42 protein-coding genes and 1 pseudogene (1 of these 43 running past the window's edge) are annotated in these 57,671 nt (G+C 60.3%); 20 read left to right on the forward strand and 23 right to left on the reverse strand.

All coding sequences use genetic code 11. The annotated features are described in order from the left end of the window. On the forward strand, nt 1-1,375 hold a 1,375-nt coding region (locus AC1ECN_RS20555), incomplete at its 5' end, for a glycosyltransferase family 2 protein (RefSeq protein WP_477953954.1). A 103-nt stretch (nt 1,376-1,478) separates the two neighbouring features. Here AC1ECN_RS20555 and AC1ECN_RS20560 read toward each other — a convergent pair. From AC1ECN_RS20560 to AC1ECN_RS20615, 12 genes and pseudogenes are all read right to left on the reverse strand, one after another. Next, nucleotides 1,479-2,049: pseudogene (locus AC1ECN_RS20560) on the reverse strand (ROK family protein); the annotation flags it as partial. A 91-nt stretch (nt 2,050-2,140) separates the two neighbouring features. Further along, on the reverse strand, nt 2,141-3,460 hold the full coding sequence (locus AC1ECN_RS20565) for a glucoamylase family protein (RefSeq protein WP_130673320.1): 1,320 nt from the start codon (nt 3,458-3,460) through the stop codon (nt 2,141-2,143). Nucleotides 3,461-3,465: 5 nt separating this feature from the next. After that, nucleotides 3,466-7,356, reverse strand: a complete 3,891-nt coding sequence (locus tag AC1ECN_RS20570; protein ID WP_130673321.1) for a GH36-type glycosyl hydrolase domain-containing protein — start codon at nt 7,354-7,356, stop codon at nt 3,466-3,468. 30 nt (nt 7,357-7,386) lie between these two features. Beyond that, nucleotides 7,387-9,852: a phosphoketolase family protein gene (locus tag AC1ECN_RS20575; RefSeq protein ID WP_130662548.1), complete on the reverse strand. Its 2,466-nt coding sequence runs from the start codon at nt 9,850-9,852 to the stop codon at nt 7,387-7,389. Nucleotides 9,853-10,254: 402 nt separating this feature from the next. Next, nucleotides 10,255-10,923 (reverse strand): CBS domain-containing protein, encoded by a 669-nt coding sequence (locus AC1ECN_RS20580; RefSeq protein WP_130656681.1) that lies wholly within the window; start codon nt 10,921-10,923, stop codon nt 10,255-10,257. A gap of 113 nt (nt 10,924-11,036) precedes the next feature. Further along, nucleotides 11,037-12,725 (reverse strand): ABC transporter ATP-binding protein/permease, encoded by a 1,689-nt coding sequence (locus AC1ECN_RS20585; protein WP_130673322.1) that lies wholly within the window; start codon nt 12,723-12,725, stop codon nt 11,037-11,039. Between the two features lie 122 nt (nt 12,726-12,847). After that, nucleotides 12,848-14,500, reverse strand: coding sequence for a GNAT family N-acetyltransferase (locus AC1ECN_RS20590; protein ID WP_130662550.1), 1,653 nt, complete (start codon nt 14,498-14,500; stop codon nt 12,848-12,850). A 270-nt stretch (nt 14,501-14,770) separates the two neighbouring features. Continuing rightward, complete coding sequence (locus AC1ECN_RS20595; protein WP_018483139.1) at nt 14,771-15,262, reverse strand: hypothetical protein; 492 nt, start codon at nt 15,260-15,262, stop codon at nt 14,771-14,773. Nucleotides 15,263-15,381: 119 nt separating this feature from the next. Beyond that, complete coding sequence (locus tag AC1ECN_RS20600) at nt 15,382-16,731, reverse strand: HlyD family type I secretion periplasmic adaptor subunit (protein ID WP_130662551.1); 1,350 nt, start codon at nt 16,729-16,731, stop codon at nt 15,382-15,384. Between the two features lie 5 nt (nt 16,732-16,736). Continuing rightward, nucleotides 16,737-19,037 (reverse strand): type I secretion system permease/ATPase, encoded by a 2,301-nt coding sequence (locus tag AC1ECN_RS20605; protein WP_130662552.1) that lies wholly within the window; start codon nt 19,035-19,037, stop codon nt 16,737-16,739. A gap of 25 nt (nt 19,038-19,062) precedes the next feature. After that, nucleotides 19,063-21,087 (reverse strand): hypothetical protein, encoded by a 2,025-nt coding sequence (locus AC1ECN_RS20610; protein ID WP_130662553.1) that lies wholly within the window; start codon nt 21,085-21,087, stop codon nt 19,063-19,065. 145 nt (nt 21,088-21,232) lie between these two features. Then, nucleotides 21,233-22,180: a hypothetical protein gene (locus AC1ECN_RS20615; protein WP_018068705.1), complete on the reverse strand. Its 948-nt coding sequence runs from the start codon at nt 22,178-22,180 to the stop codon at nt 21,233-21,235. A gap of 836 nt (nt 22,181-23,016) precedes the next feature. On the opposite strand from AC1ECN_RS20615, the gene AC1ECN_RS20620 reads away from it, so the two are divergent. Then, entirely contained in the window at nt 23,017-23,799 is a 783-nt protein-coding gene (locus AC1ECN_RS20620; protein ID WP_024323129.1) for a helix-turn-helix transcriptional regulator, read from the forward strand. Nucleotides 23,800-23,814: 15 nt separating this feature from the next. Here AC1ECN_RS20620 and AC1ECN_RS20625 read toward each other — a convergent pair whose 3' ends face one another. Continuing rightward, complete coding sequence (locus AC1ECN_RS20625) at nt 23,815-24,135, reverse strand: hypothetical protein (protein ID WP_018068703.1); 321 nt, start codon at nt 24,133-24,135, stop codon at nt 23,815-23,817. 385 nt (nt 24,136-24,520) lie between these two features. On the opposite strand from AC1ECN_RS20625, the gene AC1ECN_RS20630 reads away from it, so the two are divergent. The 5 genes from AC1ECN_RS20630 to AC1ECN_RS20650 are packed head-to-tail and all read left to right on the forward strand — an operon-like array spanning nt 24,521 to nt 29,925. After that, nucleotides 24,521-25,543, forward strand: coding sequence for a UDP-glucuronic acid decarboxylase family protein (locus AC1ECN_RS20630; RefSeq protein WP_018483131.1), 1,023 nt, complete (start codon nt 24,521-24,523; stop codon nt 25,541-25,543). A 1-nt stretch (nt 25,544) separates the two neighbouring features. After that, nucleotides 25,545-26,528 carry a UDP-glucose 4-epimerase GalE gene (galE, locus tag AC1ECN_RS20635; RefSeq protein WP_130662554.1) on the forward strand — a complete coding sequence of 328 codons (984 nt, stop codon included), beginning with the start codon at nt 25,545-25,547 and terminating at the stop codon, nt 26,526-26,528. Further along, on the forward strand, nt 26,525-28,393 hold the full coding sequence (locus AC1ECN_RS20640; RefSeq protein WP_130673324.1) for a glycosyltransferase family 2 protein: 1,869 nt from the start codon (nt 26,525-26,527) through the stop codon (nt 28,391-28,393). The genes galE and AC1ECN_RS20640 overlap by 4 nt, the downstream gene beginning before the upstream one ends. Before the next feature lie 37 nt (nt 28,394-28,430). Further along, nucleotides 28,431-28,952, forward strand: coding sequence for a DUF995 domain-containing protein (locus AC1ECN_RS20645; protein WP_130662556.1), 522 nt, complete (start codon nt 28,431-28,433; stop codon nt 28,950-28,952). Between the two features lie 4 nt (nt 28,953-28,956). After that, nucleotides 28,957-29,925, forward strand: a complete 969-nt coding sequence (locus tag AC1ECN_RS20650; RefSeq protein WP_130662557.1) for a glycoside hydrolase family 26 protein — start codon at nt 28,957-28,959, stop codon at nt 29,923-29,925. A 78-nt stretch (nt 29,926-30,003) separates the two neighbouring features. Here the strand turns inward: AC1ECN_RS20650 and AC1ECN_RS20655 are convergent, their stop codons facing one another. Further along, nucleotides 30,004-31,290 (reverse strand): ABC transporter substrate-binding protein, encoded by a 1,287-nt coding sequence (locus AC1ECN_RS20655; protein WP_130662558.1) that lies wholly within the window; start codon nt 31,288-31,290, stop codon nt 30,004-30,006. Nucleotides 31,291-31,434: 144 nt separating this feature from the next. Between AC1ECN_RS20655 and AC1ECN_RS20660 the strand changes: the two genes are divergently transcribed. From AC1ECN_RS20660 to AC1ECN_RS20670, 3 genes are all read left to right on the forward strand, one after another. Beyond that, nucleotides 31,435-32,454, forward strand: coding sequence for a LacI family DNA-binding transcriptional regulator (locus AC1ECN_RS20660; RefSeq protein WP_018068696.1), 1,020 nt, complete (start codon nt 31,435-31,437; stop codon nt 32,452-32,454). Nucleotides 32,455-32,584: 130 nt separating this feature from the next. After that, on the forward strand, nt 32,585-34,441 hold the full coding sequence (locus AC1ECN_RS20665; protein ID WP_130662559.1) for a DUF2264 domain-containing protein: 1,857 nt from the start codon (nt 32,585-32,587) through the stop codon (nt 34,439-34,441). After that, a complete protein-coding gene (locus tag AC1ECN_RS20670; protein WP_130662560.1) occupies nt 34,438-35,448 on the forward strand; it encodes a hydroxyacid dehydrogenase in 1,011 nt (336 codons plus the stop codon). The genes AC1ECN_RS20665 and AC1ECN_RS20670 overlap by 4 nt, the downstream gene beginning before the upstream one ends. Nucleotides 35,449-35,476: 28 nt before the next feature. Here the strand turns inward: AC1ECN_RS20670 and AC1ECN_RS20675 are convergent, their stop codons facing one another. The 5 genes from AC1ECN_RS20675 to AC1ECN_RS20695 all read right to left on the reverse strand — a co-directional run bounded on the left by AC1ECN_RS20675 (nt 35,477) and on the right by AC1ECN_RS20695 (nt 40,889). Then, on the reverse strand, nt 35,477-36,754 hold the full coding sequence (locus tag AC1ECN_RS20675; RefSeq protein WP_130662561.1) for a Gfo/Idh/MocA family protein: 1,278 nt from the start codon (nt 36,752-36,754) through the stop codon (nt 35,477-35,479). 42 nt (nt 36,755-36,796) lie between these two features. After that, nucleotides 36,797-37,627 carry a sugar phosphate isomerase/epimerase family protein gene (locus AC1ECN_RS20680; protein ID WP_130662562.1) on the reverse strand — a complete coding sequence of 277 codons (831 nt, stop codon included), beginning with the start codon at nt 37,625-37,627 and terminating at the stop codon, nt 36,797-36,799. Nucleotides 37,628-37,764: 137 nt separating this feature from the next. After that, complete coding sequence (locus AC1ECN_RS20685; protein WP_130662563.1) at nt 37,765-38,928, reverse strand: dihydrodipicolinate synthase family protein; 1,164 nt, start codon at nt 38,926-38,928, stop codon at nt 37,765-37,767. Nucleotides 38,929-38,931: 3 nt separating this feature from the next. After that, complete coding sequence (locus AC1ECN_RS20690) at nt 38,932-40,080, reverse strand: Gfo/Idh/MocA family protein (protein ID WP_130662564.1); 1,149 nt, start codon at nt 40,078-40,080, stop codon at nt 38,932-38,934. Between the two features lie 131 nt (nt 40,081-40,211). Beyond that, on the reverse strand, nt 40,212-40,889 hold the full coding sequence (locus AC1ECN_RS20695) for a TetR/AcrR family transcriptional regulator (protein WP_130673325.1): 678 nt from the start codon (nt 40,887-40,889) through the stop codon (nt 40,212-40,214). 198 nt (nt 40,890-41,087) lie between these two features. On the opposite strand from AC1ECN_RS20695, the gene AC1ECN_RS20700 reads away from it, so the two are divergent. The 7 genes from AC1ECN_RS20700 (at nt 41,088) to AC1ECN_RS20730 (ending at nt 49,930) form a co-directional block, all read left to right on the forward strand. Further along, nucleotides 41,088-42,374 carry an ABC transporter substrate-binding protein gene (locus AC1ECN_RS20700; RefSeq protein WP_130662566.1) on the forward strand — a complete coding sequence of 429 codons (1,287 nt, stop codon included), beginning with the start codon at nt 41,088-41,090 and terminating at the stop codon, nt 42,372-42,374. A gap of 6 nt (nt 42,375-42,380) precedes the next feature. Beyond that, the gene (locus tag AC1ECN_RS20705; protein WP_064250138.1) at nt 42,381-43,340 is read left to right on the forward strand and encodes a carbohydrate ABC transporter permease; all 960 of its coding nucleotides are present in this window, start codon (nt 42,381-42,383) and stop codon (nt 43,338-43,340) included. After that, nucleotides 43,333-44,220, forward strand: coding sequence for a carbohydrate ABC transporter permease (locus AC1ECN_RS20710; protein ID WP_026157525.1), 888 nt, complete (start codon nt 43,333-43,335; stop codon nt 44,218-44,220). Before AC1ECN_RS20705 ends, AC1ECN_RS20710 begins: the two co-directional genes overlap by 8 nt. Then, entirely contained in the window at nt 44,220-45,317 is a 1,098-nt protein-coding gene (locus AC1ECN_RS20715) for a Gfo/Idh/MocA family protein (protein ID WP_197727425.1), read from the forward strand. Before AC1ECN_RS20710 ends, AC1ECN_RS20715 begins: the two co-directional genes overlap by 1 nt. Nucleotides 45,318-45,348: 31 nt before the next feature. Continuing rightward, entirely contained in the window at nt 45,349-46,425 is a 1,077-nt protein-coding gene (locus AC1ECN_RS20720; RefSeq protein ID WP_130662568.1) for an ABC transporter ATP-binding protein, read from the forward strand. 178 nt (nt 46,426-46,603) lie between these two features. Next, nucleotides 46,604-47,479: a phosphotransferase gene (locus AC1ECN_RS20725; RefSeq protein WP_130662569.1), complete on the forward strand. Its 876-nt coding sequence runs from the start codon at nt 46,604-46,606 to the stop codon at nt 47,477-47,479. Beyond that, on the forward strand, nt 47,480-49,930 hold the full coding sequence (locus tag AC1ECN_RS20730; protein ID WP_130662570.1) for a GcvT family protein: 2,451 nt from the start codon (nt 47,480-47,482) through the stop codon (nt 49,928-49,930). A gap of 6 nt (nt 49,931-49,936) precedes the next feature. Here AC1ECN_RS20730 and AC1ECN_RS20735 read toward each other — a convergent pair whose 3' ends face one another. Next, the gene (locus AC1ECN_RS20735; protein ID WP_477953969.1) at nt 49,937-51,394 is read right to left on the reverse strand and encodes a mannitol dehydrogenase family protein; all 1,458 of its coding nucleotides are present in this window, start codon (nt 51,392-51,394) and stop codon (nt 49,937-49,939) included. Further along, nucleotides 51,391-52,806, reverse strand: coding sequence for a glucuronate isomerase (gene uxaC, locus AC1ECN_RS20740; protein WP_130662572.1), 1,416 nt, complete (start codon nt 52,804-52,806; stop codon nt 51,391-51,393). The genes AC1ECN_RS20735 and uxaC overlap by 4 nt, the downstream gene beginning before the upstream one ends. 451 nt (nt 52,807-53,257) lie before the next feature. Here uxaC and AC1ECN_RS20745 point away from each other — a divergent pair, with 451 nt between their 5' ends. Then, nucleotides 53,258-53,467, forward strand: a complete 210-nt coding sequence (locus AC1ECN_RS20745; RefSeq protein WP_011649924.1) for a SlyX family protein — start codon at nt 53,258-53,260, stop codon at nt 53,465-53,467. A 55-nt stretch (nt 53,468-53,522) separates the two neighbouring features. Here the strand turns inward: AC1ECN_RS20745 and AC1ECN_RS20750 are convergent, their stop codons facing one another. Both AC1ECN_RS20750 and AC1ECN_RS20755 read right to left on the reverse strand, forming a co-directional pair. Continuing rightward, nucleotides 53,523-55,004 carry an NAD-dependent succinate-semialdehyde dehydrogenase gene (locus AC1ECN_RS20750; protein ID WP_018068684.1) on the reverse strand — a complete coding sequence of 494 codons (1,482 nt, stop codon included), beginning with the start codon at nt 55,002-55,004 and terminating at the stop codon, nt 53,523-53,525. Between the two features lie 66 nt (nt 55,005-55,070). Further along, nucleotides 55,071-56,351: a 4-aminobutyrate--2-oxoglutarate transaminase gene (locus tag AC1ECN_RS20755; RefSeq protein WP_130673326.1), complete on the reverse strand. Its 1,281-nt coding sequence runs from the start codon at nt 56,349-56,351 to the stop codon at nt 55,071-55,073. Nucleotides 56,352-56,522: 171 nt separating this feature from the next. On the opposite strand from AC1ECN_RS20755, the gene AC1ECN_RS20760 reads away from it, so the two are divergent. Next, a complete protein-coding gene (locus AC1ECN_RS20760; RefSeq protein ID WP_018068682.1) occupies nt 56,523-57,332 on the forward strand; it encodes a MerR family transcriptional regulator in 810 nt (269 codons plus the stop codon). 248 nt (nt 57,333-57,580) lie between these two features. Next, nucleotides 57,581-57,671 carry the start of a ribonuclease D gene (locus AC1ECN_RS20765; RefSeq protein WP_024323108.1) on the forward strand. The gene runs 536 nt beyond the window's last position, so the window shows 91 of its 627 coding nt (coding positions 1-91); it begins with the start codon at nt 57,581-57,583; the stop codon falls past the right edge of the window.

Raw genomic sequence — 57,671 nt, forward strand, 5'->3', positions numbered from 1 at the left:
GCCCTATCGTCACTTCCTGCGCCGAACGCTTCCCTTCTTTTCCGATGCGACCATCGGCATCGTTCAAACGCCACAGCATTTCTTCAACACCGATCCGGTGCAAACAAATCTCGGTCTCGAAAATATCTGGCCGGACGAGCAGCGTTTGTTCTTTGATGAAATTGCACCGAGCCGAGATATCTGGGACGTCAGTTTCTGCTGTGGGTCGTGCTCAATCGCGCGACGCAAGGCGATCGATGAGATTGGCGGGTTTCCAACGGAATCGATCACAGAGGATCTGTTGACCACCCTCTCCATGCTCAACAAGGGTTACAAGACCCGGTACCTGAATGAGCGCCTGTCGATGGGATTGGCCGCTGAGAATCTGACCGGCTATTTTGTACAGCGCGAGCGCTGGTGTCAGGGGGGAATTCAAACACTCTATCTTCACAACGGCCCACTGCGCGGACCTGGTCTGTCACTTTTTCAACGCATCATGTTCCTTCCGCTGTCGTGGTTGGTGCAGTATCTGGTACGCTTTACGATATTGATCATCCCGATCATATATCTCTGGTTTGGCTTGCTGCCGCTCTACTTCACCAACGCTGCGGACTATATCTCCCATCAGGTGCCGTTGCTGGCGGCCTATTTCCTTTTGATGCTCTGGATAACACCGACCCGATATTTGCCTGTCGTATCGAGTGCCGTCGGGGCTTTTTCGACGTTTCGGATGTTGCCAACCGTTATTTCCAGTGTGGTGCGCCCCTTCGGCAAGCCATTCAGGGTGACCCCGAAGGGCAGCGGCAACGAGGCGATCGGATTTGATGGATACAGCCTTGCCTGGATAGCGGCGTTGATAGCGGCGACGGCCATCGGTCTTGTCATCAATATCGTGCCTGAGACCTCTCATATCGAGGCGCAGTTCTCGCCGATTGCGGTTTGCTGGTCGGGCATCAACATTCTCGTTCTCGCCATTGCGTCCTTGATCTGCTTCGAGAAACCGCGACGGCTCTTCAATGCGTTCAAACTTGACGAAGCGGTTCACGTCGACGGTGTTTCCGGCCGCATAGTCAGTCTGGCGCTCGACAAGGCAGTCGTTGCCGTGCCGCCGGAGACGCGCTTTGCATCCGCCGATGTCACGCTGTCGCTCGAGGGTTTTTCGCCCTTCAAAACCGAACTAAGGACGGTCACCCAAAGACGAAGGAGCCTTGCTCGCTTAGGCGACAAGGAGGCCTTCTACCTGCACCTCTTTTTCGATCTTAGCGGTTCGCCCCGCGATAAAATGATCGTGAAACTTTATACCGGGCGTTACTCCCAGGACGTTCGTGACATTGACAAAGTCGCTGTCTCGATCAACCTCCTGCTTCGGACATTCGGTCGGACCCGGACGCTTTGAGCGAGGTGTTTCCCGGCCCGGCAGTCGGCCAAAGGCCAGGTCGGCAAGCGGTCAAGAAGCTTACTGATCTCAGCCGAACCTGCGTGAGTATTTCGGGTATCTCTCAATCGAGAAAGATCAGGCTTGCGGCGCCAATCAAGCCGGCATGCCTACCGAGTTCGGCACAACCGGCACGTCGCGAAAAGCGGGCATCGCTCGTTCCTGGATGGTGGCCTCGAGCGGTTTGCGAAGGAGATCATAGCCATGGGAAATTCCACCGCCCATGACGATCATGTCGGGCGAGTAGAGATGGAGCAGATTGGTAAAGCCGATGCCCAGCCAGCGGGCTTCCCTGCCAATCAGCGCAAGTGCCGCTTCGTCACCGCCGCGCGCAGCCTCGACAACGTGTCGACCCGTGACCTCGACGTCGTGGGACAGGGTTCGCAGCGCCGAGCCGTCGCCTGGCTTTGTCAGAGCCGTCGCATGCCAGCCGAGCGCCGTGGCCACCGCCTCGAAGCAGCCCACCGCCCCGCAATGGCATCGTTCGCTCTCGAGGTCGCGCCGCGGCCGGCGCCGAAACGCCATTCGCCGAGAGCGGCGGCGTTGGCATCGTTCTCCAGCCGCACAGGCAGGTTCGACCGGTCCTGAAGAAGGCGCGCGAGGGGGACTTCGCGCCAGCCCGGTAGTTCGTCAGGGGCCCGCAAGAAGGCAAAGCCGATAAAGCCGGACAGAAAACCACAAATCCTGCACCAGGAACCAAACCTTCCGTCCGCGCCAAGCGGCCGTCTAAAGCCAGCCTGAAGAGAATCCTGCGCGTCGTAATCCGGTTACAACGGGCTTGCATCGGCGCATGATGCTCCAGAGCAATCCGGTCCGATAATTTTCAATCATGAGGACAACAGGTCCTTGGTCAATGCCGAAGTGATGTGGGCTTACCCACCACCCGGCCGGGCTATTTTCCACGGCATATGTTTGGTTGAACGACGGTTTGAAACCGTAAAGCCGCGTCATGCCGAGGTTCATTCGTGCAAAGTTGCGAACAGTCGGCACAACGATTTCCGGCGCGAACGGCAGCGAGGCGACGGCGACCCATGGTGCGATCGTGCCGTCGTCAGGCCCGAAGGGAGCCCCGCGAGCGATATAGTCGAAGTACTCCCGATCGACCCCTTCTGTCGTCCGCTTGCCCCAGCCAGGCCCGTCGCACGCTGTAAACCCCCAACAATGCTCGCCATACCCTGCAAAGTTCATCGGGTTGCGGATTGCATACTCCTGCTGGACATATGTCGCATGCCGGGTGTTTTCGAAATAATCGGTGTCATGCTCGCGCATGAACGCATCGCGTATGCCTCGAAAATCTATCCACATATGCGACAGCTGGTGGGTGAAGAGCGGTCCCGAATATAGCAGTTCTCGGCCGTAGATATTCCTCCATTCGTAGCTCTCGGTGTAGGCGGCATAAGATTCGGGCGGCAGCGGGTGAGTTGGGGATCCGAGACCAATGATGTAGAGAAGCAGGCCTTCATCATAGCCGCGCCATCGATAGGGGATGAAGCCGCTCTCCGGACGCCAGCCATGCGTCAAAGTTGCGCCGCCGTCGCGGGCCCAATTCCAATCGGCCCTCTCGTAAAGCGCCGTTGCGAGGCCGCGGATTTCCGCCTCATCGGCCGTATCCCGATCAAAATAAGTGGCAACGGTTAAGGCACCCGCAAACAGGAAAGCGGAGTCGATTGTCGACAGCTCGCATTGCCAAACTCGGCGGCCCGTTTCGATATCCAGAAAATGATAGAAGAAACCCTTGTAACCTGATGAATCCGGCTCGGGCCCCTGCGGGCATGCCATCAGGTATCTCAGGCGGCTGCGGGTGATCTTTGCCGCAAATTCGCGAATGAGGACGCCGCGTTCCACGACTACGGGGATCGTCGCCAGTGCCATGCCGATCGCCGCGATGCTGGCCGGTGCGTTGGGTTCCGTCTTGTCGCGGACGAGACCGTTGTCCGGGTTCGTGCAGTGGAGATAGTATAAGACAGTGGTGAACTGCAGCCGACTGAGATCGTGGTCCGTTGGCAAGCGGTCGAGATCGGCGTCGGTCGAGAGCGTTTCGGGCATGGCCGCTATCCAATGATAACGTGGACGTCGTGCGTGCGCGCGTCTTGCGCAAGCGGGACGCTCTCGTTCGCAACAGGTTCGCCATCCAGCGTGACGGATTGCACACCCCGGCCGATGCCCTTCGAGTTGTCGAAATGGATGCGGTAGGTCGCAGATCCATATCGGTATGCGATCTCATAGGCCGGCCAGCCTGCCGGAACGCAGGGTTCGAATCGCAGGAATCGCCCCTCCTGGCGAAAGCCAAGGATCGCCTCGAGCGCTACACGATAAAGCCAACTGGCCGATCCCGTGTACCAGGTCCATCCACCGCGCCCCGTGTGCGGGGGCGCGCCATAGATATCGGCGGCGACCGCATATGGTTCGACCTTGTAGCGTTCGACTTGATCCTTCGTTGCACCGTGATAAATCGGATTGATCAGGTTCCAGAGCTTCAATGCGAGCTCGCCGTCGCCCTGCAAAGCAGTCGCCCAGACCACCCAGGTTGCCGCATGTGTGTACTGCCCGCCATTTTCACGGATGCCGGGGACGTAGCCCTTGATGTAGCCGGGCTGGAGCACGCCGTCGTCAAACGGCGGGTCGAAGAGTTTGATCAGTCTGTCTTCTTGGCGGACAAGCCGGTCGTGGACCGCACGCATTGCCTGCGAAGCGCGTTCCGCATCCGCCTCGCCGGAAATGACAGCCCAAGCTTGGGGGATGGCGTCGATCTGGCATTCGTCATTCAGGGACGATCCAAGCGGCGTGCCGTCGTCAAAATAAGCCCGGCGATACCAGCCGCCGTCCCAGGCGTTGGCTTCAATGGCAATGCGCAAGGCTTCTACCCGTTCGCCGCACCAGGCGGCACGGCTCTGGTCCCCGCGTGACGCTGAAATCTCGGCAAATGATTTCAGCACCGTGAGATAGAGCCAGCCATTCCAGACACTCTCCCCCTTACCCCCAGCGCCGACTTTGTTCATGCCGTCGTTCCAGTCGCCGGTTCCCATCAGGGGCAGGCCATGGCTGCCCAGCCGGTAGCCATGCTCCAGCGCTCGGACGCAATGTTCATAGACAGTGCCGGACTGTTCGCTGGTCGCCGGTTGGTTGAAGTCTTCCTCCTGATCGTCTCTCAGCACCGGTGACGTGATGAAGGGAACAATCTCGTCAAGCAGTTGAGCGTCGCCCGTCGTGGAAACATAGTGGTGAACGACGAGAGGCAGGAAATACAAGTCGTCAGTGATCCGTGTGCGAACGCCGACGCCAGATGGTGGGTGCCACCAGTGCTGGACGTCCCCCTCCTCAAATTGGCGCGCCGCCGATCGCAAGATGTGTGAGCGGGCCTCGCTCGGCACGCTATAGACCAGCGCCATCACATCCTGCAGCTGGTCCCTGAACCCATAAGCGCCGCCGGACTGATAGTTGGACGTGCGCGCCCACATGCGGCATGCCAGAACCTGGTACACCAACCAGCGATTCATCATCAAGTTCAAGCCCGTATCCGGCGTCGAGACCTGGATTGAGTTCAGAATGTCATCCCACTGGCGGGAGACAGTCGACAGGCTCGCGGCCGCGCGCTCGCGGTCGGTATGCTCATGGACGAGCCTGCCGACCTCATCGAGATCAGCAGCCTGCCCAAGTATGAAGACAATCTCCCTGCTTTCGTTGGGGCGCAGGGATATATCCACCATCAGCGCGGCACAGGGATCCAATAGTGGGCCAAAACGTTCTGCCAGATCGGTTCGCCCCAGGGCCGCCGGCTGAAACACGGAACCGTATTTGCCCAGAAACTCCGTCCGGTCGGACGTGGCCGACCTTGCCGGCTGACTGGCGGCCGCAAAAGCCAGCCTTCCGGCAAAATCGCCGGCCCAGGGATTCCTGGCCACGATCGCACCTGATCTGGCGTCCCGCTCGCAGACGACCCGCGCTGCTGTCTGTTCACGCTGGGTTCCAAGCACCCACTCGGCGAAATAGATTGCGGTCACGTGCCGAACCCGGGTGTCCTCGTTGCTAAGCCTGAGGCGCATGATTTTGACCGGATCGTTGGGCGCGACCGATACCGTCAGTTCGTGACTGAGGTGTCGGCTAAAACTTGTATACCGGCTGTAACCTTGGCCGTGACGAACAGTCACGACTGCACCAGGACCGATCGGTAGCGGCGTCGGCGTCCAGATATCTCCGGTTTCCTCATCCCGCAAATAGAGGACCTCGCCCGGCGCATCCGTAACCGGGTCGTTCGACCACGGTGTTAGCCGGTTCATTTGACTGTTCTCCGCCCATGTGTAGCCAAGACCGGCTTCAGTCGTCAGACAGCCAAAATGCGGATTTGCGATCACGTTGGTCCAAGGCGCAGGCGGCAGGGCGGGGGCTTGGGGTTTGAGCGCGTCCACGCGCACCAAATACTCGTGCCCATCAGCTGTGAAGCCGCCGAGCCCGTTCCAGTATTGCAAATCTTCGGCTGGTTCAGGAGGCGGGGCTGCGGGGTGCTCGCTCAGCCGAGTGGTAAAGGTGGGTGAAAGAGGTGACCTGGTTGGGGAGAGCCGGTTGAGTTGATCGCCGAGTTCACCGCCGCTTCCCAGCAGGATGACGCGCGCCGCCGCGGCGATGGTCGCCAGGTGGTCGCTTTCGGTATCGGGCTCGGAAAGGATAAAGATTCCGCCGGGTTTGCCGATCATTTCGGCTTGCGGGCCCGACTGCAGCTTTTCGGCCAGCCGCTTGGCGCTTGCCGAACCGCCCTCATCAACTAGGATCAGGTCAAATCTCAAGCCCCTCCGCCGAGCGAAATCGTGAGCCATCGTTACCTGGCGAAGGAGGGCATGGTGCCTGTCGCCATTCGCGCGGACCAGCACGATGGGGAGGTCGCCGGAGATACCGTGAGCCCAGAGAGCTGCTCGATCCCACCGATCTCTCTGGAGAGCGGTCGCCTGCCGCATGGCCGGGTTCGCAAATACGACGCTCCCGGCCAGCCGATTGAACAGCGAGACATCGCCGGGCTTCAGGCCCAGCGTCTGGAGCTCGCTTTCGTATCTCCTTGATGCATCGGAGAAAGCTTGCTCGACTGCGTCGATCTCGGCGTATCTCTTGGCGATGAGCTGCACGGCCGACTGGTCGTCTGCCGCCCCCGTGACGAAGGCGATGCGCGCATCGGCGCCTGGCGCCAGACGAACCGTTCGCCGCAGACAGAAAATCGGGTCGAGGACAGGCCCGGTTGTTCCGGAGAGCAATGCGCCCGCGTCGAATGCCACCGGGTTGCCTGTTGTCCGGCCTCGACCAAGAAATCTCAGCCGATCGGTTTCATATTGGGCCGCTTGGGCAGGCTGCAGGTTCGACGAGGAGACGTGAACTGCCCAAGTGGCTTTCTCCCCGGCAGCACGTGGCCTGCGACGGGCAAACAAGGCGCCTGTCGCCTCGTCAAACTGCGTCTCCACGAAAAGCTTGGCAAAACCCGGATGCGCCATATCCGCGCTGCGATTGTACAGGCAGACTTCGGCATAGCTTGTCAGTTCGAGGGTTCTTTCCCGTGTGCCATGGTTCGTGACTGTGAGCATGCGCACTTCCACGTCCACATCGGGTGCGACACAGATTTTCGAGACGATTTCAATGTCGCCGGCATGACAGCTGAGTTCGGCCCGGTCTCCATAAAAGGCGTGCTCGTAGATATTTGAAGGGCGAAATAATGGCTGCCGCCCGATGGACCAGAGATCGTTGTCAGTCAGATCCCGGACGTAACAAAATTGGCCCCAACAATCGCGGGTGCTGTCCTCGCGCCACCGGGTAATGTCGAGGCCTTGCCACATTCCGTAACCAGCGCCCGCAGCGGTGACCAGGACACTGTATCGGTCGTTGGAAAGTAATGCGACCGCGGAACTCGGATTGAGCTCCGCGATACTATCATGGCGTGGCGCGTCGGCCGTGCTCGTTGCCACTGGAACCTCCGTTCGATTGCACAATGTTGCTCAAGCATTGTCCCCTTCGGTGGAGGTTCTTTGACGTGTTTTTGGCTGAGCTTTCGAGCCCCATTTCCAGCCGCTGATTGCCGGCATGTCGTCGCCATACTTCTCAATGTATTGGCGATGTTCGACCAGCTTCTCGCGAATTGCCTGTTTGAAATATGCAGCGCGCGCACCGAGCTGCGGCAGCCGGTCGATGACGTCCTCGACCAGATGGAAGCGGTCCATTTCATTCAGGACCACCATGTCGAACGGCGTCGTCGTCGTTCCTTCTTCCTTGTAGCCGCGGACGTGCAGATTGCCGTGATTGGTACGGCGGTAGGTGAGCCGGTGGATGAGCCACGGATAGCCGTGGAAGGCGAAGATGATCGGCTTGTTCTTGGTGAACAGCGCATCAAAATCGCGATCCGGCAGCCCATGTGGGTGCTCGGACGGGGGTTGAAGTTTCATCAGGTTCACGACGTTGATAACACGGACTTTCAGCTCCGGCAGATGCTCCCGGATTAGCTCAACCGCCGCCAGCGTCTCAAGCGTTGGAACATCCCCACAACATGCCATCACGACGTCAGGTTCACTTCCCATGTCATTGCTGGCCCATCCCCAAATGCCGAGACCTTCGCTGCAATGCTTGATGGCCTGATCCATCGTCAGCCACTGCGGAGCAGGCTGCTTGCCTGCGACAACCACGTTGACATAGTTGCGGCTGCGCAAGCAGTGATCGGTTACAGAGAGCAATGTATTGGCGTCCGGCGGCAGATAGATCCGGACAACGTCCGCCTTCTTGTTGACGACGTGATCAATGAATCCCGGATCCTGGTGGCTGAAGCCATTGTGGTCCTGCCGCCAGACATGGGAGCTCAGGAAGTAGTTAAGCGAGGCGACCGATCGCCGCCATGGAATGTCGTTGCACACCTTCAGCCATTTGGCATGCTGGTTGAACATCGAGTCGATGATGTGGATGAAAGCTTCGTAGCAGGAAAAGAAGCCATGCCGGCCGGTCAGCAGGTAACCTTCCAGCCAGCCCTGGCATTGATGCTCGCTGAGCACCTCCATCACTCTGCCATCGGGCGACAGATGATCGTCTTCCGGATAGATATCCGCCATGTAGCAGCGGTCGGTGACCTCCAGTACATCCTGCCAGCGATTGGAGTTGTTCTCATCAGGGCTGAACAGTCGGAAGTTCTTGCTGTCCATGTTCATCTTCATGATATCGCGGAGAAACTTGCCCATCACTCGCGCCGCCTCGGTGTGGGTTTGCCCGGGGCTTGGAACGGATACCGCGTAGTCCCGGAAGTCGGGCATTTTCAGGTCCCGCAATAGCAATCCGCCGTTGGCATGCGGATTGTCGCTCATCCGGCGTTGCCCCACAGGCGCCAGCGCCGCCAGCCCTGGCTTCAAGCGACCGCTGTCATCAAATAATTCCTCAGGGCGGTAGCTCTTCATCCATTGCTGCAGAATGCGGATGTGCTCCGGTTTGTCCATATCGCCCATCGGCACCTGGTGCGCCCGCCAGTAATCCTCGCACTTCTTGCCGTCGATCTCGGGGGGGCAGGTCCAGCCCTTTGGCGTGCGGAAAATGATCATCGGCCACATCGGGCGTTTTATCTTGCCTTTGGTGCGGGCAGCTGCCCAGATTTCCTGGATATCCGCCACTGCTGTGTCGAGCACGCCGGCCAATTGCTGGTGCACGTTTTCAGGGTCACTACCCTCGACGAAATACGGCGTGTAGCCCATGCCTTCGAAGAACTTCCTCAACTCGTCCCGGGGAATGCGGGCGAGGAAGCACGGATTGGCGATCTTGTAGCCGTTCAGATGCAGGATCGGCAGCACGCAGCCGTCACGAGCGGGATTGAGGAATTTGTTGCCGTGCCAGCCTGTTGCAAGCGGCCCGGTTTCGGCCTCCCCATCGCCGACGACGCAGGCGACAATCAGATTCGGATTGTCGAACGCCGCCCCATAGGCGTGGCTGAGGGCATAGCCCAGTTCGCCGCCCTCGTGGATACTGCCGGGGGTTTCCGGGGCAACGTGGCTAGGGATGCCGCCGGGGAAGCTGAACTGCTTGAACAGCCTCTTCATGCCCTCGGCATCCTGACCTATATTGGGATAAACTTCGCTGTAGGTGCCTTCGAGATAGGCGTGCGCAACCAGCGACGGTCCGCCATGTCCTGGTCCGATGACGTAGATCATCTCTAGATCATCGCGTTTGATCACGCGGTTGAGATGCACGTAAAGCATGTTCAAACCCGGCGAGGTGCCCCAATGGCCAAGCAGTCGCGGCTTTATGTGCTCGCGCCTCAATGGTTCCTTCAGCAGTGGATTGTCGAGAAGATAAATCTGTCCGACCGACAGATAGTTCGATGCCCGCCAATAGGCGTCGATGGACTGTAATTCTTTCGTCGAAAGGGGGCCGCCCGTTGCCATCTTCGCGTGTATGGCGACCTTTGCATCTCGTGCCGTTTTGAGCGAAACCATGGGTGCCTCCTCCTCTGAGCCCAGATTGCTACGGTAAGATCTTCCAAGGTGAGAAATTGTCGAGTTTCTAACTGCGAGCGAATGAAGCGAGCTACAGATGCTTGGCGGAAGGGATGCTGACGGCAGGCACAATCTGCAGCGCGGTCGTTGTCGACCCAATATGCCATATGGTGCCTGTTTCAATCAGCCTGAGACGCTGGCCCGCCCGTTGCGGCTGCGGCCATCACTTACATCTCTACTTTTCTTGTATATCGCCCTGCCGTCGAAGCGGCTTCGCTCCCAGCTGTCTATGCGTACGAGCTAATACTCGCACAAAATGCATCGGAAGCACAGTTAAAATCGACGGCATCCGAGGTTTAATCCGAAGACAGAAGCCGATAGCGAAGGAAATCCTGCCGGCTTTTACCGACGATCCTCAGAGAAATGTTCAACCACTCGCCTCACGCCGCGGACACTTTCGGCAGCGACGCGCGCCGCCTTCTTGCACTCTTCCGTGTCGATGGTTCCCCACAGGTGAGCCACACCGTCGGTGACGGTCACGGTCGTGTCTTTTCCCAGAAGATCCGCATTTTCGCTGAGGCGTGTCGCAATGCTGCGACGGATGGCCTCGTCACCTGACGCGGTTTCATCCTGATCGGCCGTGACGATCGCCTTCAGAAGGTCCGCACGACTGACGATGCCAACCAGCACGCCGTCCCTCATAACGGGAATGCGTTTTATGTGATGTTCCTGCATCAATGCAGACACTCGCGCCAGTGACGTGTCCCCTTCTACGACGATCGGGTCGCAGCTCATGACGTCGGCAACTCTCCACGCGTTGCTCCTAACATAAGCTGTGGCTTTCTCTTCGGCGGTAAGGGCAGACATTCCGAGTTCGGCGGTGGCTTCCCGTCCCAACTCCGTTCTCCGCAGCAGATCGCCTTCACTGATGATTCCAACGAGGCGACCCGCATCGTCGATGACCGGGACACCACTCACGTGATTGGCAAGCATAATCTCGGCGGCTCGCCGAACGCTATTGTCAGGTGATACGCCGACAACCTTCGTGATCATCACATCTTTGACTAGCATCTCCGCACGACCTTCCCTCAAAAGGGCATCGAGGATCTGACAAAATAAACCTGTTGCGGGCGTTCGACAACCGAATTACCGGCGTTGCCGCGGCCCAGTCTCAATGCTCGGTCTCATACCCGGTTCACGGTCCACACCCATCCGCCATCCTCACCGCATTCCAACACCGCATCGTGGTAATCGCGCAGGGCGGCGGTTTCTGCGTTGTTGATGTATGTGATCGAACTCTCTGAAAGCATCTGCATGATCGTGTGAAGTCGTTCGAGATCGAGCGTCGCGTCCAGTCGATCCAGGAAGGCGAACTGCGGCGCCGCGATGAGAATGTTGATGAATGCCAGAAGTTGCTGCTCCTGCGGCGAGAGCAATATTTCCCAGTTTTGTTCGGTATTTAATCCGCCCGCCTGTTCCAGCACGTGTTCGAGATTGAGCTCGCGCAGGATCTGCACGATGCGGTCATCCGGGATTTCGCCTGCGCGCTCGTTGCGTACAAGAATCTGGCGCAGTGTCCCTGTCGGCAGATAAGGCCGCTGCGGGAGAAAGAGTATGTCATCGGCGGCTGGGCGAATGATGCGCCCGGATCCCTTGAGCGAAATGCCGGCCGTCGCTCTGAACAGCGCGGCCTGGGCATCTTGAGCCGGCCCTGTGATCAAGACGCGCGTTCCCAAGGGGATCGATATCGACACGTCCTTCACGATGGGGACACCGTTCGTGGCGTGCAGCAGGGTCAGATTCTCGTACGCCAGACGCTCCTTTCCCTCGACAATCTCGATACTCGCGTCCGCGGGTGTTCCTGATCGTTCGATAGCCTCCATCAGCGAGCTAAGCCGCGAGACGACCGCGGCGAACGTGGAGATGGACTGGAACTGGGTTATAACCAGCGAAAAAGCGCCCACCAGCATTGCGAAAGCTGCGCCGGATTGGGTGATTACGCCGAAGTCGATATTCCCTCTTATGTAGGCGGGAGCAATGATCAAGGCGGGAATGATCTGGATCAGCCAGTTGTAACCTGTGGTGAAGAATCCGACGTTGCGATTGATGGCGGTGACTTTGCGAAAATTGGCGACCGCGTCATCGAGGCGCCGCAGCAGACGAGAGCTCTGCTGTTCTTCGCAATGCGCCAGCATTATGGCTTCGGCGTTTTCTCGAACTTGTATCAGGCCGGAGCGGAAGCTGGCCTCCTTGTCGAGCTGGTCGTAATTCAGTTTGATGAGCGGTCGCCCAAGCGCGATCGTCAGGTACGACCCGCAAGCCGCATACAGAACGGCAACCGCAAACAGCAGGGGACTTATCGACCATAACACCCCGGAAAAGGCGATGATCGTCAGACTGCTGTTTAGGATCATTAGAATGAAGGATAGCGTCGTGACCGTGAATACACGCATGTCCTCGGCGATGCGCTGGTCGGGGTGGGTGAGCTGTCCCGAGACGTCCAGATGATAGTAGGCTCTGTCGGCGAGATATAAACTGACGGCCCGTCGCGTTAGGAATTCTCGCCAAAGCAGCGCAAGGCGTTCTTCAATGAACCGAGAGACAACCGCGACGATGGTGAATGCTGCAAAGACTCCGATATAAAATATCGCCTGCCGCATGAACTCGGGCGTCTGGCGATTAGCGATTGCTGTCATAAAGTTGCGGCCTACGTAGCTGTTGGCAACGTTCAGGCCGCTGAGCGTGAGGAAGAGTGCTACCAGCCCGGCAAACATCAATGCCGCTTTTCCGCCTACCTCGGAAGTCATGAAGACCTTGACCGCTCGCACGAAGCGAACGGCTGTTACCTTGAAGGGAACTTGCTGCGTGTCCATGGCAGTGGTCTTCCTCCATGGGTGATGCGCAAATTTAAAGCATAACCGCGCCTGGAACACCACTGCGCCACGTGTGCTGGAAGAAGCGAAATCAAGGAATGGATCGGCAGTAGGGTTTAATGTCAGTGCAGACGCGGGCGACGCCGCTCGCTGAGCTGGCGTCCGCGATTCCAGCGGGCGATGGTCTCCGGCACGGCGTCCGTTTTGCAAGGGGCGGGCTCGGCACTCATGCGGATCCGTTCGAGGGCTGCACTCGCCTTGGCGACATAGTCGAGCGCGGTCGGGTCGTCCGAATGCACTTGCTGGATCGCAGCGAAGACGGCCTCCGCTTCGGCGAGCCGTTTGCTGGCCGCAAGGGCGATGCCACGCTTGTAATGCGCCTGGATGAGATGCGGCCCGATCTCGCCGACCTGGCGGAAAGTCTCTGCGGCCTGCTCATATTGATGCAGGGCAAGCTGCGTGTCGCCAAGCCGCATCTGGATCGGTGTCGGATCGGGCGCTCGCTCGGTGAGAGCCTTGTAGGCAGTCAGGGCCTCTGTCAGCTTGCCTCGGTCGAACAGCAGATTGGCGAGCCCGAATTCCGCGCCGGTATGGCCTGGAGCGGATTGCAGAACCTGGTTAAAGGCGATCTCCGCCTTGCTGCGGGCTCCGTTGCGGTACATGTCGAGCGCCTGTTCGTAGACGAAACGAATGCTGCGCGGGTTGAGCACGCCATGCAGATTCTGGCCGTTGCGGGTGCGGAACAGGGTGCAGCTGATCCGCCTTTCCTCCACCCCGAACATATATTTGTAAGGTTCGTTTCCGCGCAGGAAATCGTAGCTCTTGAAGCCGTCCTCGATCGCCCGCCGGATGCAGTAACCGTGCAGGATAAGACCGGGAGACGGTGTCTTCCAGTTCTCGTCGCGGCCGGTGATATAAAAGAGGATCGCCTTCTTCTGCCGGTCGACGATATTTGCCAGCGCACCGAGCGGCTGGTCGCCATACCAAAGGACCGGCACGTCGAGATTGCCGCTGTTGAAACTGTCCATCAGCATCTCGCGCGTGGTGATGATCAGCCGTTCGGTCCGCTCCGCGCCCTTGCGGGTGCTCCACTTGGTCCGCCAGAGATTGAAGAGGATGTCCATGTCCCGATTGATGGTCTCGGCGGTTGCCATGGTGATCCGGTAAAGATCGTCGCCTTCGACCTTGCGCAGGAACCGCCGGAGTTTCTGGCGCGTCTGGCTGCTCATGCGCTGTTCGAGATAGTCGTCGAAGCTTGCCGGCAGGGGGACGATGGGGCAGATCGTGTTGTCGATATTCTCGCTGTTCTTGGGTGAGCTGTCGCGAAACATCACCTCCGGCCCCTGCAGCGCCTCGATCATCTTCTCGCGCCGCCCGGCAGGGCCGCTGAAATATTCGAGCTTCAGGTCGGTCCAGTTCTGATATTTGAGAAACGAAGCAAAGCCGGCAATGGCATGACGCTCGTAATCCGGTCTGACGATGAAGCCGGTATAATCGGCCGCAAAATTCCCGGCCATCATGATCTCGTCGTAGAAGCGCCCGGTCTTCTCGTTCAGATGCGTGATGAGACGCAGCGGAAAGAAGGCGACATAAGGTGCTCCGGGATCGCGCTCGCGAAGGGCGAGGATGAACCAGCGGCGCCGGCGGGAGAGATAATTCTTCAGCCATATCCAGGAGAGGAAATGCTGCGCGTCGGGATCTTCCATGAAGACCTGATCCCAGTTGTCGCGGACCGCCTCGAACCCGGCAATGGTGTCGATGATATCTATGCGCATGCCGCCCCCAATACCCCATACGTCACTCGGGAGGTTTCATTCTAATGGGAAACACCGATCTTCAAATAAACCGTCCGGATGATTTGCAGGGCTTAAATATGATTAGTCCTGAGCCGGCGCATAACCCGAAATCGGAATTGGTTTCGGCAAGAAATCATCCGTAGATTCAAAGTGATAGAGTGCAACCCATCCCGATGGATCCTGCGCTTCAATGTGCATCGCCCGAAAGTGCGCAGCGGTTTGGAGGACACGACATACATAAGGACTAGATCAGAGATCACCGGAGATCTGCGGGCTCGCATGGATGAAGGCCCAGAGCGTTCGGCTGATGGCGACGATTTCGGCGATGGACTTTTCCAGAAGGTCGATCTCGCGCGCGTCCATCTGCTCGATCTTGCCGTAGCGGATCTCCTTGTCGTCCTCGACGAGCCGCATCAGCTGCGTGCTCGAGATCTCTCCCTTTTCGTCGAAGGAATAGATGCAGTGATTGTACTTGTTGCGTGTCTTGGATTCTTTCTTCAGCCGCGACATGGCCGAAAGGATAGCCTTTCGGTCGGAAGGAGAGGTCGAAGCGAGCTTGGAAAGCCGTTCGATGAGATCGATCCGGGCGCGCGTCGTGTTGAGCGTCAGGAACACGACGATTGCTGCATCCTTTTCGACCCGGAGAAGATGGGCGATGATATAGATCAGCAGGCTTTCGGTGTTCGTCCAGACATAGTTCAGGCGGCCGACCCGCAGCAGGACATCGGACATCGCCGCCATGCTTGACCCTTTCTCCCCGGAGGGGATTCATCCCTCAAGGGATGACATGTGGACATTACATCAGACATCGGGCAAGTCCGCCATATTTACCGGGACCGCCCACGCCCGATCGCGTGCGATCAGCGTTCCTTAAAAGCCCGGGACATGCTGTCGGTGATTGGTTTGCTCAGATATTCGAAGAAGGTGCGTTCCGACGTCTGAATCAGCACTTCGGCCGGCATACCGGGAACGGGATGGAAATTGTGCACCCGCGCAATCTCGGAATCGGGTATTCCGACGCGGACGATATAGACGTCCTTGACCGAAGCTCCCGAATTTTCCTCGATCGAATCGGCTGAGACGTAGAAGACCTTGCCCTGCAGAACAGGGGTCGTGCGCCGGTTGAGCGCCGTGAGGCGGATCGAGGCCGTTTCTCCCTCATGCAGCTGATCGATCGAGGTGCGCAGCACCTGCGCTTCCAGGATCAGCGGCACATGCGCCGGCAGGATCTCCATGATCGGCTTTCCTGTGGTGATGACACCGCCGGCTGTGTGAAAATAGGAGCGCACCACCGTGCCCGACACTGGCGAACGGATAGTGGTGCGTTCGAGCACGCCGGCGGCCTCGCGCATCTGTTCGCGCACACTGTCCAGATCGGTTTCGGCGGTCTCGAGCGCATCGAGTGCCGCCTGCTTGTTGGAGTTGACCGCGATGACGGCTTCCTGACGGAATTTGGCGATCTCCGCCTCGCTTTCGTTGAGCTCGCCGTTCAGTCGAGCAATGTCGCCCATCGCATCGGCGATCGCCCGCTCGATTGCCAGCAGATCCGTCTTGCGCATGTAGCCGACCTTGACCAGCCGAGCCTTGGAGTCGCGTTCCTCGGTCAGCAGCGACAGCTGCCTTTCGAAGGATTCTCGCTGGCCCCTATAGCCGGCGAACCGGAATTCGAGCGACGCGATGTTCTTCCCGATCAGATTGAGCTGCTCTTCGAGCTTGATCTGCTTGCTGTGGAAGACGACGTTCTGGCTTTGGATGATCGCGTTGATGTCGGGATCGCTGGCCTCCTTCGTCACGATATCGGGAAGGCGGAATTCACGCAGGCCCTGCGCTTCGGCACGGAGCCTTGCGACAACGGCTTCCAGGCGCAAGCGGCGAAGCTGCAGCATTCTCTCGTTTGAGCGGGATGCTGTGGGATCGAGGGTCAGCAGGATGTCGCCTTCCTTGACCGTATCGCCTTCGCTGACGCGCATCTCCCTGATGATGCCGCCTTCCAGATGCTGGATAATCTTGTTGTTGCCGGTCGCGACGAAGCTTCCCTGCGCGATAACGGCGGAGGCGAGCGGCGCCGTCGCCGCCCAGAAGCCGAAGCCGCCGAACGAAGTGAAGAGTACCGTCAGGCCGACGATGCTGTGCACACGGATCGAGCGCGGCACGTCGCTATACCATTCGAGCTGCACCGGACCGGCCGTCTCCTGATTTTTTCGTCCCATGTCGTTCATCCTTCGATGCGCGGTGCTTGTTGACTACTATTGCCGTTGTTCTTGGAAAGCGCCTGCAGCACCTCGATCCTTTCCCCGAACATGGCGACAGTGCCCTCCTTGAGCACGAGGATCTTGTCGACGCATTGGAGAAGGGCTGGGCGCTGGGTGATGGTGACGGTGGTGATGCCCTGCTTCTTGGCATGGATCAGCGCCCTGGCAAGCGCAGCCTCGCCCTGAGTATCGAGGTTCGAATTCGGCTCGTCGAGGACGACGAATTTGGGGTTGCCGAAAAAGGCGCGGGCTAGCGCGATGCGCTGCTTCTGGCCGCCCGAAAGCGGAGCGCCATCGGCCGCCACGATGGTTTCGTAGCCCTGCGGGAAGCCGGCAATGAGCTCGTGCACGTCGGCCAGCACCGCGGCTTCGTAGATCTGATGATCGTCGACGTCGTCGCGCATGCGGCAGATATTGGCCTTGATCGTCCCGGGAAAGAGCTGCACGTCCTGGGGCAGATAGCCGATGCTTTCGCCGAACTGGCGCTGGTCCCAGTTGCGCAGATCCATCAAATCCAGCCGCACATTTCCCGATGTCGGGACGATCGAGCCGACGAGCATCTTGCCGAGCGTCGTCTTGCCGGACCCGGAATTGCCGATGATTGCGAGCGATTCCCCCTTCCTGAGCGAGAAAGAGATGCCGTTGAGAATGACCTTCTTCTGCGGCGGCGGCACGAAAAGAATGCGTTCGACATCGAGCCGGCCTTCGGGATTGGGGAGGCGCAGGCGCGGGAAGTTCAACGGCGAGTTCAAGAGCAGGCTCTTGATCCTGCCATAGGCGGCGGCCGACCGGTTGAACTGGTGCCAGCCTTCGATGGCGCCTTCGATCGGCGCCAGCGCGCGTCCCGATATGATCGAGGAGGCAATCACCATGCCGCCCGTCAGCTCGCCCGAAAGCGACAGATGCGCGCCCCAGCCGAGCAGGGTGACCTGGGTGATCATGCGGCAGGCCTTCGATATGCCGGAGAAGATGATGTTGCGGTCCTGCGCCTCGACTTGCGATTTCAGCGAGCCCGCCGTTTCCCGGCCCCACATCTTCACCGCCTCGGGGATCATCGCCATTGCGTTGATGATCTGCGAATTGCGCGACATGGAATCGAGGTGGAAATTTGCCCGGCTGAGATAGCCGTTGGATTCGGCGAATTGCCGGGCGGTGAATTTCTGGTTCAGATAGGCGATGAAGAAAAGCACCGCGCAGCAGGTCATGATGATGATGCCGAGATGCGGATGCACGAAATAGACGACGACCACGAAGAACGGCATTAGCGGCGCATCGAGAAACGCGATCAGCGTGCCGGATGTCAGGAAGCCCCGCAAAAGCTGCAGGTCCTGTAGCGTCTGATAATCCTTGCCGCTGCCATGCAGCGATGCTCTCGCTGCAGCGCTGAGGATCGGCGCGCCGAGCTGCACTTCGAGTTCCACCGCGGTGCGCATCAGGATGAAGCGCCGCACCGAATCCATGAAGGCCTGCAGCAGCACGGCGCCGATCACGGCGATCGAGAGCATGACGAGCGTATCGATGGAGCGGCTTGTCAGCACCCGGTCGGATATCTGGAAGAGATAGAGCGGGATTGCCAGCAGAAGGACGTTGATGGCGATCGTGAACATCATGACGACCACCATGTTGCGCCGCACCGCCGCCATGCCACGCGAGAGGCTGGCGGCGAAATTCACAGGCTCGCTGCGCTTGTGAAAACCGCCGCCACTTCCGCCGCCCCCGCCCCCGTCGCCCCCGGGATCGGAATCCTTGCCATTTCCGCCGCCGCCGGTGCGCAGCCGCCTGTCGTTCTCGCTGATTGGACCGCTTTCGCCTTCGATGGTCTTGCCGAAGGGCATCGTCGGGCTCGATTTGAGCTCGGTCTTCTCTTTCGGCAGTTCGAGGGGCACCCGCGCTTCGATCCTCGGTTGGGCCGGTGCTTCCATCGGTTTTGCTGTCGCCGGGCTCTGCACCGCCGCGGCAGGAGGTGCTGTTTTCACATTCGAGGCTTCCGGCGTCACCATTTTCTGCGTCAGCGGCGGCTGAGTTTTACTTGCGCCTCCGATATCGGCAGCCTCGCGTGCCGCAACTTCGACCGTCTTCTTGCCCCCATCGGGAGACGAAACAACGGCGCCGCTGAGCCTGCGAAGATTCTCGACCGCCTGGTCGATCGCGGAGATGCACACATCGCTCATCGCAGCCTCCGAGGGGGCAGCGGAAGGAATATTGCCCGACCTGAGATCGAGGGCGCTGCCCGCCGCAAAGATTTGTTTTGAAATCTGGTTCATCGTGGTTCCTCCGCAATACTCAAGGTCACGCGACCATGGCTTGCATTACGTCGGCGGGGTGCGCCGACGACCATGAAAAATCATGCCCGGCATTTATGACGCCGTCCGCAGAATCGCTGCCCCCCGGATCGTCGTTATCGAGAAAGGCAATGACTTCGTTGGCGAGCCTGTCGTCGGCCGGCTGCGGCTCGGTCGTGTCATGCTCCACCAGCCCGCCCTGAATGAGGATGGCGTCTGAATAGAGCTGGCCTGCCAGATAGGTCGTCTGGCCGAAACTGTCGTAGTCGACGATCTCGGCGATGTTGATGACAGCATTGCTGCCTGTGTCGATCGTTACCGTTGCATCGGGATTGATGTCGAGGATGGCCGATGCCGCCTGAGTCACATCATCGGAATCGCCGAGAATGCTGACCTGCTTTATGATCGTCATGTCGTAGAGATTGCCGGTGATGTAGAGCACATTGAGACCGGCATATCCCTGGAAATTCACGTCGAACGACAGCCCTTCGGGCATATTGGGATCGCGGTCTTCGATCGCCTTCTGCGTCTCGACAATATAGTCCGGCATGGCCGCGAATGGGCTGTCCGTTCCGACATTGTGGATTGAGGCGAAATTCCAGATCAGGTTGTTGCCCGTCTGTATGTCGGCGCCGTCTTCGGCCCGCACCCAGTCATTGTCGTAGAGCAGCGAGATCTGCGTGATGCTGTTGATGTCGAGCACGTTGCCGCCGATGATCACCAGATCATACTGCATGCCCATCCCGAAAAAGGAGGAGAAGTTGATGGAGGTATTGCCGCCCGTCAGAACCGTGGTTTCGGATCCGGAGGTGGTGACCGTCATCGTGTCGTTGTCGCTGACGAAGTGATATTGCTCGATCCACTGTACAACGGAGACGTCGCCGTCGATGACGCTAACGCGCCAGCTGCTCGGGAACGTCGGCTCGGCAGCATCGGTGTCGGCGTGGCTCGATGCTTCGAAGGTGCTGTGTTCGAAGAGGGCGATATTCTTGGCGACCGTTCCCGCCTCCTCGGCCGAATGGCCGGATGCGTGCAGCGCCGAGGCGAATTCGTCGTGATCGCTGTAGACAAAGGTCTGGGAGATCGCGTCGACCTGGTGGTAGTTGCCCATCACCGCGGTGACCGAGGCGATGACGCCGGTATTGATCACTGAGGCGACGTTGACAAGGAGATTTGCACCGGCGGTCACATCAAGGCTGTTGCCAGTCGGGTCGGTCTGCTCGACGGATGTATTGTTGTCGTCGGGTTCTTCCTGGAGCTTGGCGAGACCACGGTCGGGCAGGAAGTCGTCGAGGACAGGTATATCGGTCTCGGCCTTGCCGTTGACGTAGACGGTGTCGTTGACCTCGGGATCGACGCGGACGAAATTATGCGTCGCGTCGGTGCCGAGCGAAGTTGTGCCGCTGTCCTCTGTGTTCTGGGCATTCTGAATATAGCTTTCGAGATCCTCGGCGATCTTCAGCGCGCCATCATAGGTGTCGGTTCGGTGGAGGCTCGCAAAAGGCGTGAAGATCTCGGCCTTGGTGCTGAGGTCCGCGAGCTGCTCGATGACGAAACTCGTGTCTCGCGGTGCATGGACGCTGCTCGTCATATCGAGATAATCGTCGTCGTAGAGGACGTTGACCTGGATGGCATGACTGATCGCCGAGCCAGGCCCGGCAAAGACGGTCAGTTCCGGCTCATCCGTGAGCACGATATCCGTAGGATCGCCGAAATGCGGTAACGGGATATCCTTTGCGGCAATCGCCGCCAGCTTCTCGAGACTGTCTTCGAAGACGCGACCTAAATGGCGTGCCGGACCATACTCGATATCGTAACTGCCGCTTTTGTAAATGACGCCCGGATCATAGTCCTTGAGCTGAAGATCGGAAGAGAAGGCAGCGGTATAGGCATCCTGATCCGGCAGAGCGGGTCCATCCGCGCCCGGTCCTGCGCCTTCAGCATAGTTGGTGCGCAACCTCATCTCGTCGGTCGTCATCTCGAAGAGACCGATGAAGTGCGCAATGATTTCCGAAATCTTCTCGATATGCATGGTTCGGCCCTCCCATTCGAAATGACGATCGGCCTTGCGGGTGCCCCCTCGTTGGGCGCCGTGGTGTGGTCGTCAAACCGTTTTCAAGCAGTCAAACTGCACCGGCCGGGCCGGTGCAGTTCGTCTTGGTCGTTGGAGGTCCGTGTCAGGTGCTGGTATCCTCGCCGACGTCGGAGACATGAGAATTGCCGCCGATGACGCTGGAGTCGATTGTGTTGCTGAGCAGGTTCGCACCCTGAACAAGCTCGAGATGGAAGCCGGAATTGGCAAGGATTGCCGAAGCGTCGGCCGTGCTCGAGCCATTGGCATCGTCGCCAGCCTTGAGATCCCAGCCCTTGCCGTCCATCTCCATGCCTTCGGCACTATCGGCGTGGCCGCCATCGGCCTTCAGATGGTTCTCGGCCCCGCCATTGTCCATCTTGATGTTCCAGGCCTGGTCCTGGTCGGCCAGATGGTTCGCCTGGACGGCGCTGAAGCCGCTGTCGTTGCCCGCGCCGGACAGCGAATTGTTGAGGATGCTGTCAACGTCGAGAGTGAAAGAGAAGTCGTCGCCGAGGTTGAAGGTGAGGTCGTGGCCGGCAACGCCGAGGTTGTCGAAGTCCTTGACGTCTTCGATGACGGCGAAGTCGGTATCCGTCTTGTTGAAGCTGTCGGAGGTGTTGTTGCTGTCGGAGACCGTCTTGGTATCCGTATCCGTAATGGTCTTGATGTCGGTGTCTGTCACCGTCTTCGTGTCGGTGTCCGTGATCGTCTTGGTGTCGGTGTCGTTGTCGCTGTACGACTTGCTGTCATAGCTCCAGTCGTAATCGGTTTTGGTGTCGGTATCGGTGATCGTCGTGGTCTTGGTGCTCGTATCGTCGTCGGACTTGTTGCTCCAGTCATATTCGTTGTCGCGGTTGTCGCCATTATTGGCGGAGAGCTCGGCCTTGACGTCCACATCTACACTGTTGTCGGTATTGTCGCGATTGTCCCCATTGGCGACGCCGCCGACATAACCGGTCGAATCGTCTTCGATTTCAGTCGAATTGATAGCGCTGTTGGCAAAGCCGTCGGCAAGCGCCCCGACCTTGGTGATTTCGGTTTCGTCAGACACTGCAGTCCTCCAGAAAAAAACCGGAGCAGCTTTTCGAAATCCCTCTCATCTCAAATGGGATTTTACTCGCGCTCGCTCCGATGCGGTTAACATCGGCAGATGTATTCGATACGTGTCATCTGCAGCTTCATCGCGATTTGTTGATCAAATCGTTGGTATTGGGAACGTACGCACTCAGTACAAGGCCGCACATATCCGGCTCCTCATCCTGAGAAGGATAAGGAGTATTCAGGCTTAATTTTCGTTTGGGTTGCCCTAAATGGAGGCCATGTATCAAAACGCAAAACAATACACGGATTTTCCATGTCGCCACTTGGGTGACGATCACAGACTGCTGGAAAAAATGCGGATCCGATAGATACCAATTCGGGCTAAGGCGGATCTGCCATGCCTGGCTAGCCCTGGGTAGCCCCTGTCGCCGGAGCGCTAAGATCTCTTCGGCGGGAGGGTTGGCGGGCAACGAGAATCCGGGGCTCCCGGCATTCGCTGCCGGGTTGAGGGGAATCTCTTCCCCGTCCTATATCCGGCCACCCTGCATGACGAAAGTATGACAATTTGTACTGAAATATTACATTAAGCTGATTATCTATAGTCAGAGCAAATATAGCCTTGAAGTATCTATCGCAATGAAAATACAACCAAGGCTTTGTATCGTATCGTTTTTCGTCCGCTAAAACTAATCACTTTGGGCCATTTCCTTCCTTCTCAATCCGTATTAACATAATTAAGAAATGTCTAAAAAATAAGGCGATGACATCCGGGATCGACATTTCATACTATCCAATACCCGCCATCGCTCCACGTTTGAGTAAAGTGTAACGCTAGGGGAGGCGTATATGTTCATGACAGGGTCTGGAATGGAGAATGCGGACCAAGGAAGGAAGTTAAGTCAGTCTGGAGATACTATACTAGTGGTAGCCAAGGCGGATCTGTTTTCAGAATGCATGGTAGAAGCACTGGCAAAGAAATTTCCGAACTGTGAAGTAGCAAGCATAACGAGCACAAAGCCAATGCTGGAAAAAGATACCAGCGATATGAAGCTTGTTTTATTCTATCATATACCCGGCCCCGAGCTTCATGAAGCGCTGCAGGCTGCCCGCGAAAACCACCCTGAAACCTCGATCGGACTTGTCGTAGAAGCGATCGATATGCTCGAGCCCTATGTCAGCCGGCTGGTCGAGGCAAGGATCATCGATGGTGTCCTGCCGCTCAATCTCCGGCTCGACGTCTTCATGGCCGCTGTGGATCTACTGATGAAGGGCGGCGAACATTTTCCGTCAGCACTTCTCAACCGTCTCAACAACAAGAACGCCCAGCTGGAACCTTCGCTCTATCAGACAAAATCGGTCGATGCGGCCCGCAACAATGCGCTCAAGCTGAGACGCGACAGTATCTCCGCTTTGACCACCCGGGAGGTTCAGATCCTGGATCTCATCTGCAAGGGGACGCAGAACAAGATCATCGCCGACAAGCTGCATCTTTCCGAAAACACCGTGAAGGTTCACGTCCGCAACATCTACAAGAAGATGAACGTCCGAAACCGCACGGAAGCGGCATCCCGCTTCTTCAATGAGCATCCCGCCGGCGAAGACGACATGTCTGGCCGGTGGCGCAATTGATGTAGCGATATTGTTTCAGATAGAAGGACGCGCAAAGCAGCGCGACTTCTGTCCGAAGCCGCTTGGAGAGCAGATATAAGGCGCTGAGCCGTGATAGGCGACAGCGCGGGCCGTTACCCCGGCCGGGCGCTCGGCATGATTTTCCGGATAGGCGTAGGCCTTCGAGACGCGCGGAGCCTCGGCAACGACGATATTCTTCTTCGCGACGACGGCGATATCGTCATCAACAACCGCGCAGGCCGTTGGTCCGATCGCCATAAGCGTCGTTCCCCCCACGAACATCGCCAAGCGAAGACACCAGCCTTTCAGCTGCGCTGCATCTTGTTTTTTCAACATAGCCCAAACCCCTCGCATATGGCGCTTCCGGATGCAAGACCGGCCGTGCCGTTGAGCTCCGCCGATCTCCCGACTTCCCTCGTATATTAGCTGCATTGAGTGAAGCTTGAGAGGCGGATGAGGCGTATTGGTCGCAAAGCGTTGAAAGTGATTAATCATTTGTTACTTTAAAGTATACTTGCGTAATTATTTTGGATGGCGGGAATTTTTCAAGTTGACCTTGCTAACATTCGTTGTATTATTTTAATAGTAATTCGGTATCCGGAGAGTAACTACAAAGTTATTCATGTATGGACGCTCAGTTTTATGAATATCCAGAGCGGGTAACGGAGGCAAGCAGTGCATAAATAAAACAAAAGACTAAATACCTGGGAAGGAGTTTGTAATGCGTAGTTTCGTTCCCAACGAAGGCTATTCTAAAGTGTCAGGCATACCGGTGCTCCAAGGGCGACGCACCGTTCTTGTGAATGGCGGGGGCGGCTTCCTCGGTTCACATCTCTGCGAAAGGCTCCTGCAGCGCGGCCACAGCGTCACATGCCTCGATAATTTTTCGACCGGCCGCCGTGCGAATGTCGCTCATCTTGCTTCGAACACCCGCTTCCGCATCGTCGAGCACGATGTTAGGCAGCCCTTCGATATCGATGCGTCGCTCATCTTCAATTTCGCCTCCCCCGCCTCTCCGCCCGATTATCAGCGGGATCCTGTGGGAACGCTGCTCACCAACGTGCTTGGCGCCGTCAATACCCTTGATTGCGCGCGAAAGACCGGTGCGATCGTCGTCCAGTCGTCGACGTCGGAAGTCTATGGCGACCCGACTCAGAGCCCGCAGCACGAATCCTATTGCGGCAATGTCAACCCGATCGGACCGCGCGGCTGTTACGACGAAGGCAAGCGCAGCGCCGAAACGCTGTTCTTCGATTACCATAGGACTTACGGTGTCGACATCAAGGTCGGCCGCATCTTCAATACCTACGGACCGCGCATGCGCCTGGACGACGGGCGGGTGGTTTCCAATTTTATCGTTCAGGCCCTGCGCAATGCCGACCTGACGATCTATGGCGATGGTCAGCAGACCCGTTCTTTCTGCTATGTCGACGACCTCATTGAGGGTTTCCTACGTTTTTCGGCTGCCGGCAGCGCCTGCAACGGTCCGATCAACCTCGGCAACCCAGCCGAAATGACCGTTCGACGTCTGGCGGAAATCATTCGAGACCTCACGAACTCGCGTTCCCGGATCGTCCACCTGCCTGCGGTCACCGACGACCCTCGTCAGCGGCGGCCGGATATTTCCCGGGCCATGGCCGATCTTGGCTGGAAGCCTCGCATCGGGCTCGAAGCTGGCCTGGCTCGCACCGTCGAATATTTCGACGGACTGCTGGCCGGCACAGAGAAGGCGGAGGTCGTATGAGATGCCCCGCTACATTCTCGTTACCGGCGGCGCCGGTTTCATAGGCAGTCATATCTGCAAAGCGTTGTCGCGCGCCGGCATGATCCCCGTCACCTACGACAATCTCTCGACGGGACATGCCGACAGCGTCCGCTGGGGCCCGCTCATCCGGGCAGAGCTTGCCGACGCCGCCACGTTGCGCCGGACCCTTGCAGAGTTTTCGCCCGATTGCGTCATCCATTGTGGTGCCAATGCCTATGTCGGCGAATCCGTCGACATGCCCAGGAAATACTACCGGAACAATGTCGTCGGCAGCCTGACGCTGCTCGAGGCCTGCCTCGATCAGGACATCGAGCGGATCGTCTTTTCGAGCAGCTGCGCCACCTATGGCATTCCCGCCTCGCTGCCGATTCGGGAGGAAAGCCCACAGCACCCGATCAATCCCTATGGGCGCACCAAGCTGATCTTCGAGATGGCGCTTGAGGATTTTGCCGCTGCCTATGGTATCCGCTTTGCCGCGCTGCGTTATTTCAATGCGGCCGGCGCCGATCCCGATGGCGAGCTTGCCGAGCGCCATCACCCCGAGACCCATCTCATCCCTCGCGCTCTTCTTGCCGCCGCCGGCAGGCTGGAGCGGCTCGATATCTTCGGCACCGATTATGCGACAGAGGATGGAACCTGTGTTCGCGATTATGTTCATGTCAGCGATCTCGCCCAGGCGCATCTCGCCGCCGTCAATCACCTGATGGCGGGCGGCGGCTCGCTCAGCGTCAATCTCGGCTCTGGCCGGGGCACTTCGGTACGCGAGATTCTCGAGGCGATCTATCGCGCGAGCGGCCGTGAAGTCCCCGTGAATTATCGCGCCCGCCGTGCCGGCGATCCGCCGATCCTCTTTGCCAATACCGCAAGGGCGAAGGCGGAGCTCGGTTTCTCGCCAGTTTTGTCGGACATCGATACGATCATCCGCACCGCCGGCCCCACCTTCGGACTGGAGGTGACGGCATGAGCGACGCTCTGCAAGTCGGTCACAGCGTCAGGACGGCGAAGGCCGCCGCGGCTGATGCATTCGATCCTGTTTTCACCGGCTGGAACCGCGTCGCCTATGGCTTCGGCATCCTCTGCTGGCTGGCAGCACTCGGTTATTTCTGGATCTGGTGGTGCCAGTCTGCCCATATCATTTCCTGGGCCGCCTTCGTGCTTATCACCCTCGTGCTTGCCTGGATCACGCTCGTGCCGGCCTATTTTATCCTGATCTTCCTCGACGCGAGAACGGTCAGCGCTCGGGCAGGACTGCCGGAAGGGCGGGTGGCAATGGTCGTCACCAAGGCGCCGTCCGAACCCTTTGCCGTCGTTCGCGCCACGCTGCAGGCGATGCTCGACCAGACCGGCGTCGATTTCGATGTCTGGCTGGCCGACGAGGATCCTTCGGAGGAAACCAGGCGCTGGTGTGCGGCGCACGGCGTGCTGATCTCCACCCGAAAGGGCGTGGCGGAGTATCATCGCACCACCTGGCCGCGTCGGACGCGTTGCAAGGAAGGCAACCTTGCCTATTTCTACGACCATTTCGGCTATGCGCGCTATGACTTCGTCGCCCAGTTCGATGCCGACCATGTACCGACGCCAACCTACCTCCGTGAAGTCCTGCGCCCCTTTGCAGATCCCGAGATCGGCTATGTCTCCGCTCCCAGCATCTGCGATGCCAATGCCGGCGCAAGCTGGGCGGCGCGCGGCAGGCTCTATGCCGAGGCAAGCCTGCACGGTTCGCTGCAGACCGGTTACAACAATGGCTGGGCGCCGCTGTGCATCGGTTCCCATTATGCGGTTCGCACATCAGCCCTTCGCCAGATCGGTGGCCTCGGCCCAGAACTTGCGGAAGACCATTCGACAACGCTGATGATGAATGCCGGCGGCTGGCGTGGCGTGCATGCCGTCGATGCGATCGCTCATGGCGACGGACCAGCGAACTTCACTGATCTCGTCGTCCAGGAATTCCAGTGGTCGCGCAGCCTCGTCACGATCCTGCTGCAACATTCCCGCCGTTACATCATGCACCTGCCCTGGAGACTGAGATTTCAGTTCGTGTTCTCGCAGCTGTGGTATCCGCTCTTCTCCGCCTTCATGGCCGTGATGTTCCTGCTGCCGGTTGCCGCCTTGATGACGGGCCAAGTCTTCGTCAATGTGACCTATCCGGATTTCCTGCTGCATTTTGTGCCGATATCGGTCGTGCTGACGCTGTTTGCCTTCTTCTGGCGGGCCACGGGAACCTTCAGGCCGCACGATGCGAAACTGTTCGGCTGGGAAGGGCTTGCTTTTATCTTCCTGCGCTGGCCGTGGTCGCTTGCCGGCAGCCTCGCCGCGCTTCGCGACTATATCTGTGGCTCTTTCGTCGATTTCCGCATCACGCCGAAGGGAAGGCAGCAGCAGCGGTCTTTGCCGTTGCGCGTCATCGCGCCCTATATAGGGCTCGCCGGACTGTGCGCAGCCGCCGTGGCACTGGCCAGTGAGGCCGCGGCCGCTCAGGGCTTTTATGTTTTCGCTGCGATAAATCTTTCGATCTATCTGTCGCTGACAGTGCTGATCGTCATTCGCCATGCAATCGAGAACGATCTGCCGCGGCTGCCGCAATCACGCGGGCTGTGGCTTGCGACAGCCATGGGGCTTGCGATTTGCATCACCGGCGGCATGCAGGCGGGCAGCCATGGTCTGCGCAGCCTCGAGGCCCTTTCCCACGGCCAGACGTTCATCAGTTTCAGCCAATCACAGTTTGCCGTGGCCGGTGCCGGTGTCGGCGGTGGCAAGACCAGGATCGTGAAGTTCCGCCTCAGATGGAATGGGTTCGGAAGCACGGGACGGGACGAACAAGGTGTCTGAGCCGGCGGAACCGGCAAGTGTCGAGTAGGAGGATGTAATGAGTATCGGATCGAGACTATACGGAGCGGCGCTCGCTCTCAGCCTGTGCCTGCCAATGGCGGCACATGGCGCAGAGGTCGCCAAAACGAAAGCGCCAACGCCGGTCAGCGCCTATGAGCTCTATCGTATCTACGGCGACAAGACCTGGACCTGGAACACCGGCGGCGGCCGTTTCTTCGATGACGGCCGGCGGTTCGTCGCCTGGAGCAATGACAAGGGGAAGCCGTCCTTCGCCGAAGGCAGATGGGTGGTCGACGATCTCGGTCAGCTCTGCATGCGTGCCACCTGGACGAATGCCGAGGGTGCGGCCCGCGCCAGCACCTGTTTCGGTCACCGCAAGATCGGCAACACGATCTATCAGCGGCGCCAGCCGGACGGCAAGTGGTACGTCTTCCGCCATGCATCGGTGCTCCCGGATGACGAGTTCGGCAAGCTCGTTCCCATGGATACGGTGAGCGCGAAGGCGCGCGAACTGAAGCAGGTCCTGCTGAGCCAGGAAATAGCCCGAAAAGGAGGGTGAAGCCATGAAGAAGCTAATGAAAAACAACCTCTCGACCACCGCGATTGCGTTGCTGCTGTTGTGTGTCGCGGATCTGCCGGGCCGGAGCGAAGTGCAATATGCGGGTATTGCCCCAAACCCGGCGGCGGCCGTGCAGGCGATCATCGACAAGCGCCCCGTCGTTCATGCCGACGGCATCAAGTTCGGGGCCTACGATCCGCACGGCGATTTCGGCGCGCAGGCGAATGTCGCGACCGAAGCCCTGTTCCTGCCGTGGGAGGACGTCGACCTGGAAACCTTGCGGGTCGCCGATGCCTATGCGCTGGCGAGAGGCCGCAACCTGCTGATCACTGTGGAGCCGTGGTCCTGGGACGTCGACTGGCGGCTAACCTCCGCTCAACTTCGCGCCAAGGTCCTGCGCGGTGACTACGATGTCAACATGCGTTCGATCGCGCATATGATATCCGAGCTGAAAAGCCCGGTGATTGTCCGCTGGGGACAGGAGATGGAGGATAAGTCAGGGCGGTTTTCCTGGTCTGGCTGGAGCCCGCAGGACTATATCACGGCCTACAAGCGGATGATGGACATCGTCCGCAAGGAGGCGCCCGGCACACAGCTCATGTGGTCGCCGAAGGGAGAGCCTGGCCTTCAGGCCTACTATCCCGGCGACGATTATGTCGATCTCGTCGGGCTCTCGGTCTTCGGCCTGCAGCGCTACGACGAGCTTGCCTACAAGGAGCACCGGACGTTCTCGGAAGCACTGAAGCAGGGCTATGATCTCGTCGCCGGCTACGGAAAGCCGATCTGGGTGGCGGAGCTCGGCTATGAAGGCGGCGACGCCTATATCAGGCCGTGGATCGAAACTGCCACATTGAAGCAGAGCGCCTTCCCGAATCTGCAGGAGGTCGTCTATTTCAACGACCAGGATGTGCATGCATGGCCGTTCGATCTTGGCCGGCCGGACTGGCGCGTGGTCGAAAACCTGGGCAACTGATAGTCCGGAAAACAGAGGCCTGAAAAACGGAGAGGCCCGCCGGGGTGTTGCGGGCCTCTCCTCATGTCGGGCGACCGATCATCCCTTGATCGTTGCCTTACCCTCTTCGATGAGCCGGGTCGCCGCATCGGCGGGCGAAATCCGTTCGAAGGCGAGTTCGTCACAAAGCGGGCGCAGCACGCGCTGGTCGAATTGGGTTGCTCCCATCGGCACCGGCGGCGGATACTCGCCGACCTGATCCTTGAGCAGGTTCACGTATTTGACCGTTTCCTGCTCCGTCGGGTTGAGCTGCGGCAGGATGGCTTCGCGCACGGTAGGCGACATTGGCACGCCGCGTTCCACACCGAGAATCTTGCCGGCTTCGGGATCGTTGACAAAGAAGCTGATGAACTTCGCAGCAGCTTCGCCCTGCTTGGTCGTAGCGCCCACACTCCAGATCAGTGCCGGACGGTAATAATGGCCGGATGGACCGCCCTTCTTTTCGCGCGGCAGCATGGTGATACCGAGCTTGTTCTTGATGATCAGCTGATAGCCGATCATCTGGTTTGAATAGGCCATGCCGATCACCGATTTGCCGAGACCAAGGCAATTGGTGTCGATCGTGTTCTGATCGAGCGTCTGCACGTCGGCAGCAACGGTGCCGCCCGCCTTACGCAGTTTCTCCCAGTAGTCGAACCATTCCCTGGCATCGTCGGCCGTGAAGCCGAGCCCAACGCTTTCCCTCGCAAAGAGGCTTTTGCCGCGCTGGCGCAGCCAGGCATCGAACACGTAGGCGTAGCGCGCCGCATAGGGGCCGCCGCCCTTGCCGGAAGACTTGGCGAGTTCAACGGCGAGCTTGGCATACTCATCCCAGGTGAGATCGGGCGTCGGCAGCGGGATGCCCGCCTTTTCGAATTCGACGGTGTCGAAAAACATCGAGAAGGAGTTGAGGCCGAGGCCAACACCATAGAGCTTGCCGTCAATGGTGGTCAGTTTCAGCATGTCGGCGCCGAAGGACTTAACGTCCAGCGTGGAAGGGACGAATTCATCGAGCGGCAGGCAGGCGCCGCGCTTCGAATAGTCTGAGATCGTTCCTGGCTCGAGTTGGAAGATGTCGGCGATCGAGCGGCCAGCCATCTGTGTTGCGAGCTTCGTCCAGTAGCCGTCGCCCGACAGCGATTCGCCGACGAGAGTGACGCCAGGCGTCTTCGACTGATAAAGCTTGGCAACATCGAGCGTGCGCTTGGCGCGGTCGTTGGACCCCCACCACATGGCACGCAGTTGTGCGCCTTCGGCAAAGGCCGGAATGGCGCTTCCGGCGCCGAGGGCGAGACCAGCGGCCGCACCGGCTGAACCCATCAGAAATGAACGGCGATTGACCTGCATGATTATCCTCCTTGTCCCAACTGCCCGCTGCCATCCTCCAACGGCGTTATCGGGCACTTCGGCAAACAGATTACGCAAAAAAAATTTTATTGCAAGAAGTAAGCATTTTCTTGCAAATTTGCATTACTTGCATAATGTTTGCCTATGAACGACCAAAAGATCAGACGGCCGCGTCAGGCCGATATAGCTACATTGGCCGGGGTCTCCGTCTCCACGGTGTCGCGCGTGCTCGCCAACGAACCTGGTATCAGCGAAACCGTCCGCCGCCAGATATTGAAGGTGGCAGCCGAGCACGGCTATCCCGTCAAACCGGCTTCCGAAGCCGTTGCCGGCGGGCTGGCGTTGATTGCCAGCGACGGCGTCACCGGCACTCTCAGCGTCTTCTATGAAGCCATTGTCGACGGCCTGCGCGCCGGCGCTGCCGAAGCGGGCATGCCCTTCGACGTCCGGTTGGTCCGCGAGGATCGAACCACCCCGGATGCCGTGCGGGACTATATGCAGACGGCTGGGGCCGAAGGTCTCTTTCTCGTCGGTATCGATCCGAACGAGATGTTGCGCGGCTGGCTGCAAGCCAGCATGACACCGACCGTTCTTGTCAACGGCACTGATCCAAGGATGCAGTTTGACGGCGTTTCGCCGGCTAATTTCTTTGGCGCCTACGAGGCCACCCGCCGGCTGACCGAAGCCGGCCATCGTCGCATCCTGCATCTGAGCGGCTCCCACCGCCACACGATCCGCGAGCGCGTGCGCGGTTTCGAGGCGGCGATCGCTGCCGTCCCCGGCGCCGAGGGCCGTCTGGTGTCCTTGACACTTCAAGGCAGCGCCAGCCGAGAGGCGCATGAACGCACGGCAGCAGCACTTGCCGAGAATGCCGGTTTTACTGCCGCCTTCTGCATGAATGACTTCATTGCCGTCGGCGTCCTCGAGGCCGTCACCGAGGCCGGGCTGCGTGTGCCGGAGGATTTCGCGATTGTCGGCTTCGACGATCTGCCCTGCGCGCAGATGACCAATCCGCAGCTTTCCACCATGCGTGTCGACCGCGCTGCCCTCGGGCGCGAGGCCGTTTCCCTGATGCTGTCCCGTTTCCGCAACAGGACAGCCTCTGCCCGCCACATCTGCCAGGCGGTCGTTCCCATTCCGGGAGGGACTGTTCCGAACGCCTAGAACAGGATGATTTTAGGCCAAGTCGGCCTAAAATCTGAATCCTGTTCTAAAATAAAGAGTTAGAGCATGATATCGTCCGAAACCGCTCACATTTTTCGGCATCATGCTCTAGAACCCGTGAGTGATACCGATGCCCTATGATCCCGCCAGCGCCAACCCGCTCGCCGGCAATCCGCTGGAAAGTCGCGCCGATATGAGCCGCGCCCTGCTTGCGCTCTTCGATCCGCTGCTTGCCTGTTTCTCGAAGGGTAATGCCCGCGTCACCCTCAATGGCGGCGCCGCCCATTTCGACCGGGCGGCGGCCGATCTCGAAGGCTTCGCCCGCCCGCTCTGGGGATTGGCGCCGCTTGGCGCCGGCAATGGCGACTTCGCCTATTGGCATCGTTTTGCCGAAGGCCTCGCAAACGGCACCGATCCCGCCAATCCCGAATATTGGGGAACGGTCAACGGCCGCGATCAGCGGATGGTCGAGCTTGCCGCTCTCGGTTTTGCCTTGGCGCTGGTGCCCGAAAAGATCTGGGAGCCGCTCGATGCGCGCGCCCGCGGCAATGTCGTCGCCTATCTCAAGCATGCCCGGCAGTTCGACTATGCCGACAACAACTGGAAATTCTTCCGGATCTTCGTCGATATCGCGCTCGATCGTCTCGGCGCCGATTTCGACCGCAGCCTGACGCGGCAATATCTCGAGGAGCTCGAAGGCTTCTATATCGGCGACGGCTGGTATCGTGACGGAAACGTCCGCCGCATCGACCACTACATTCCCTTCGCCATGCATTTCTATGGCCTGATCTATTCGAAGCTCGTCGACGACGATTATGCAAAGCGCTACCGCGAGCGCGCGGTCCTCTTCGCCCGGGATTTCCGGCACTGGTTTGCCGCTGACGGGGCGACGATCCCCTTCGGCCGCAGCCTGACCTATCGCTTTGCCTGCGCCGGCTTCTGGTCGGCGCTCGCCTTTGCCGATGTCGAGGCTCTGCCTTGGGGGGAGGTCAAGCATCTCTGCCTGCAACATCTACGCTGGTGGAAGGACAAGCCGATTGCCGATCGCGACGGTGTGCTGTCGATCGGCTTCGGCTATCCGAACCTGCTGATGTCGGAGAGCTACAATTCCGCCGGCTCGCCCTACTGGGCCTTCAAGGCCTTTCTGCCGCTGGCGATCCCCGAGGATCATCCGTTCTGGACCGCTACGGAACAGGAGCCGGAGCAGGCTCCTGATGTCGTCCCCCAGCGTCATCCCGGCATGGTGATCATGCGGGCGGGCGGCGATGTCGTGGCGCTGTCTTCCGGCCAGGAAAACCTGCAGATGCGGTGCGGCTCGGAAAAATACGCGAAGTTCGCTTATTCCACTCGCTACGGCTTTAGCGTGGAGGCCGATGAGCGTGCCTTTGCACTTGCCGCCTTCGATTCAGCGCTTGCCTTCAGCGATGACGGCCTGCACTACCGCGTCCGCGAAACGAACGAGGAAGCCAAGCTCGCAGGCGACGTGCTGTATGCGAAATGGTCGCCTTTTGCCGATGTCGACGTCGAAACCTGGCTCGTGCCCGCCGATCCCTGGCATATCCGCCTCCACCGGATCAGGACAAGCGGGCCGCTGCGGATTGCCGAAGGCGGATTTGCCATCGGCCGCCGGGATTTCGAGCTGGACACGCTGTCCGCTTCAGGTGGGGTTGCCTATGCGATCGGCGAAGCCGATTTCACCGGCATTCTCGATCTCGGCTCTTCGGTCAAACGTTCGGGTATTGTCCAGAAGGCAATGCCCAACACCAATGTGATCGTCGCGAAAACCCTCGTGCCGCAGCTACGCGGGCAGATTCCGGCCGGTGAAACAATCCTGGTTACGGCGGTGCTCGCACTTGACGATCCCGCTGCTGTCTCGTCTGTCTGGACGATCCCGCCGAAAGTGCCTGACATGGCAACGCTGGAGGCCCTGGTGAAGGAAAAGGGCGTGACGGTCAGCGCCATCGAAGCGCCGGGACAAATGCCATGAGCCAGCCGGCCATTGTCCTTGCCATGCAACCGTCGCGCACGGAGCATGTCCTGCCGGATGAGCTCCTGCGCCGGCTGAGCGGCTTCGGTCGCCTGCTGGATTCCAAGCCGCTGCAGCGCTTCGACGACGAGCGCGCGAGGCGTCTGCTGGCCCAAGCCGAAATCCTGATCACCGGCTGGGGCGGGCCTTATGTCGGGCCCGAAATCCCCGCCGCGGCGCCGCATCTTAAGCTCATCGTCCATGCGGCGGGCACGGTAAAGGGCGTCATCGACGACGCCATCTTCGAAGCCGGTATCCCGGTCAGCCATTCGGCCGAGGCCAATGCCGTTCCGGTGGCCGAATTCACGCTGGCGGCGATCATTTTCGCCGGCAAGCGGGTCTTCCGTTTTCGCGATCTCTACGTCGCCGATCGCAACCGCAATCGGACCCATCCGATGCAGCGCGAAGCGATCGGAAATTACCGCCGCACCGTCGGTATCGTCGGCGCGTCGCGCATCGGCCGGCGCGTGATCGAGCTCCTGAAACCCTTTGACTATAGATTGCTGCTCGCCGACCCGACGCTTGATGCCGCCGAGGCAGCGGCCCTCGGAACGGAAAAGGTCGATCTCGACGAATTGATGCGGCAAGCGGATATCGTTTCCCTGCATGCGCCGTCGCTGCCGTCGACACAGCATATGATCGATGCGCGAAGGCTGTCGCTGATGAAGGACGGCGCGACGCTCATCAACACGGCGCGCGGCATTCTCATCGATGAGGCCGCCTTGCTTTCGGCGCTGAAGACCGGCCGCATCGACGCGGTCCTCGATGTCACCGATCCGGAGATCCCGGAGGCGGGCTCTGCTTTCTACGATCTGCCGAATGTCTTTCTGACACCGCATATCGCCGGCGCCATCGGGCTGGAACGGGCGCGCCTCGGCGAGATGGCGGTGGACGAGATAGAGCGCTTCGTGACCGGCCAGCCGCTGCTCTACCAGATCCACCTGGTAAATCTCGAAAACATCGCCTGAGGTGCGTTGAGCGGCTCAGGCGATGATATCAGCGCGACGCTCTAAGCGAATTCGGCGAACCGTCATCGGCAAGTTCGGGCATGAGATCGGCAATGTTGACCACCTTGCCGGTGCGCGAGCTCTCCAGCGCGGCAATACCGCAAAGCACGGACATGGCGCCCGCCCGCGTGCCGGCGCGCTGGGCGAGCCTGTCTTCCGTATCGGGTTTGAAGATCATGTTGCGCATCCGGTCGTCGCCGCCGTAATGGCCGCCGGTGAAATGCGGAACGACGATGCGCTCCACAGCCTCCTTACCATCAGGGAAATTGCGGATGAGGAGGATCGTGTCCTCCTTCGGCTCTTCCCAGGGCTGGGCCTCATATTGGCGAAGCTCGATGCGCCCTTTGGTGCCGTTGAAGGCGAGGTGATGGCCTTCGATCGGCTGGAAGGTGTTCAGCGAATAGGAGACATGGACGTTGTTGCGGTGACGGAGCGACACCACCATCGTATCGGGAATGTCGATGTCCTCGCGGAAGACGCAGCCGTCTCGGAAGTAGCCGTCGATCTTCGAGGGATCCTCGTAAAGCGAATCGAGGAAAGGATCGGCCTCGAGATCGAGGTAGTAGTCGCATTCATGCGCGTGCGGACAGAGCTTGCAGCGCGGGCCGCGGAACGGGCCCTTGCGGCCGTAATTCTGCAGGTCGGCGAAGGAGGTGACGGCATCGGGATCGCTGTCGAGATACCAGTTCAGCAGATCGAAATGATGCGTTGCCTTGTGGACGAACAGACTGCCGGAATTCTCCGTATAGGCATGCCAGCGGCGGAAGTAGTCGGCGCCGTGCTTGGTATTCAGATACCAATGAAAATCGACTGACGTGACCCGGCCGATCTCGCCGGCATTCAGCAATTCCTTGATCTTCGCAGCCGTCGGTGCATAGCGATAGTTGAAGGACACGTCGACCCGGCGACCAGTGCGCTTTTCGGCATCCAGAATCCGGCGAATCTTTTCGACCGAGGTCGTCATCGGCTTTTCGGTAATGACGTCGATGCCGGACTCCAGCGCCCGCACGACGATATCGTCATGCGTATGGTCGGGCGTACAGACGATGACGAGATCCGGCTTCTGCTCAGCAAGCATCGAATCAATGTTTTCGTAGAGCGGCGCATTGCTGCCGATCATGTTGCGGGCGCGCTCGCCGCGCAGCGAATTCTTCTCGACGATCGCGGTCAGGTCGACATGTTCGCGCCAGCCGGCAAGCAGATCCTTGCCCCACATGGTGGTGCCGCGGTTTCCCGTACCGATCAGGGCAAAACGGCGTTTCTCCATCGAATGATCCTCCTGCATGCGTGATGAAACTTATAATGAAAATTAGGCCTGGCAGCAGCTCCTGAAGCGCTCGACGCAGGTGGCGATCACTTCGTCGGCCGGGCGTTTCCACCAGTTCTCGGCCGAAAAGATCTCCACCTCCTGCGCGCCGAAGAAACCGGCGGCCTCCACCATCCGTCTTATGCCTTTGAGGTCGATCACACCATCGCCCATCATGCCGCGGTCGAGCAGCATGTCCTTTGTCGGCACCAGCCAGTCGCAGATGTGATGCGCGAAGATGCGTTTCATGCGGCCGGCGCGGGTGATCTGGTTGGCAAGATCGGGATCCCACCAGACATGGTAGACATCGACCGCAACGCCGACATCCTCGCCGAGCTGCTCGCACATATCGAGCGCCTGACCGAGCGTGTTCACGCAGGCACGGTCGGCGGCATACATCGGATGCAGCGGTTCGATGGCGAGCTTGACGCCCGAGGCCTGTGCATGCGGCAAAACGGCGGCGATGCCGTCGAACACCATTTGGCGGGCTGCGACGATATCCTTCGAAGCGCCCGGCAGACCGCCGACGACGAGCACGAGGCAATCGGCGGAAAATGCTGCCGCCTCATCGATGGCCCGTCTGTTGTCGTCGAGGTTTTTCTGCCAGTCGGCATCGTTCGCCGCCGGGAAGAAGCCGCCGCGGCAAAGGCCGGTCAGCTTGATGCCGTTCGATTTGACGATCCGCACCGCCTCGTCGAGACCGACCTTGGCGACCTGGTCGCGCCACGGCGCAATCGAAGTGATGCCGTGTTTCAGGCAGATATCGACGGCCTCGGCGAAACCGCATTGCTCGCGGATCGTCGCCAGGTTGATCGAAAGTCCTTCGACCCGCATGTCATTCTCCTCCCATCACTACAGCGCCGCGCGTCTCTTCAGACGCGCAAAGGACGCTGTAGCATTTTGAATTGCTGCATAATTTTGTCCTCAAATCGGTTCCGACTTAAGGACAAAATTATGCAGCAGCCCGTGCTTCAGTTGACGCCGTGGACGGCAAGCACCTGTTTCATGCGCGCCGTTGCGAGTTCCGGATCGGCGAGAACCCGGGCCTTGTCGGCCAGGCGGAAGAGTTCGGCCAGATGTGTCAACGAGCGGGTGCTCTGTTGGCCGCCGACCATGACGAAATGATCCTGCAGGCCGTTGAGATAGGCGAGGAAGACGACGCCGGTCTTGTAGAAGCGGGTCGGCGCCTTGAAGATGTGGCGCGACAGCGGCACGGTCGGCTCCAGCAGGTCGAAGAATTCATGGTTGCTCTTGCGGCCGAGCGCCTCGAGCGCTGCCGAGGCTGCCGGCGCGATGGCGTCGAAAATGCCGAGCAGCGCGTCGGAATGGCCCTCTTCGTCGCCGGCGATCAGTTCGGCATAGTTGAAATCGTCGCCGGTATACATGCGCACGCCTTTCGGCAGCCGGCGGCGCATCGCCACTTCCTTCTCCTTGGAGAGCAGCGAGATCTTGATGCCGTCGATCTTGTCGGCATGGGCCTCGATCACCTCGAGGCAGGTGGACATGGCCTCGATGTGATCACCGTTGCCCCAATATCCCTCAAGCGCCGGGTCGAACATTTCGCCCAGCCAGTGGATGATGACGGGTTCCTTGACCTGGCGAAGGATGCGGTCATAGACGCTTACATAGTCGTCCGGCCCTTTTGCTGCGGCGGCAAGCGCCCGGCTCGCCATCAGGATGATACGGCCACCGGCCGCCTCCACGGTTTCGATCTGCTCCTCATAGGCCCGGAGGATCGTGTCGATAGTGACGTCAGGTCCCGGCGTCAGATGGTCGGTGCCGGCGCCGCAGGCGATCAGCGCATCCTTGCGGCCGGCCGCCTCACTGAGCGCCCGGCGGATCAGGTCGCGCGCTTCCGGCCAGCCGAGGCCCATGCCGCGCTGCGCCGTATCCATCGCTTCGGCAACGCCGAGGCCGAGGTCCCAGAGCCGGTGGCGGAAGGCGAGCGTCCGCTCCCAATCGATCGCCGGCGTCAGCCACGGATCGTTGTCGGCGAGCGGATCGGCGACCACATGGGCGGCGGCAAAGGCGATGCGCGGAAAGGCCTTGGCGTCGCGCTTGGCGAGCGCGATCGGCGTGCCGGTCAGCGTGTAGGGAACGATCTTGCCGTCAAGAGGGAGATTGATCGTCGTCACGGCTCAGAACTCCAGCGCGGGAACGTCGAGCCAGCGGCGCTCGGCCCAGGATTTCAGGCCGAGTTCGGCAAGCTGTACGCCCTTGGCGCCAGCTTCCAGCCCATAGGGCCACGGCGCATCTTCGACAACATGGCGGATGAACATTTCCCACTGCGCCTTGAAGCCGTTGTCGAAGGCCTGTGTGTCCGGAACCTCGTCCCAGGTCTTGTAGAAGTCGATCGTCTGCGGCTGGTCCGGGTTCCACACCGGTTTCGGCGTGTTGACGCGGTGCTGGCTCCAGCATTTCGTCAGGCCGGCAACGGCTGAACCATGCGTGCCGTCGACCTGGAATGTGACGAGGTCGTCGCGGCGGACGCGAACCGCCCAGGAGGAATTGATCTGCGCGATCGCGCCGCCTTCGAGCTCGAAGGTCGCATAGGCCGCATCGTCCGTGTCGCAATCATAAGGCTTGCCCTGCTCGTCGATACGGCGCGGAATATGCGTAGCACCGAGGCAGGATACGGCCTTGACCTCCCCGAATAGATTGTCGAGCACGTAGCGCCAATGGCAGAGCATATCGAGGATGATGCCGCCGCCGTCGCTCTTGCGGTAGTTCCAGGACGGGCGCTGGGCGGGCACGCCCCAATCGCCTTCGAAAACCCAGTAGCCGAATTCGCCGCGCACCGAGAGGATCTTGCCGAAGAAGCCGGAATCCCTCAGCAGCGCCAGCTTGCGCAGACCGGGCAGGAAGAGCTTGTCCTGTACCACGCCGTGTTTGAGGCCGGAGCCGCGCGCCTTGCGGGCAAGGTCGAGTGCCACCTGCAGATCGTCGGAAATCGGCTTCTCGCAATAGACATGCTTGCCGGCATCGAGCGCCTTAGACAGCAGCTCGGCCCGCATCAGCGTCGTGCCGGCGTCGAAGAAGATCGTGTCGTCGGGATTGGCGAGGGCTGCATCGAGATCGGTCGACCAGCGCTTGATGTTATGCTTCTTCGCCAGCTCTTCCATCTTGGCGCCGTTGCGCCCGACGATGATCGGATCGATCTCGAGTTTCTCACCCGATTTCAGCGTGATGCCGCCCTGGTCGCGGAAGGCGAGGATAGAACGCACCAGGTGCTGATTGTAACCCATGCGGCCGGTGACGCCGTGCAAGATGATCCCCAAGCGTGCCATTTTTTCCTCCCAGCAGGTTTTTGCGGCGGGAGCGGGCATCCTGGCGCGGCCCTCCCAAGCCGGTAACTAAACAGTTACTTGATGGCAGAAGAGCGGCGCGGCTGTCAATAGTCAAATCCGAATTTCGAGATTCAGCGCTTGATCGAGGCGAGCGTGACGTGGACGATATGCCTTTCCCAAGCATTGAGATGGGTCGGCTCGATCAGGTCGCGGCCGAAGATCGTCGAAAGCGTATACTGGTTGGACAGGTAGAAATAACCGAGCGAGGCGATCGTCAGGTAGACATGCAGGGGATCGGCGGTCTCGATGAAGACGCCCTGCTTCTTTCCTTGCTCGAGCACGTCCGAAAGCTCGCCGATCAGATGCGAATGCAGTTCCTTGAGCCGGACGGACTGCCGCAGCCAGCGGGCCCGGTGCAGATTTTCCGTGCCGAGCAGGCTGAGGAATTCCGGATGCTGGAGAAAATAACGCCAGGTGAAGAGTGCCAATTCGCCGATGCCTTCCTCCGGGCTGCGGTCGCCGATATGCAGCGCGCGTTCGGCGGTGCGGATGCCGACATAGGCTTCCTCGAGCACTCTGAGGTAGAGCTGCTCCTTGTCGCCGAAATAATGATAGAGCATGCGCTTGTTGGTGCCGGCGCGCTCGGCGATCGCATCGACGCGAGCCCCGCCCATGCCGTTTTCGGCAAATTCCCGGGTTGCGGCATCAAGGATAGCAGCGCGTGTCCGCTCCGGATCGCGTTGGGTCGTCCGTTCTGCCGATGGGCGTCGAGACCTTTTCTTTCCCCCATTCTCCCCGCTGTCGTTCATCTCTCCACCTCCGTCTTCACATGTTGCGCTCATAAGCCTTCGGTGCGAAATTGTAAAAACCGAATTTGAAGAGCCTGCGAGCGACACCGCTTGACACGCTCGCCGCTTTGCCCGTAGCTTGTAACCAATTAGTTATTTATGCAAGGGTAACTAGGTTCGGAAGCGTGTGGAGGCGCTTCCCTTTTGGAGGAGGAAAAAATGAGCCTACGTGTAAGCAGACGTAATTTCGTTGCGGGAGGAGCGACGCTTCTTTCGCTCTCGGCGCTGGGAACCAGCGCTTTGGCACAGGAAACGCGCCTGCGTCTCCTGTGGTGGGGTTCGCAGCCGCGCGCCGACCGCACCAACAAGGTATCGCAGCTCTATCAGACGAAGAAGCCGGGCACGTCGATCACCGGCGAATTCCTCGGCTGGGGCGACTACTGGCCGCGCCTTGCGACCCAGGTCGCCGGCCGCAACGCGCCCGATGTCATCCAGATGGACTATCGCTATATTGTCCAGTATGCGCGGCGCGGCGCGCTCGCCCCGCTCGAATCCTATATGCCGGCCAAGCTGAACCTCGACGATTTCGACAAGGCGCAGATCGAAGGCGGCAGCGTCGACGGCCATCTCTATGGCGTCAGCCTTGGGGCGAATTCGGCCGCCACGGTCCTGAACACCACCGCCTTCAAGGAAGCCGGCGTCGATCTGCCGACCCAGGCGACCACCTGGGAAGAATTCGCACGCATGGGGGCTGAGATCACCAAGGCAGGCAAGCGCAAGGGCATGTTCGGCATGGCCGACGGCAGCGGCGGTGAACCGCTGTTTGAAAATTGGCTGCGCCAGCGCGGCAAGGCGCTTTATACCGCCGACGGTAAGATCGCCTTCGACGTGGACGATGCCTCCGAATGGTACGACATGTGGGCCAAGTTCCGTGCGGCCGGCGCCTGCGTTCCTGCCGATGTCCAGGCCCTCGACAAGAACGATATCGACACCAATACGGTTTCGCTCGGCAAGTCGGCCGCCGGTTTTGCCCATTCCAACCAATTCGTCGCCTATCAGGCAATGAACAAGGACAAGCTGGCGCTGACCAACTACATGCGCGTCAAGGCGGATTCGAAGGGCGGCCATTATCGCAAGCCTTCGATGTTCTTCTCGGTCTCCGCCCAGTCGAAAGCCGTGGACCTGGCCGTGGACTACGTCAATTTCTTCGTCAAGAACCCCGAGGCAGCGCTGCTTCTGGATGTCGAACGCGGAATTCCGGAATCGAGCGCCATGCGCGAGGTCGTGGCGGCGAAGCTTGATGAGAACGGCAAGATTGCGCTGGCCTATGTCAGTGGCCTTGGCGATCTCGCCGGCAAATTGCCGCCGCCGCCGCCGGCCGGCGCCGGTGAAGGAGAGCTGATGTTACGCAACATCGCCGAACAGGTCGGCTTCGGACAGCTGTCTCCCTCCGACGGCGGCAAACAGCTTGTCGCTGAAATCACGCAGATTCTCGCACGAGGCTGATCCCGTATGAGCAATGCGATGCGCACGCCCGCAGGGGCCATCAATGTGGAAAGATATCAGGGGGCCGTGGCCGAAGGACGCTTCAGGCGTCTGTGGAATGCCAATGCTCCCGGCTATCTCTTCCTTCTTCCATGGCTCATCGGCTTTTTCGGGCTGACGCTCGGGCCGGCCCTGATTTCGCTCTACCTCTCCTTCACCGACTTTGACATGCTTCAGTCGCCGCGGTGGGTGGGAATGGCGAATTACGTGCGCATCGCCACGGCGGATCCGAAATTCTCGGCTGCTATGCATGTCACCCTGACCTATGTCGTCTTCTCGGTGCCGTTCAAGCTGACCTTCGCCTTGCTGGTCGCCATGGCGCTGAACCGCGGCCTGCGCGGGCTGTCGATCTATCGTGCCATCTTCTATCTGCCGTCACTGCTGGGCGGTAGCGTGGCGATCGCCGTGCTCTGGCGTCAGCTTTTCGCCAGCGATGGCCTCGTCAATGCCGCGCTGTCGCATTTCGGCATCGAAGGTCCGAGCTGGATCTCGCATCCGAGCTATTCGATCTACACGCTGGTGGCGCTGTCCGTCTGGCAGTTCGGCTCGCCGATGATTATTTTCCTGGCCGGCCTGCGCCAGATCCCGCAGGATATGTATGAGGCCGCGAGCCTCGACGGCGCCTCCAAGTTCCGGCAATTCTACAAGATCACGCTGCCACTTCTGACGCCGGTGATCTTTTTCAATGCCGTCGTCCAGACGATTGATGCTTTCAAGGCCTTCACGCCGGCCTTCATCATATCCGGCGGCACCGGCGGTCCGATCAACTCGACGCTGTTCTACACGCTCTACCTCTATCAGGAAGCCTTCGGCAATTTCCGCATGGGCTATGCTTCCGCGCTCGCCTGGATCCTGGTGTTGATCATCGCGATCTTCACCGCCTTCTCCTTCCTGACCTCGCGTTATTGGGTGCACTACGATGACTGAGATGACCGCTTCCGTCACTGCGGCCAGGCCGCCATCCGACATCACCAAACGCAGCCTGCCGGCGTCGCTGATCATCCACGCCCTGCTGATCGCTGCTTCACTTCTCATGCTCTATCCGCTGTTGTGGATGGTTTCGGCGTCGGTCAGGCCGGAAAACGAGATCTTCTCGTCGACCTCGCTCATCCCGTCGTCGATCGATTTCTCCTCCTATGCGCGCGGTTGGGTCGGCCTCGATGTCAGCTTCGGCCGGTTCTTCTGGAATTCGCTGGTCATCTCGCTGCTGGTGGTGACAGGCAATGTCATCGCTTGTTCGCTGACAGCCTTCGCCTTTGCGCGGCTGCGTTTTGTCGGCCGGAACTTCTGGTTCGCGATCATGCTCGGCACGTTGATGATCCCCTATCACGTGACGCTGATCCCGCAATATGTGCTCTTTCTCGATCTCGGCTGGGTCAACACCATCCTGCCGCTTGTCGTGCCGAAGTTCCTGGCAAGCGATGCCTTCTTCATCTTCCTGATGGTGCAGTTCTTCCGCGGCATCCCGCGCGAACTCGATGAGGCGGCGATGATGGATGGCTGCAGCGCTTGGCGCATCTACTGGAAGATCATGCTGCCACTGTCGCTGCCGGTGATGGCAACGGCTGCGATCTTCTCCTTCATCTGGACCTGGGACGATTTCTTCGGTCCGCTGATCTACCTGAACGATATGAACACTTATACGATCCAGCTCGGCCTGCGCACTTTCGTCGATTCCACCAGTGCATCGGATTGGGGCGGTTTGTTCGCCATGTCGACGCTGACGCTCGTGCCGGTGTTCTTCTTCTTCCTGTTCTTCCAGCGCCTGCTGATCGAGGGCATCGCCACGACGGGTATGAAGCGTTGATGGCGATAACGGGAAAGAGCGACATGAGCATCAGGACGGTGGCGATCGTTGGTTGCGGTATCGGCCGCTCCCACATCGTCGAAGGTTACCTGCCGCATTCCGATAAGTTCAGGGTCGTGGCGATCTGCGACCTAAACGAGCAGCGCATGGCGGCGGTCGGCGACGAGTTCGGCATCGAACGGCGCACCACCTCTTTTGCGGAACTGCTGGCCGACGACACGATCGACATCATCGATATCTGCACCCCTCCCGGCATCCATCTGGAACAGGTTGTCGCGGCCCTGGCTGCCGGTAAACATGTCGTCTGCGAAAAGCCGCTGACGGGCTCGCTTGCCGCCGTCGATACCATCATGGAAGCGGAAAAGACCGCCAAGGGCGTGCTCATGCCGATCTTCCAGTACCGTTACGGCGACGGCATTCAGAAGGCCAAGCGGATCATCGACGCCGGTATTGCCGGCAAGCCCTATACCGCTTCGGTCGAAACCTTCTGGCTGCGCAAGCCGGAATATTACGCCGTGCCTTGGCGTGGCAAATGGGCGACGGAGCTTGGCGGCGTGCTCGTCACCCATGCCCTGCATCTGCACGACATGCTGATGCATCTGATGGGCCCGGCGGCCAGGGTCTTCGGCCGCGTCGCCACCCGTGTCAACGATATCGAGGTCGAGGATTGTGCCTCCGCCAGCTTGCTGATGGAAAACGGCGCCTTTGTCTCGCTGTCTTGTACGCTTGGTTCGCAGGAACAGATTAGCCGGCTCAGGCTGCACTTCGAGAATGTCACTTTCGAAAGCAGCCACGAGCCCTATACCCCCGGCAAGGACCCCTGGAAGATCATCGCCGCGAATGACGATGTGCGGGAGCAGATCGAACGGGTGGTTGGCGACTGGCAGCCGGTTGCGCCGCGTTTCACCACCCAGATGGGCCAGTTCCACGCTTTCCTCAGTGGCCATGCGCCGCTGCCGGTGACGACGAAGGACGCCCGCCGCGCGCTGGAACTCGTCACCGCCATCTACCAGTCTTCCGACAGCGGCGCTGACGTGCCGCTACCGGTTGGTCCCGACAGTCCGAAATACGCCGATTGGCGCGCAAGAACGAAGTAACCGGTAAAATAAGAAGAGAGGGTTTGAGAAGATGGCAACCAGTGTCGTTCTTCAGAAGGTCGAGAAGCGCTACGGCTCGCTGGATGTGATCCATGGCATCGACCTGACGATCGATCCCGGCGAATTCGTCGTTTTTGTCGGCCCCTCGGGCTGCGGAAAATCGACCCTGCTGCGTATGATCGCCGGTCTCGAGGAGATCACCGGCGGCGGGCTGCTGCTCGACAACGAGCGCATGAACGAGGTGGCTCCTGCCAAGCGCGGCATCGCCATGGTTTTCCAGTCCTATGCGCTCTATCCCCACATGTCGGTCTATAAAAACCTCGCCTTCGGCCTGGAGACGGCGGGTTACAAGAAGGCCGATATCCAGCCGAAGGTGAAGCGCGCCGCCGAGATATTGCAGATCGAGAAGCTCTTGGAGCGTAAGCCGAAGGCGCTCTCCGGCGGCCAGCGCCAGCGTGTCGCCATCGGCCGCGCCATCGTGCGCGAACCGCGGATCTTCCTGTTCGACGAACCGCTGTCGAATCTCGATGCCGAACTGCGCGTGCAGATGCGCGTCGAGATCTCCCGCCTGCACCGCAGCCTCGGCAATACGATGATCTATGTCACCCATGACCAGGTCGAAGCCATGACGATGGCGGACAAGATCGTGGTGTTGAATTCCGGCCGTATCGAACAGGTCGGCGCGCCGCTCGATCTCTACAACAACCCGGCCAACCGCTTCGTCGCCGGCTTCATCGGCAGCCCGAAGATGAATTTTCTGAAGGCCCGCATCGAGCAGGTCGGCGAGACCGAAACCAGCATCCATGTCTGCGGCAATTCGGTCCGCCTGCCGCGCCGGCTGAAAGGCGGGGCGGGGGAGGAGGTCACCTTCGGCATCCGCCCCGAGCATCTTTCGCTGGCCGAAGGCGCCATCACGCTCTCGACCATCAACGTCGATCTCGTCGAAAATCTCGGCGGCGCCACCATGCTCTACACCACGACGCCGGATAGCCAACTTCTGACCGTTGCGCTCGACGGCCAGCAGAAGGTGGAGCGCGGCGCCAATGTGAAGGCTTCCTTCGATCCGGCCCGCTGCCACGTCTTCGATGCCGCCGGCAAGACGATCTAAGCGCACCGCTGCTTGACGCCGATCCTCCCCTGCCCCATCATTTCGACAGGGGTCGAACAGGATGATTTTAGGCCGGGTCGGCCTAAAATCTGAATCCTGTTCTACATTATATAGTTAGAGCATAATGTCGTCCGAAAACCGCTCACACTTTTCGGCATCATGCTCTGGGGGAATAAGCATGACGCCTGAAGATAGGATTCATGCGCTTGGCATCTGGCAAGGCCCGATCGAAATCTCGCCGATAGCAGGCGGCATCACCAACAGAAACTATCTGGTCAGCGATGCCGTCGCACGCTGCGTGGTCAGGCTCGGCACCGATATTCCGATCCATCACATCAGCCGGCAGAACGAGCTTGCCGCAAGCCGTGCCGCCCATGCCGCCGGCATATCGCCAGCGGTCATCCACCATTCGCCGGGCGTCCTGGTGCTCGACTATATCGAGGCGAGGGCGCTTTCGCCGGAGGATATCAGGACGCCGCAAATGCTCTCCCGGGTCTTGCCCCTGGTGCGCGCCTGCCATCGCGACATCGCCCGGCATTTCCGCGGCCAGGCGATGATCTTCTGGGTCTTCCACGTCATCCGCGATTACGCCGCCAATCTGAAGGCGTCGGAGAGCGCCTATCTTCCTCTGCTGCCGGGACTCGTCGGCAGGGCTGAGACGCTGGAAGAAGCGGCAGGGCCTTTCGAGATCGCCTTCGGCCACAACGACCTGCTGGCCGCCAACCTTCTCGATGACGGCAAGCGCCTCTGGCTGATCGACTGGGACTATGCCGGTTTCAACACGCCGCTTTTCGATCTTGGTGGATTGGCCTCCAACAACGAGCTCTCGGAAGCGGCCGAGCACACGATGCTGGAGACCTATTTCGACCGGCCGCTGACCGGTGATCTCAGCCGGCGCTATGCCGCGATGAAATGCGCCTCGCTGATGCGCGAGACGCTGTGGAGCATGATTTCGGAAATTCATTCCAGCATCGATTTCGATTACGCCGGCTACACGGCCGAAAATCTCGTGCGCTTCGAGCGCGCCTATCATGCCTTTGAACAGGACCGATAAATGACGAAGGAATTACCGAAAACGGCGAAAGCCGTGGTCATTGGCGGCGGCATTGTCGGCTGCTCGGCAGCCTATCATCTCGGCAAACTTGGCTGGACCGATACCGTGCTGCTGGAGCGCAAGAAGCTTACCTCGGGCACCACCTTCCATGCCGCCGGCCTCGTCGGCCAGTTGCGCACCAGCGCCAATATCACCCAGCTCCTCGGCTATTCCGTCGATCTCTACCAGCGGCTGGAGGCGGAAACGGGTCTCGGCACCGGCTGGAAGATGAATGGCGGCCTGCGCCTTGCCTGCAATGAGGAACGCTGGACCGAGGTCAGGCGCCAGGCGACCACCGCCCAGTCCTTCGGCCTCGAAATGCAATTGCTGACTCCGCAGGAAGCCTTCGATCTCTGGCCGCTGATGACGGTCGACGACCTCGTCGGCGCTGCCTTCCTCCCGACCGACGGCCAGGCCAATCCCTCCGACATCACCCAGGCGCTGGCAAAGGGCGCCCGCATGTCGGGCGTTTCGATCTTCGAGGATACCGAAGTCCTCGACCTTGAAATCGACAAGGGGAGGATTCGTGCCGTCGTCACGGCGCAAGGGCGCATCGAATGCGAGCGCGTCGTCGTCTGTGCCGGCCAGTGGACGCGCGCCTTCGCCGCCCGCTTCGGCGTCAACGTACCGCTGGTCTCGGTCGAGCATCAATACATCATCACCGAATCCTTCGGCGTGCCCTCCAACCTACCGACGCTGCGCGATCCCGATCGCCTGACCTACTATAAGGAGGAGGTCGGTGGCATCGTCATGGGCGGCTATGAGCCGAACCCCATTCCCTGGGCGAAAAGCGGCATTCCCGACGGTTTCCACTACACGCTGCTCGACAGTAATTTCGACCATTTCGAACAGATCATGGAACAGGCGCTCGGCCGCGTTCCGGCGCTGGAAAATGTCGGCGTCAAGCAGCTGCTGAACGGCCCGGAAAGCTTCACGCCGGACGGCAACTTCATTCTCGGCGAGGCCCCGGAGCTGAAGAATCTCTTCGTCGGCGCCGGTTTCAACGCCTTCGGCATCGCCTCGGCCGGTGGCGCCGGCATGGCGCTTGCCGAATGGGTGACGAAGGGCGAACCGCCCTATGATCTCTGGCCGGTCGATATCCGCCGTTTCGGACGTCCGCATTTCGATACCGACTGGGTGCGGACACGCACGCTCGAAGCCTACGGCAAACATTACACCATGGCCTGGCCGTTCGAGGAACATGCGAGCGGCCGCCCCTGCCGCAAATCGCCGCTCTATGACCGGCTGAAGGCGCAGGGCGCCTGTTTTGGCGAAAAGCTCGGCTGGGAGCGGCCGAACTGGTTTGCCGATCTCTTCGCCAACGAGGAGCCGAAGGATATCTACAGCTACACCAGGCAGAACTGGTTCGATGCCGTCGGCCGCGAGCACAAGGCGGTGCGCGAAGCGGCCGTCATCTTCGACCAGACGTCCTTTGCCAAATTCGTGCTGAAGGGCAGGGATGCCGAGGCAGCCTTGTCCTGGATCGCCGCCAACGATGTCGCAAGGCCTGTGGGATCGCTTGTCTACACGCAGATGCTGAACGACAAGGGCGGTATCGAATGCGACGTGACGGTCGCCCGCATCGCCGAGAATGAATATTACATCGTCACCGGTACTGGTTTCGCCACCCATGACTTCAATTGGATCGCCCGCAATATCCCGGCGGAGATGCATGCCGAGCTGGTCGATGTCACATCCGCCTATTCCGTGCTGTCGCTGATGGGACCGAATTCCCGCGCCGTGCTGGAAAAGGTGACGGGCAGCGACGTCTCGAATGCGGCCTTCCCCTTCGGCAAGGTCAGGACCATCGGCATTGCAGGCTGCCCGGTGCGGGCGCTGCGCATCACCTATGTCGGCGAGCTCGGCTACGAGCTGCATGTTCCCATTGAATATGCGACCACGGTCTATGACGTGCTGATGGCATCAGGCGGTGAGCTCGGCCTCGCCAATGCCGGCTACCGCGCCATTGAGAGCTGCCGCCTGGAAAAGGGTTATCGTGCCTGGGGGTCGGATATCGGTCCCGACCATACGCCTATTGAAGCCGGTCTCGGCTGGGCGGTGAAGATGCGGAGGAATATCCCGTTCCGCGGCCGTGAGGCGATCGAACGGCAGCTTGCGGGCGGCGTGAAGAAGCGCCTCGCCTGCTTCATTCCGGAGGATGCGGATGCCGTGCTGCTCGGCCGTGAAACAATCTATCGCGACGGCAAACGCGTCGGCTGGCTGTCGAGCGGCGGCTTCGGTTACACGCTGGGCAAACCGATCGGCTACGGCTACGTCCGCAGCCCCGACGGCGTGACCGAGGATTTCGTCCTCTCCGGCGCCTATGAGCTTGACGTCGCCCGGGAACGCATCCCCTGCAAGGTATCGCTGTCGCCGCTCTACGATCCGGATATGGCGCGCATCAAGGCGTAGCGGGATCTAGAAAAGCGGCAGCCGGTCGTCCTGGATCAGGATCTCCAGCTTGTCTGACACATCCTGTGTCCACGCCCGATTTCCTGTCAAAGCTGCCGGGAAGAGTCCCGGAAGGGTGAAAAGAGCCGCCGAGATCGCAAGGCCGGTGCGCGGGACATCGGCGATTAGAGCGGCGATTTCGCCAGCACGGGGATCGCGCAGTTCATAGCGCTCGCCGTTGCCGTGCTCGCCGATCGCATAGCGCATCCATGCCGCTACGGCGATCGCATAGGTCTCCGCCTTGTCGCCATGCGCCAGTGCCTCGGTTGCCGGTTCCAGCAGCCGCTGCGGCAGTTTCTGCGTGCCGTCCATGGCGATCTGATAGGTGCGATGTGCGATTGCCTTGTTTGCAAAGCGCGCTATCAATTCGCTGGCATAGTCATCGAGATCGATGCCGGGAACCGCATCGAGCGTTCTCGCCGCTGCATGCATGTGGCGGTAGGCAAGGGCTGCCAGGCCGGCATCATCCATCACGTCGCGAATAAATTCATAGCCGCCGATATAACCGAGATAGGCGAGCAGCGAATGGGCGCCGTTCAGCATCCGCAGCTTCATTTTTTCGTAGGCCGATACTTCCTCGACCATCAGCGCGCCGCGGACCTTTTCCCAGGCCGGCCGCCCATTGGCGAAATGATCTTCGATGACCCACTGCGTAAAAGGCTCTGTCTCGACCGCCGCCATGTCGGTGCGGCCCGTTAGCCGCTCGGCATCGGCATAGGTCGCTTCGGTGCTTGCCGGCGTGATGCGGTCGACCATCGTCGAAGGGAAGGGCACATTCGCTTCGATCCAGCGATGCAGGTCGGGGTCGATGCGGGAGGTGAATTCGAGCACGAGGCGTTTTAGAACCGCGCCGTTGCTCGGCAGGTTGTCGCAGCTGAGCGGCGTAAAGGGCGCGATCCCCTTCTGCCGGCGGCGCGCAAGGCCTTCGACGAGGTAGCCGATGACGCCGCGCGGCGTATGCCGGCTGGCGAGATCGGCGACGATATCGGGGTGCTTCAGGTCGAGGCCGCCGGTTGCCGGATCGAAACCATAGGCCTTTTCCGTCACCGTCATGCTGACGATGCGGATAGCGGGATCTTCGAGCCGCGCCAGCAGGCCAGCCGGATCGCGCGGCGCCACATGCGCCTTCAGGATCGAACCGATCACCTCCGCCGTCGTGCCCGAGCTGTCGCGGATCAACGTCGTATAAAGCCCGTTCTGAGCGCTCAGATTGTCAGCGACATCGGCGGTGCGCAGGCTCGCCACCTCGATGCCCCAGTCTCCGCCGCTCACCGCAATTGCGGCATCGGTAAACGGCGCGACATGCGCGCGGAAAAAGGCGCCCGGCCCAAGATGCAGGATGCCGCTTTTCAGCTGGTCGCGGTCATAGGCGGGAAGCTTCGCCGTCGGGGCGAGGCCGGAAAGGGTCTCTAGTCGTTCGGTCACAGCTTATAGGCCTTCTTCGCATTGCCATAGGAGAGTTCGCCCGCGACGATCTCGGCTTCCCGCTTGGAAATCCGGTGCTCGGCGGCAAGCTGGGCGAGGAAGCGGCAGACTTCACGGCGCCAGACGTCATGCCGGGCCGGGATCGAAAGCAGCGCGCGCGTATCGTCGTTGAAACCCGCCATATTGGCAAAACCTGCCGTTTCCGCAACCTGGTCGAGATAGCGCCGGATGCCGTTCGGGCTGTCGTAGAACCACCAGGGCGGGCCGATCATCAGGCAGGGCCAGTGGCCAGCCATCGGCGCCAGCTCGCGTGCATAGGTCGTCTCGTCGAGCGTGAACAGCAGCACGCGCAAACCCGGTGCGTGGCCGTATCTGGAAAGCAGCGCATTCAGGCCGCCGACCCAGTCCGTGCGTGTCGGGATATCGGCGCCCATATTGGGGCCTCGGGTCGCAAAGAGCCCGCGGTCGGTATTGCGTCTGGAGCCGGCATGGATCTGCATCACCATGCCGTCCTCGGCCGAAAGCCCGGCCATCTCGGTCATCATCTGGCCACGGAAGAGCTCGGCCTCGGCGGCCGAAAGCGGACCCTTCAGCGCCTTGTCGAGCAGCGCCTGTTTTTCCGCAGGCGGCAGGTCGGCGGTGAAGGCCGTCGGCACGCCGTGATCGGTGGCGGTGGCGCCGAACTGGCGGAAATAGGCGCGTCGGCGCCGATGCGCCTCGATCAGGCCGTCCCAGCGCGTCACCTCAGTGCCGGTGATCTCTCCGAACTTGATGAGATTGTCGCGGAAGCCGACGGCGTCGGGATCGGTGACACTGTCCGGCCTGTAGGTGGTGCGCACTTTGCCGATCCAGCCGTCCGCCGCCAACTTCTGGTGATGCGCCAGTGGGTCGAGCGCGCCATCCGTCGTCGCGATCGTTTCGATGCCGAATCGCTGATGCAGCGCCCGCGGGCGGAATTCGGGAAGCGCAAGCTGGGCATTGATATGGTCGTAGAGCGCATCGGCATTATCAGCCGTCAGCGGCTCGGTGCAGCCGAGCACGGCCGACATGGCGTGGTCGACCCAAAGGCTCGAAGGCGTTCCGCGGAAAAGATGATAATGTGCGGCAAAGGTCCGCCAGATCGCCCGTCCCTCAGCCACCGGTTTGCCGTCGAGCCGCGGCACGCCGAGCTCGTCCAAGGTGACGCCGACGCTGTGCAGCATCCGGAAGAGATAGTGATCGGGAATGACCAGCAGCGAGGCCGCGTCTTCGAAGGGCTTGTCGTCGGCAAACCAGGAGGGTTCGGTATGCCCGTGCGGGCTGACGATCGGAAGATTGCGCACCGTCTCGTAGAGGTCTCGCGCGATGGTCCGTGTTGCCGGATCAGCCGGAAAAAGCCGGTCCGGATGAAGAAAGCCGTTTCCTGCATCCATCAGTATTCCTCCCAGATGGACAACTGGCCTACCCCACAACATCAGGCACGGCAAGGTCTTTTAGTAACCAAACGGTACAGTTTTACGCGTGGCTGCGCCGGGCATGGAAAGCATTGACGCGGCGGCCTATTTCCGCTTTGCAGAACCATCTGTTCTGCCGGTTTCGGCAAAGGAGGATCTAGAGCCTTTCCGGGTTAGATTGTAGTATTCTGTTGGCTCAAACGGAGTCGGATGGTCGACCGGCCGGCGCGCGTCGTATCCCAGCTCTACGGCCAAGCCGGCCGGTCGAGCAGGCGGCCCGTTTCAGCCAACCCGAAGGGCCGGGCATCTTTCCGCCAGGGCGAAGGCGATCGGCTCGGACGTACCTTGGGGTATGCCCTTCGCCAATCGCCTTTGCCCTGACGAAAACCTGCTCCGGCAGAATGCTGCAATCTAACCCGGAAAGGCTCTAATGTCCGACGAGACGAACCACATCACCCGGCTGGAGGAAATGCTGGCCCACCAGGCAAAGACGATCGAAGAGCTTTCCGATCAGCTCGCCGAGCAATGGAAGACCGTCGAGCAGATGCGCACCAAGCTCGACCGGCTGACCGAACGCTTCCTGTCGCTGGAGGAGCAGTCGCTGGACGCGCCAGCGATCACCCGCCCGCCGCATTATTGACGACACGCGGTGCAATGCCACGTGTCGTTAGTATCTTGCGCCATGAGGCGGCGGATCAAACTCCGCCGATGCAGAGATATTTCATTTCCAGATAGTCGTCGGCGCCGTGGCGCGAGCCTTCGCGGCCAAGGCCGGATTGCTTGATGCCGCCGAAGGGTGCCGTCTCGGACGACATCAGGCCGGTATTGATGCCGATCATGCCGTACTCCAGCGCTTCCGCCACCCGCCAGACCTTCTTCAGATCGCCGGCATAGAAATAGGCGGCAAGACCGAATTCCGTATCATTGGCTTGGGCAATGACATCCTCGACGGTCTCGAAGCGAAAGAGCGGCGCCACCGGCCCGAAGGTCTCCTCGCGCGCCACCTTCATGCCGCGCGCAACGCCTGTCAGGACTGTCGGCGTGAAGAAGGTGCCGGCACCGTCGATGCGCTTGCCGCCGGTCAATACCTTGGCGCCCTTGGCAAGCGCGTCGCTGACATGGTCCTCCACCTTGGCAAGGCCTTGCTCGTCGATCAGCGGCCCGATCACGACACCCGGCTTGAAGCCGTCGCCGACCGACATCTCGGCGACCTTGGCGGCAAGCTTGGCGGCGAAGGCGTCATAGATGTTCGACTGGACGTAGAGGCGGTTGGCGCAGACGCAGGTCTGGCCGGCATTGCGGTATTTGGAGACGATCGCGCCTTCGACGGCATCGTCGAGATTGGCATCGTCGAAGACGATGAAGGGGGCGTTGCCGCCAAGCTCCAGGCTCACCTTCTTGATCTGGTCGGCGCACTGCCGCATCAGGATGCGGCCGACCTCCGTCGAGCCGGTGAAGCTGATCTTGCGCACCTTTTCGTTGCCGCAGAGCTCGCGGCCGATCGCCGGACCGTCGACCCCGACGATGACGTTGAAGACGCCGGCCGGAATGCCGGCCTGCTCGGCGAGCACCGCAAGCGCGATCGCCGTCAGCGGCGTCTGTTCGGCTGGCTTCGAGACCACGGTGCAGCCGACGGCAAGCGCCGGGGCGATCTTGCGGGTGATCATCGCCGCCGGGAAATTCCACGGCGTGATCGTGCCGACGACGCCGACCGGCTGTCTGATGACGATCATCCGTTTATCGTCGGAAGGCGCGGGGATCGTCTCGCCATAGATGCGCTTGGCTTCTTCCGCATACCATTCGATATAGGCCGCGGCATAAAGGATCTCGCCGCGCGCTTCCGGGAACGGCTTGCCCATTTCGGCGGTCAGGATCGCGGCGAGTTCGTCGGCATTGACGACCATCAGGTCGAACCATTTGCGCAGGATCGCGCTACGCTCCTTGGCCGGACGGGCAGCCCAGCCCGGCTGGGCGGCATGGGCTGCATCGATCGCCGCCCGCGTCTCTGCCGCACCCATATCGGGCAGCGAGGCGAGCAACTCGCCGGTTGCCGGGTTCAGCACGTCGAAAGTCCTCGTGGCATCGCCTGATGTCCAGACGCCGTCGATATAGCCGGCATCGCGCAGAAACGGCGAGGAGAAGGGAACGTGCTTGGTCAGTGCGGTGGTGAAAGCCATGTCATATCCTCCTTGGGAGTGTGGCTGCCAGTTGCCGGCAGCCATTGAAATCCGGTTTCGGTGCGGTCACTTGGCCGCGCTCGCCTCCAGCATCGAGGCTTCGAGAATATCGAGCGCTTCGCCGAGGATCTCGTCCTGGATGGTGATCGGTGCAAGAAAGCGGATGACGTTTCCATGGACGCCACAGGTGAGCAGGATCAGGCCCTTGTCGAGCGCGATCAGCCGCACCCGGTTGGCGAATTCCGCACTCGGCAGTCCCGTCGTCCGGTCGTTGAATTCGACGGCGTTCATGAAGCCCGGTCCGCGGATATCGACGATCTCGGGCACCGTCTCGCGCAACGATTCCAGCCGCTGCTTCAGCCGTCCGCCAAGCTGGTTGGCGCGGTTGCAGAGATCCTCATCGACAATGACGTCGAGCACGGCATGGGCGGCCGCGATCCCGAGCGGATTGCCGCCATAGGTGCCGCCGAGCCCGCCCGGTCCCGGCGCATCCATGATCGCGGCGCGGCCGGTGACGGCGGCGAGCGGAAAGCCGCCGGCCAGGCTCTTTGCCATCGTCGTCAGGTCGGGCGCCACCTCATGATGATCCATCGCGAACAGTTTGCCGGTGCGGGCAAAACCGGTCTGCACCTCGTCGGCGATCAGCAGGATGCCGTGCTGGTCGCAGAGTTCGCGCAGCGCCTTCATGAAGGCGACGGGTGCGGAGTAGAACCCGCCTTCGCCCTGTACCGGCTCGATGATGATGGCGGCAACGCGCTGCGGATCGACGTCGGCGGCGAAGAGCTTCTTCAGCGCCGCCAGCGACTGGTCGGCGGTGACGCCGTGCAGCTCGATCGGGAAGGGAACGTGGAACACGTCGCCCGGCATCGCGCCGAAGCCGACCTTGTAGGGCACGACCTTGCCGGTCAGCGCCATGCCCATGAAGGTGCGGCCATGGAAGCCGCCGCCAAAGGCGATGACGGCCGAGCGGCCGGTTGCGGCGCGCGCGATCTTGACGGCGTTCTCAACCGCTTCGGCGCCCGTCGTGACGAAGATCGTCTTCTTCTCGAAATCACCAGGCACCAGCACGTTCAGCCGTTCGGCAAGGTGTACGTAGCTTTCATAGGGCACCACCTGATGGCAGGTATGGGTGAAGCGGTCGAGCTGATCCTTGACCGCTGCGATGACCCGGGGATGGCGGTGGCCGGTGTTGAGAACGGCGATGCCGGCGGCGAAATCGATGTAGCGGCGGCCCGCCTTGTCCCAGATCTCCGCATTCTCTGCGCGATCCGCATAGATCTGGGTCGTCATGCCGACGCCGCGTGAAATAGCTGCGTTCTTCCGGTCCGTAAGGCTTGTCGCGTTCATCGATGCGCTCCTGCGCTGAAAAGGGGCTTCAGAACTATCTTGCATAAGTTCTGCAAGATGTGTAGAAAGTTCCTACATTTTTCCTGCAAGAAATCAAGCGGCATTTTTTGCTTCAAGCATCACGCTTTTTGATGAAGGCTCTGGGGCGATTGGAATCGGGGATAGTTTCGAATGAACGATAATGGGCCTGTACGCTACAAGGTGGCGGAAGCCGCGCGGCTGGCGGGCGTTTCGGCCTCGACGCTGCGCCTCTGGGAAAGCCAGGGTCTGGTGGTTCCCGGCCGTTCGCAAACCGGTCATCGGCAATACAGCGCCGACGATGTGGCGCGGTTGAAGCGCATCTCCTGGTATCGTGTCGAGCGTGGCCTCAATCCCGCGGCAATCCGCGAGGCGCTGGAGAGCGAGGAGCCTTCCGCCGATGGCGCCGAGGCAAGCCAGGATGGCGGCCTCGGCCGCAAGCTGCGCAGCCTGCGCCATGCGAGCGGCAAGACGCTCGATCAGGTGGCCGGCGACATCGGCGTCAGCTCTTCGACGCTCTCGACGCTGGAACGCACCTCGCAGGGCGTCAGTTTCAAGACGCTGCACGATCTCGCCGAATATTACGGCACCACCGTCTCCCGCCTCTCCGGTGAGGAAAGCGGGGACGTGCCGGCGCTGGTGCGCGCCGGCGAATGGCGCAAGTGGCCGGAAACAACGCCGGGTGTCGCGGTGCAGCTCCTTGCCGAAGGCCGCCGCATGATGGACTGTCATCGTTTCGTGCTGGCGCCGGGGGCTGCTAGCGAAGGCGCCTATCGCCACGAGGGCGAGGAATTCATGCATGTTCTGTCCGGCCGGCTCGAACTGGTGCTCGACAGCGATCAGTTCTTCGACCTCGGTCCCGGCGATTCACTTTATTTCGAAAGCCGCCGCGACCATTCCTGGCGCAACCGCCACGATGGCGAAACCGTGCTTCTCTGGATCAACACGCCGCCGACATTCTGAATGGCTGCACAATGCGGAAATAAAAGAGGGAGAGCGTCCTATGTGCGTCCAAGAGGACGCACGGCGCTCTAGCGGCAGGAAAGCGGTTTCGCACTCTGCGCCTTTGCGCTATAGCGCTGCATAATTCCTTAAATCGGGATCGACTCAAGGATAAAATTATGCAGCCATTCAAAGTGCTACAGCGTCCTTTGCGGCTCTCGAAAAGACGCGCGGCGCTGTAGGGGATGCATCGAACGAAAGACAGTCTCATGGCAGCGACCATACGTTATCACGAAGGCGATATTTCCGCGGCCGATGCCGCCCGCTACACCGGCGCGATTGCGATCGACACCGAAACGC

Source organism: Rhizobium sp. 01N447_2 (genome assembly GCF_056399245.1).

Coding starts and splice junctions, on each gene's coding strand:
- AC1ECN_RS20565 (WP_130673320.1), bottom strand. CDS start 3,460: ATGCCCGAAACGCTCTCGACCGACGCCGATCTCGACCGCTTGCCAACG.
- AC1ECN_RS20575 (WP_130662548.1), bottom strand. CDS start 9,852: ATGGTTTCGCTCAAAACGGCACGAGATGCAAAGGTCGCCATACACGCG.
- AC1ECN_RS20580 (WP_130656681.1), bottom strand. CDS start 10,923: ATGCTAGTCAAAGATGTGATGATCACGAAGGTTGTCGGCGTATCACCT.
- AC1ECN_RS20585 (WP_130673322.1), bottom strand. CDS start 12,725: ATGGACACGCAGCAAGTTCCCTTCAAGGTAACAGCCGTTCGCTTCGTG.
- AC1ECN_RS20590 (WP_130662550.1), bottom strand. CDS start 14,500: ATGCGCATAGATATCATCGACACCATTGCCGGGTTCGAGGCGGTCCGC.
- AC1ECN_RS20595 (WP_018483139.1), bottom strand. CDS start 15,262: ATGGCGGCGATGTCCGATGTCCTGCTGCGGGTCGGCCGCCTGAACTAT.
- AC1ECN_RS20600 (WP_130662551.1), bottom strand. CDS start 16,731: ATGGGACGAAAAAATCAGGAGACGGCCGGTCCGGTGCAGCTCGAATGG.
- AC1ECN_RS20605 (WP_130662552.1), bottom strand. CDS start 19,037: ATGAACCAGATTTCAAAACAAATCTTTGCGGCGGGCAGCGCCCTCGAT.
- AC1ECN_RS20610 (WP_130662553.1), bottom strand. CDS start 21,087: ATGCATATCGAGAAGATTTCGGAAATCATTGCGCACTTCATCGGTCTC.
- AC1ECN_RS20620 (WP_024323129.1), top strand. CDS start 23,017: ATGTTCATGACAGGGTCTGGAATGGAGAATGCGGACCAAGGAAGGAAG.
- AC1ECN_RS20625 (WP_018068703.1), bottom strand. CDS start 24,135: ATGTTGAAAAAACAAGATGCAGCGCAGCTGAAAGGCTGGTGTCTTCGC.
- AC1ECN_RS20630 (WP_018483131.1), top strand. CDS start 24,521: ATGCGTAGTTTCGTTCCCAACGAAGGCTATTCTAAAGTGTCAGGCATA.
- galE (WP_130662554.1), top strand. CDS start 25,545: ATGCCCCGCTACATTCTCGTTACCGGCGGCGCCGGTTTCATAGGCAGT.
- AC1ECN_RS20640 (WP_130673324.1), top strand. CDS start 26,525: ATGAGCGACGCTCTGCAAGTCGGTCACAGCGTCAGGACGGCGAAGGCC.
- AC1ECN_RS20645 (WP_130662556.1), top strand. CDS start 28,431: ATGAGTATCGGATCGAGACTATACGGAGCGGCGCTCGCTCTCAGCCTG.
- AC1ECN_RS20650 (WP_130662557.1), top strand. CDS start 28,957: ATGAAGAAGCTAATGAAAAACAACCTCTCGACCACCGCGATTGCGTTG.
- AC1ECN_RS20655 (WP_130662558.1), bottom strand. CDS start 31,290: ATGCAGGTCAATCGCCGTTCATTTCTGATGGGTTCAGCCGGTGCGGCC.
- AC1ECN_RS20660 (WP_018068696.1), top strand. CDS start 31,435: ATGAACGACCAAAAGATCAGACGGCCGCGTCAGGCCGATATAGCTACA.
- AC1ECN_RS20665 (WP_130662559.1), top strand. CDS start 32,585: ATGCCCTATGATCCCGCCAGCGCCAACCCGCTCGCCGGCAATCCGCTG.
- AC1ECN_RS20670 (WP_130662560.1), top strand. CDS start 34,438: ATGAGCCAGCCGGCCATTGTCCTTGCCATGCAACCGTCGCGCACGGAG.
- AC1ECN_RS20675 (WP_130662561.1), bottom strand. CDS start 36,754: ATGGAGAAACGCCGTTTTGCCCTGATCGGTACGGGAAACCGCGGCACC.
- AC1ECN_RS20680 (WP_130662562.1), bottom strand. CDS start 37,627: ATGCGGGTCGAAGGACTTTCGATCAACCTGGCGACGATCCGCGAGCAA.
- AC1ECN_RS20690 (WP_130662564.1), bottom strand. CDS start 40,080: ATGGCACGCTTGGGGATCATCTTGCACGGCGTCACCGGCCGCATGGGT.
- AC1ECN_RS20695 (WP_130673325.1), bottom strand. CDS start 40,889: ATGAACGACAGCGGGGAGAATGGGGGAAAGAAAAGGTCTCGACGCCCA.
- AC1ECN_RS20700 (WP_130662566.1), top strand. CDS start 41,088: ATGAGCCTACGTGTAAGCAGACGTAATTTCGTTGCGGGAGGAGCGACG.
- AC1ECN_RS20705 (WP_064250138.1), top strand. CDS start 42,381: ATGAGCAATGCGATGCGCACGCCCGCAGGGGCCATCAATGTGGAAAGA.
- AC1ECN_RS20710 (WP_026157525.1), top strand. CDS start 43,333: ATGACTGAGATGACCGCTTCCGTCACTGCGGCCAGGCCGCCATCCGAC.
- AC1ECN_RS20715 (WP_197727425.1), top strand. CDS start 44,220: ATGGCGATAACGGGAAAGAGCGACATGAGCATCAGGACGGTGGCGATC.
- AC1ECN_RS20720 (WP_130662568.1), top strand. CDS start 45,349: ATGGCAACCAGTGTCGTTCTTCAGAAGGTCGAGAAGCGCTACGGCTCG.
- AC1ECN_RS20725 (WP_130662569.1), top strand. CDS start 46,604: ATGACGCCTGAAGATAGGATTCATGCGCTTGGCATCTGGCAAGGCCCG.
- AC1ECN_RS20730 (WP_130662570.1), top strand. CDS start 47,480: ATGACGAAGGAATTACCGAAAACGGCGAAAGCCGTGGTCATTGGCGGC.
- uxaC (WP_130662572.1), bottom strand. CDS start 52,806: ATGGATGCAGGAAACGGCTTTCTTCATCCGGACCGGCTTTTTCCGGCT.
- AC1ECN_RS20745 (WP_011649924.1), top strand. CDS start 53,258: ATGTCCGACGAGACGAACCACATCACCCGGCTGGAGGAAATGCTGGCC.
- AC1ECN_RS20750 (WP_018068684.1), bottom strand. CDS start 55,004: ATGGCTTTCACCACCGCACTGACCAAGCACGTTCCCTTCTCCTCGCCG.
- AC1ECN_RS20755 (WP_130673326.1), bottom strand. CDS start 56,351: ATGAACGCGACAAGCCTTACGGACCGGAAGAACGCAGCTATTTCACGC.
- AC1ECN_RS20760 (WP_018068682.1), top strand. CDS start 56,523: ATGAACGATAATGGGCCTGTACGCTACAAGGTGGCGGAAGCCGCGCGG.